Annotated in this window: 39 protein-coding genes and 1 pseudogene; 14 read left to right on the forward strand and 26 right to left on the reverse strand. The window is 67.8% G+C overall.

Features of this window, described 5'->3' with window-relative positions; genetic code table 11:
* Positions 1–319: hypothetical protein (locus LCI23_RS01815; RefSeq protein WP_374041133.1), on the forward strand; the 319-nt coding region annotated here is incomplete at its 5' end.
* A gap of 201 nt (positions 320–520) precedes the next feature.
* Here LCI23_RS01815 and bamC read toward each other — a convergent pair.
* The 8 genes from bamC to LCI23_RS01855 all read right to left on the reverse strand — a co-directional run bounded on the left by bamC (position 521) and on the right by LCI23_RS01855 (position 7,413).
* A complete protein-coding gene (gene bamC, locus LCI23_RS01820) occupies positions 521–1,669 on the reverse strand; it encodes an outer membrane protein assembly factor BamC (RefSeq protein WP_224943043.1) in 1,149 nt (382 codons plus the stop codon).
* Positions 1,670–1,709: 40 nt separating this feature from the next.
* Positions 1,710–2,591, reverse strand: coding sequence for a 4-hydroxy-tetrahydrodipicolinate synthase (gene dapA, locus LCI23_RS01825; RefSeq protein WP_224943045.1), 882 nt, complete (start codon positions 2,589–2,591; stop codon positions 1,710–1,712).
* 64 nt (positions 2,592–2,655) lie between these two features.
* A complete protein-coding gene (locus tag LCI23_RS01830) occupies positions 2,656–3,225 on the reverse strand; it encodes a bifunctional 2-polyprenyl-6-hydroxyphenol methylase/3-demethylubiquinol 3-O-methyltransferase UbiG (protein ID WP_224943047.1) in 570 nt (189 codons plus the stop codon).
* Between the two features lie 3 nt (positions 3,226–3,228).
* Entirely contained in the window at positions 3,229–3,885 is a 657-nt protein-coding gene (locus LCI23_RS01835; protein WP_224943049.1) for a site-2 protease family protein, read from the reverse strand.
* Positions 3,886–3,960: 75 nt separating this feature from the next.
* Complete coding sequence (locus LCI23_RS01840) at positions 3,961–4,584, reverse strand: L-threonylcarbamoyladenylate synthase (RefSeq protein ID WP_224943052.1); 624 nt, start codon at positions 4,582–4,584, stop codon at positions 3,961–3,963.
* Between the two features lie 40 nt (positions 4,585–4,624).
* Positions 4,625–5,500, reverse strand: a complete 876-nt coding sequence (gene htpX / locus LCI23_RS01845) for a protease HtpX (protein WP_224943055.1) — start codon at positions 5,498–5,500, stop codon at positions 4,625–4,627.
* An 84-nt stretch (positions 5,501–5,584) separates the two neighbouring features.
* Complete coding sequence (locus LCI23_RS01850) at positions 5,585–6,415, reverse strand: 3',5'-nucleoside bisphosphate phosphatase (RefSeq protein WP_224943057.1); 831 nt, start codon at positions 6,413–6,415, stop codon at positions 5,585–5,587.
* 104 nt (positions 6,416–6,519) lie between these two features.
* On the reverse strand, positions 6,520–7,413 hold the full coding sequence (locus tag LCI23_RS01855) for an alpha/beta fold hydrolase (RefSeq protein WP_224943059.1): 894 nt from the start codon (positions 7,411–7,413) through the stop codon (positions 6,520–6,522).
* Positions 7,414–7,576: 163 nt separating this feature from the next.
* Between LCI23_RS01855 and LCI23_RS01860 the strand changes: the two genes are divergently transcribed.
* Together LCI23_RS01860 and hslO are read left to right on the forward strand one after the other, a co-directional pair.
* Complete coding sequence (locus LCI23_RS01860) at positions 7,577–8,101, forward strand: gamma carbonic anhydrase family protein (protein WP_224943063.1); 525 nt, start codon at positions 7,577–7,579, stop codon at positions 8,099–8,101.
* Positions 8,102–8,104: 3 nt separating this feature from the next.
* The gene (hslO, locus tag LCI23_RS01865; protein WP_374041134.1) at positions 8,105–9,070 is read left to right on the forward strand and encodes an Hsp33 family molecular chaperone HslO; all 966 of its coding nucleotides are present in this window, start codon (positions 8,105–8,107) and stop codon (positions 9,068–9,070) included.
* Between the two features lie 112 nt (positions 9,071–9,182).
* On the opposite strand, the gene LCI23_RS01870 is transcribed toward hslO, so the two are convergent.
* Positions 9,183–9,914, reverse strand: coding sequence for a hypothetical protein (locus LCI23_RS01870; protein WP_224943081.1), 732 nt, complete (start codon positions 9,912–9,914; stop codon positions 9,183–9,185).
* Between the two features lie 194 nt (positions 9,915–10,108).
* Here LCI23_RS01870 and LCI23_RS01875 point away from each other — a divergent pair, with 194 nt between their 5' ends.
* Entirely contained in the window at positions 10,109–10,615 is a 507-nt protein-coding gene (locus LCI23_RS01875) for a Dps family protein (RefSeq protein ID WP_224943084.1), read from the forward strand.
* Positions 10,616–10,703: 88 nt separating this feature from the next.
* Here LCI23_RS01875 and LCI23_RS01880 read toward each other — a convergent pair whose 3' ends face one another.
* Complete coding sequence (locus tag LCI23_RS01880) at positions 10,704–10,967, reverse strand: hypothetical protein (protein ID WP_224943087.1); 264 nt, start codon at positions 10,965–10,967, stop codon at positions 10,704–10,706.
* Positions 10,968–11,190: 223 nt separating this feature from the next.
* Between LCI23_RS01880 and LCI23_RS01885 the strand changes: the two genes are divergently transcribed.
* Positions 11,191–11,613, forward strand: coding sequence for a PAAR domain-containing protein (locus LCI23_RS01885; RefSeq protein WP_224943090.1), 423 nt, complete (start codon positions 11,191–11,193; stop codon positions 11,611–11,613).
* Between the two features lie 77 nt (positions 11,614–11,690).
* Here LCI23_RS01885 and ftsB read toward each other — a convergent pair whose 3' ends face one another.
* The 4 genes from ftsB to LCI23_RS01905 all read right to left on the reverse strand — a co-directional run bounded on the left by ftsB (position 11,691) and on the right by LCI23_RS01905 (position 16,069).
* Positions 11,691–12,032, reverse strand: a complete 342-nt coding sequence (gene ftsB, locus LCI23_RS01890) for a cell division protein FtsB (RefSeq protein ID WP_224943093.1) — start codon at positions 12,030–12,032, stop codon at positions 11,691–11,693.
* Positions 12,033–12,095: 63 nt separating this feature from the next.
* A complete protein-coding gene (eno, locus tag LCI23_RS01895) occupies positions 12,096–13,382 on the reverse strand; it encodes a phosphopyruvate hydratase (protein ID WP_224943095.1) in 1,287 nt (428 codons plus the stop codon).
* Between the two features lie 150 nt (positions 13,383–13,532).
* A complete protein-coding gene (gene kdsA, locus LCI23_RS01900; protein WP_224943097.1) occupies positions 13,533–14,387 on the reverse strand; it encodes a 3-deoxy-8-phosphooctulonate synthase in 855 nt (284 codons plus the stop codon).
* Positions 14,384–16,069, reverse strand: a complete 1,686-nt coding sequence (locus tag LCI23_RS01905) for a CTP synthase (RefSeq protein WP_224943099.1) — start codon at positions 16,067–16,069, stop codon at positions 14,384–14,386. The genes kdsA and LCI23_RS01905 overlap by 4 nt, the downstream gene beginning before the upstream one ends.
* A gap of 186 nt (positions 16,070–16,255) precedes the next feature.
* Between LCI23_RS01905 and LCI23_RS01910 the strand changes: the two genes are divergently transcribed.
* The 3 genes from LCI23_RS01910 (at position 16,256) to LCI23_RS01920 (ending at position 21,095) form a co-directional block, all read left to right on the forward strand.
* Positions 16,256–17,416 (forward strand): YjgN family protein, encoded by a 1,161-nt coding sequence (locus LCI23_RS01910; RefSeq protein ID WP_224943101.1) that lies wholly within the window; start codon positions 16,256–16,258, stop codon positions 17,414–17,416.
* Between the two features lie 7 nt (positions 17,417–17,423).
* On the forward strand, positions 17,424–18,476 hold the full coding sequence (locus LCI23_RS01915) for a M48 family metallopeptidase (protein ID WP_224943103.1): 1,053 nt from the start codon (positions 17,424–17,426) through the stop codon (positions 18,474–18,476).
* A gap of 315 nt (positions 18,477–18,791) precedes the next feature.
* Positions 18,792–21,095: a penicillin-binding protein 1A gene (locus LCI23_RS01920; RefSeq protein WP_224943105.1), complete on the forward strand. Its 2,304-nt coding sequence runs from the start codon at positions 18,792–18,794 to the stop codon at positions 21,093–21,095.
* Between the two features lie 16 nt (positions 21,096–21,111).
* Here the strand turns inward: LCI23_RS01920 and LCI23_RS01925 are convergent, their stop codons facing one another.
* The 5 genes from LCI23_RS01925 to LCI23_RS01945 form a co-directional block, all read right to left on the reverse strand.
* On the reverse strand, positions 21,112–21,648 hold the full coding sequence (locus LCI23_RS01925) for a cytochrome C (RefSeq protein ID WP_224943107.1): 537 nt from the start codon (positions 21,646–21,648) through the stop codon (positions 21,112–21,114).
* 125 nt (positions 21,649–21,773) lie between these two features.
* Positions 21,774–23,378 (reverse strand): mucoidy inhibitor MuiA family protein, encoded by a 1,605-nt coding sequence (locus tag LCI23_RS01930; protein WP_224943109.1) that lies wholly within the window; start codon positions 23,376–23,378, stop codon positions 21,774–21,776.
* Positions 23,379–23,493: 115 nt separating this feature from the next.
* A complete protein-coding gene (locus LCI23_RS01935) occupies positions 23,494–24,006 on the reverse strand; it encodes a gluconokinase (protein WP_374041135.1) in 513 nt (170 codons plus the stop codon).
* 10 nt (positions 24,007–24,016) lie between these two features.
* Positions 24,017–24,847, reverse strand: coding sequence for a substrate-binding domain-containing protein (locus tag LCI23_RS01940; RefSeq protein ID WP_224943111.1), 831 nt, complete (start codon positions 24,845–24,847; stop codon positions 24,017–24,019).
* A gap of 108 nt (positions 24,848–24,955) precedes the next feature.
* Positions 24,956–28,159 (reverse strand): error-prone DNA polymerase, encoded by a 3,204-nt coding sequence (locus LCI23_RS01945; RefSeq protein ID WP_224943113.1) that lies wholly within the window; start codon positions 28,157–28,159, stop codon positions 24,956–24,958.
* 99 nt (positions 28,160–28,258) lie between these two features.
* On the opposite strand from LCI23_RS01945, the gene LCI23_RS01950 reads away from it, so the two are divergent.
* Both LCI23_RS01950 and LCI23_RS01955 read left to right on the forward strand, forming a co-directional pair.
* Positions 28,259–29,041 carry a PhzF family phenazine biosynthesis protein gene (locus tag LCI23_RS01950; RefSeq protein WP_224943115.1) on the forward strand — a complete coding sequence of 261 codons (783 nt, stop codon included), beginning with the start codon at positions 28,259–28,261 and terminating at the stop codon, positions 29,039–29,041.
* 114 nt (positions 29,042–29,155) lie between these two features.
* Entirely contained in the window at positions 29,156–31,393 is a 2,238-nt protein-coding gene (locus LCI23_RS01955) for a PDZ domain-containing protein (RefSeq protein WP_224943119.1), read from the forward strand.
* A gap of 98 nt (positions 31,394–31,491) precedes the next feature.
* Here LCI23_RS01955 and LCI23_RS01960 read toward each other — a convergent pair.
* Positions 31,492–31,833, reverse strand: a pseudogene (locus LCI23_RS01960) (IS1595 family transposase); the annotation flags it as partial.
* A 257-nt stretch (positions 31,834–32,090) separates the two neighbouring features.
* Between LCI23_RS01960 and LCI23_RS01965 the strand changes: the two are divergent.
* Genes LCI23_RS01965 through LCI23_RS01980 form a run of 3 tightly spaced genes read left to right on the forward strand, consistent with a single transcriptional unit; the run spans position 32,091 to position 35,648 of the window.
* The gene (locus LCI23_RS01965) at positions 32,091–33,584 is read left to right on the forward strand and encodes an ATPase domain-containing protein (RefSeq protein WP_224943122.1); all 1,494 of its coding nucleotides are present in this window, start codon (positions 32,091–32,093) and stop codon (positions 33,582–33,584) included.
* A complete protein-coding gene (locus tag LCI23_RS20555) occupies positions 33,571–35,292 on the forward strand; it encodes a response regulator (RefSeq protein WP_268824692.1) in 1,722 nt (573 codons plus the stop codon). Before LCI23_RS01965 ends, LCI23_RS20555 begins: the two co-directional genes overlap by 14 nt.
* Before the next feature lie 32 nt (positions 35,293–35,324).
* Positions 35,325–35,648 carry a hypothetical protein gene (locus LCI23_RS01980; protein WP_224943127.1) on the forward strand — a complete coding sequence of 108 codons (324 nt, stop codon included), beginning with the start codon at positions 35,325–35,327 and terminating at the stop codon, positions 35,646–35,648.
* A 103-nt stretch (positions 35,649–35,751) separates the two neighbouring features.
* On the opposite strand, the gene LCI23_RS01985 is transcribed toward LCI23_RS01980, so the two are convergent.
* Complete coding sequence (locus tag LCI23_RS01985; protein WP_224943130.1) at positions 35,752–36,003, reverse strand: antitoxin Xre/MbcA/ParS toxin-binding domain-containing protein; 252 nt, start codon at positions 36,001–36,003, stop codon at positions 35,752–35,754.
* 9 nt (positions 36,004–36,012) lie between these two features.
* Positions 36,013–37,140: a branched-chain amino acid ABC transporter substrate-binding protein gene (locus tag LCI23_RS01990; protein WP_224943133.1), complete on the reverse strand. Its 1,128-nt coding sequence runs from the start codon at positions 37,138–37,140 to the stop codon at positions 36,013–36,015.
* Positions 37,141–37,416: 276 nt separating this feature from the next.
* Here LCI23_RS01990 and LCI23_RS01995 point away from each other — a divergent pair, with 276 nt between their 5' ends.
* The gene (locus LCI23_RS01995) at positions 37,417–39,792 is read left to right on the forward strand and encodes a PAS domain-containing protein (RefSeq protein ID WP_224943136.1); all 2,376 of its coding nucleotides are present in this window, start codon (positions 37,417–37,419) and stop codon (positions 39,790–39,792) included.
* On the opposite strand, the gene LCI23_RS02000 is transcribed toward LCI23_RS01995, so the two are convergent.
* From LCI23_RS02000 to LCI23_RS02015, 4 genes are all read right to left on the reverse strand, one after another.
* Positions 39,781–41,157 (reverse strand): ATP-binding protein, encoded by a 1,377-nt coding sequence (locus tag LCI23_RS02000; protein WP_224943140.1) that lies wholly within the window; start codon positions 41,155–41,157, stop codon positions 39,781–39,783. The two genes, LCI23_RS01995 and LCI23_RS02000, sit on opposite strands and share 12 nt — an antisense overlap.
* Positions 41,154–41,816, reverse strand: a complete 663-nt coding sequence (locus tag LCI23_RS02005; RefSeq protein ID WP_224943143.1) for a response regulator transcription factor — start codon at positions 41,814–41,816, stop codon at positions 41,154–41,156. The genes LCI23_RS02000 and LCI23_RS02005 overlap by 4 nt, the downstream gene beginning before the upstream one ends.
* 47 nt (positions 41,817–41,863) lie before the next feature.
* The gene (locus LCI23_RS02010; RefSeq protein WP_224943146.1) at positions 41,864–43,384 is read right to left on the reverse strand and encodes a Do family serine endopeptidase; all 1,521 of its coding nucleotides are present in this window, start codon (positions 43,382–43,384) and stop codon (positions 41,864–41,866) included.
* Between the two features lie 211 nt (positions 43,385–43,595).
* Positions 43,596–44,078, reverse strand: a complete 483-nt coding sequence (locus tag LCI23_RS02015; RefSeq protein ID WP_224943150.1) for an Hsp20 family protein — start codon at positions 44,076–44,078, stop codon at positions 43,596–43,598.
* Between the last annotated feature and the right edge of the window lie 183 nt (positions 44,079–44,261).

Below are 44,261 nucleotides of genomic sequence, written 5' to 3' on the forward strand. Positions count from 1 at the left end.
ATTATTCAAACAAGCAGTACTTACTTTTGAAATATTAAGGAAAATCATGAAAAAATCCCTGCTGATCGTTTCCCTGATGGCTGTTGCTCTGGCTGCTTGCAGCAAGAAAGAAGAAGCTGCTACCACCGCTCCGGCCGCTGTCGAAGCACCGGCTGCTACCACCGACGCTGCTGCTACCCCGGTCGCTACCGACGCAACCGTCGCTGCTCCGGCTGACGCTGCTGCTGCCGCTTCGGCTGCCGCTTCGACCGCTGCTGACGCTGCTGCTGCCGCTTCGGACGCTGCTTCGCAAGCTGCTGACGCTGCTGCAACCAAGTAATCAGCACGGTCTGATGGAAGAACCGGCCTGCGGGCCGGTTTTTTTTCGTCCATTCTGGATGATGGCGCATGGACTGCGGGAGAGGAGTTGCCTGCAGCGGGGAAGTTGAAGGCGTGGGCGGGAGACCCGCCCACGCCACGAAAGACAAGCGTCAATAAAAAACCGGCCAACGGCCGGTTTTTTTTCGCAGGCAGCGCCGGATTACTTCAACTCGTCCGTCAGCAGCTTGAGGATCTTGGCGCCGGTCTCGCCGGTGTCGGTCTTGCCATCGTTGGTCTGCACGCTCACTTCGCTGGTCGATGCGCCCTGCTCGGCCTTGACGATCACGCGGTAGCGCTGCGCTTCCTTGGCCTTTTCCTCGGAACTGCCAAAGCTCAGCAGGCGCTTGAAGAAGCCATCCTTGTTGGCCGCATCCGGATCGACGTAGCGCACGAAGTACACGCCCTGCACGCGGTCGCGGTCCTCGACGGTGAAACCGACGCGGTCGAGCGCCAGGCCGACGCGGCGCCAGGCGCGGTCGTAGCCCTCTGCCAGCTGCACGGCATTGCCGACCAGCTTGGCCTGCGGCGCCGCCACCGGGGCTTGCGCGACCATGGTCTCGGCACCCTTGGGTTCCTTGGCGCCGGTCAGCTGCGCCACCAGGCGCGCGAGGAACTGCGATTCCAGGCCCGGGTCGTTCGGACGCACGGTCCAGACCGTGGTGTCCTTTTGCGCGCCCTGCAGCACTTCTTCGGCGCCGCGGTGGCTGATCCAGACTTCGGTCGAACCGTCCGGCAGGCGCTCCAGGCGGGTACGGAACTTGTCGCGCTCGCCGGTGGAGTAGGCGCTGTCGAACACCCGGCCGATCGAGCGGCGGATGAAGTCCTGCGGGATCTTCGAGCGGTTCTCGACCCAGTTGGTCTCCATGGTGCCGGTGGTGACCGATTCGGTCTCGATGGCGAAGCCCTGGTTCTCCCAGAACTGGCGCAGTTGCGGCCACAGCTGCTCGGGGGTCTGCTTGACCAGCAGCCAGCGCTGGTCGCCATTGCGCTGCACGCTCACCGCGTCGGTCGAGAGCGGGCCGATGGCCTGCATCGAGCCGGCCACCGGCGCCACGCCGGCCTGGCCGCCGAGCTGCTGCTGGAAACCGGAAGCGGTGGCCACGCCCTTGCCGTCCGGGATGGCGTAGCGGTTGTCGCGCTGCAGCGCGGTCAGGTCCGGCGGGACTTCCAGGTTGGCAGCCTTCTTGGCGCCGCGGTAGTCGACCTTGTCCGATTCGAAGATGGTGGTGCAGGCCGAGAGGCTCAGCGCGATCGCGCTCAGCGTCAGCACGCGCGCGGCGGCAGGGGTCTTGTTGGTGCGGTTAGTCATGGCTTTCGATATCAGGTACTGGGAACCGGAACCCGGAGGTTCAGGCAGAGAGAAGGCCCGCCTGGGCCAGTGCGCCACGTACGGTATCGTGGAACGAGGAAGACAGCGGCGCCAGCGGCAGGCGCAGGCCGGACGGGATCTTGCCCATCTCGGCCAGCGCCCACTTCACGGGCACCGGGTTCGGCTCGACGAACAGCCTGGCATGCAGGTCGAGCACGCGGTTGTTGATCTCGACCGCGCGCGCGATGTCGCCCGCCATGGCGGCGGCGCACAGTTCGTGCATCGCGCGCGGGGCCACGTTGGCGGTCACCGAGATGTTGCCGGCCGCGCCGCAGAACATCAGGGCCATCGCGGTCGGGTCGTCGCCGGAATACACGGCGAAGGACTTGTCCACCATGCGCAGCAGCTCGATGCCGCGGCCGACGTTGCCGGTGGCGTCCTTGATGCCGACGATGTTGTCGATCGGCGCCAGGCGCGCGACGGTCTCGTTGCTCATGTCGGCCACGGTGCGGCCCGGCACGTTGTACAGGATCACCGGCAGGTCGACCGCTTCCGCGATCGCCTTGAAGTGGCGGTACATGCCTTCCTGGGTCGGGCGGTTGTAGTACGGGACCACCTGCAGCGAGGCGTCGGCGCCGACTTCCTTCGCATGCCGGGTCAGCGCGATGGCTTCCACGGTGGAATTGCCGCCCGCGCCGGCGATGACCGGAATGCGGCCGGCGGTGTGTTCGACCGCGATCCGGATCAGTTCGGCGTGCTCGTCGGGCGAGACAGTGGCCGATTCGCCGGTGGTGCCGACGATCACGATGCCGTCGGTGCCTTCCGCGATGTGCCAGTCGATCAGCTTGCGCAGGGAGTCGCGGTCAAGACTGCCGTCCTCGAACATCGGGGTGACGATTGCTACGATGCTGCCCTTAATCATATGCGTTGACGGTGCCGGAAAGTAAATAAAAGTCTGATTGTAGCGGATCGCCCGCCGCAATGGTTCATTCTGCGCGAGATTCCTGGTCGAGCCTGGCTTCGGTTTTGGCGAAATCCGGCCCGGCTGCGCACAGGCGCTGCACCTGGGTCGGATGGGGCCGCTCGACGTGGCCGTCCTCGTAGGCCAGCACCTGGAGCCCGCCCGCAACCGCCAGCCCCAGCAGCTCGCCGGGCGCCAGCAGGAAATCCGGATTCGACGGCTTGCCGAAGGCCTCGTTCCCCTGCGCGAAGGTTTCATAGATGAGCAATCCGTCCGGACGCAGGCTGGCGGCGAGCTGCGCGAACAGCGGACGGTGCAGGTAATTGGTGACGACCACCAAGGCAAAGCGTCCCGGCGCGAAGGGCCAGCTGGCATCGGCGGCTTCGAGGTCGTGCTGCAGGGTCGTGACCTGGGGTCCGGCCAGCGGCGCCAGCAGCTCGGGATGGCGGTCCAGCGCCGTGACCTGCATCCCGCGCGCGGCCAGCAGGCGCGTGTGGCGCCCGCTGCCACAGGCCAGGTCGAGCGCCTCGCCGGGACGGGCCAGGGGCGCGAAGCGCGCAACCCAGGGCGACACAGGCGGCGTGCGCGTGTCCATGGCTCAGCCCAGCAAGAGGGTCAGCGGCGAGGCGATCAACTGCAGCAGCATGCGCCCCAGGCCCATCACCGGCATCACCCAGAACGCCAGCAGGTTGAAGAAGAGCAGCCCCAGCACGATGAAGAAGCCATAGGGCTCGATGCGCGCGAACTTGTAGGCCAGGGTGTTCGGCAGCAGGCTGGTGAGCACGCGGCCGCCGTCCAGCGGCGGGATCGGCAGCAGGTTGAAGGCGAACATCAAGAGGTTGGCGATCAGGCCGGCCTGGGCCACCTTGTGCGGGAAGGCTTCGTTGACGCCGAAGGCGACCAGCAGCACCGCCAGCACCAGCCACAGGAAGGCCATGATGAAATTGGCGGCCGGTCCGGCCAGGGCCACCCAGGCCATGTCGCGCTTCGGGTTGCGCAGGCGGGCGAAGTCGACCGGCACCGGCTTGGCGTAGCCGAACACGAAGCCGGTGGTGAGGTAGAGCGCGATCGGAATGACGATGGTGCCGAAGACGTCGATGTGCACCAGCGGGTTCAGGGTCATGCGCCCGGCGGCATAGGCCGTGTTGTCGCCGAAATAGCGGGCGACGTAGGCATGGGCGGCTTCGTGCAGGGTGATCGCAAAAAGAACGGGGAGCGCGTAGACGGCGATGTTGCGTATGAGTTCAGGATCCATTGCGCGATTCTATCAGGTCCGTCGCGCCCCGCAGTTAGGAAAGCCTGAAGACGCCGCCCCGTCCGCGCGTCCGCCCTAGAGGCCGAAGGCGGCCGGGTCGCCCCGGCCCTCGCGCACCAGTTCCGGCACCGGGCCGGTCAGGTCGATCACGGTGGTCGGCTCGAGCGTGCCGGCGCCGCCGTCGATCACCAGCTCGATCTGCTTGCCGAGGCGCTCGAGCACTTCGTCGGGATCGGACAGCATGTGCTCGTCGCCGGGCAACTGCAGCGTGGTGCCGATCAGGGGCTCGCCCAGCTCCTCGATCAGGGCCAGCATGATGCGGTTTTCCGGCACCCGCACCCCGATCGTCTTGCGCGAGGGATGCGACAGGCGGCGCGGCACTTCGCGCGTCGCCTCCAGGATCACCGTGTAAGGGCCCGGCATGGTGGCTTTCAGCAGCCGGTACTGGCTGTTGTCGACCCGGGCGAAGTGCCCGATCGCGGACAGGTCGCGCACCAGGAGGGTCAGGTGGTGCTTGTCGTCCACGCCGCGGATGCGGCGCAGCTTCTCGACCGCGGCCTTGTCGTCGAGCCGGCACACGAGCGCATACGCGGAGTCGGTGGGCGCGGCCACGATGCCGCCGGCGCTGATGATCTGGGCCGCCTGCTTCAGCAGCCGCGCTTGCGGATTGTCGGGATGGATCTGGAAGTGCTGGGCCATCGGTCGCCTTTCTGCCTGTCCTGGGCTTGATGCTGTGGGCTTAACGGAGCGCCTGCAGCGCCGCGATGCGCTGCGCCATCGGCGGGTGGGTCGAGAACAGCGCGCCCCAGCCGCCGCCGCTGCCGGAGATGCCGGAAGCGGCCATCGAGGACGGCAGCGCGCCCGGCGCCAGACCACCCAGGCGGGCCAGCGCATGCTGCATCGGCAGCGCGCTGCCCAGCAGCCGCGCGGAGCCGGCGTCGGCGCGGAATTCGCGCTGGCGCGAGAACCAGGCCACGATGATCGAAGCCAGGATGCCGAAGGCGATCTCGCACACGAAGACGGTGACCATGTAGCCGATGCCGGGGCCGCGATCGTCCCCGCGCAGCAGCACCTTATCGACGAAGAAGCCGACCACGCGCGCCAGGAACACGACAAAGGTGTTGACCACGCCCTGGATCAGGGTGAGGGTGACCATGTCGCCGTTGGCGATGTGGGCGACTTCGTGCCCGAGCACGGCCTCGACCTCGTCCTGGTCCATGCTGGCCAGCAGGCCGGTGGACACGGCCACCAGCGCGGAATTCTTGAAAGCGCCGGTGGCGAAGGCATTCGGTTCGCCCTCGTAGACCGCCACTTCGGGCATGCCAATGCCTGCGCGCTCGGCCAGCCTGCGCACGGTGTCGACCAGCCAGCGCTCGGCGCCGTTGGCCGGCTGTTCGATGACGCGCGCGCCGGTCGACCACTTGGCCATTGGCTTGCTGATCAGGAGGGAGATGATGGAACCGGTGAAACCCACCACCAGCGAAAACACCGCCAGCGAAGCGATGTCGATCCCCTGCCCCGATACCGCCCGTCCTACCCCGAGCAGGTTGAGCACGAGTGACACCACCAGCACGACGGCGAGGTTGGTGGCGAGGAACAGTACGACACGTTTCATGGATGGCGGCTCCTGGAGCTGGTTGATGTCAGGCTGCCAAGATTGGGCTGCAGGCGGGATTCTTCAAGATCTGGACAAGGACGGCTAGAACCAGTCGTGCCAGACCGGCGTGAGCCCGGCCGGCAGCGGCGGCAGCTCGGCGAACTCGATGCGCGATTCGCCTGGCGCATGGAAGTCGGTGCCGCGCGAAGCAAGAAAGCCGTAGCGCCGCGCCTGTTCGGCATAGACGCCGTACTGGTCCGGCGTATGGCTGCCGGTGACCACTTCGATGGCACTGCCGCCGAGCTGGCGGAAGGCGTCGAACAGCGCGCCTTCGGCCGTGTCGCTGAACGGATAGCGTCCGGGGTGCGCGACCACGGCGATGCCGCCGGCGCCGCGAATCCAGCCGACCGCCTGTTCCAGCGTGGCCCAGCGGTGCGGCACATAGCCCGGCTTGCCCTCGGTGAGGAACTTGCGGAACACCTCGGCCGTCGTGCCGCAGGCGCCGGTCTCGACCAGGTAGCGGGCGAAATGCGTGCGCGAGATCAGGTCGGGGTTGCCGACATAGCGCAGCGCGCCTTCGTAGGCGTCCGGGATGCCGGCCGCGGCCAGCTGGTCGGCGATCTCGCGTGCGCGCGCCTGGCGGCCGTTGCGGGTGGCGGCCAGGCCCTCGACCAGCGCGCGGTTGTCCTCGTCGATCTGCAGGCCGACGATGTGCACGGTCTCGTTGGCCCAGGTCACCGAGATCTCGACCCCGGCCACGAAGCGCATCCCGAGGCCGGTTGCGGCCTGGCGCGCGGCCTTGATGCCGCCGATTTCGTCATGGTCGGTCAGGGCCCAGACATCGACGCCGCTCCGATGGGCATAGGCGGCGACGGCGGCCGGCGCGAGCACGCCGTCGGAGACCTTGGAATGGCAGTGGAGATCGACTTTCATGGCACGGCAATGGGTAGCAGTGAGTAGCAATGATGGCAATGGTGCCGGACATTGTACGCGGCATTCACGCCACCGTGCTGACGCCATGCCTCCGTGCGTCTTTCCTAGCCGGGCACCTCGGCGCCGTCCAGGAAGGCTTCGATCATGCGCGCCAGCAGTTCCGGCTGGTCGTGGTGCAGCATGTGGCCCGCTCCCGGCATCATGCGCGCCGTGACCTCGGCCAGGTGGACGCGGCGGCGGTCGATTTCGGCGCGCGCCTCTTCCTTCGGTCCCATCCAGCGCCACATCTCGGTCTCTTCCGCCTCGACCCACAGCACAGGGGCCGTGATGCGGCGCCAGCAGGCCAGCACTTCGTCGGCATGGTACAGCAGCGGCCCGGTCATCTTGTGTGCCGGGTCGCCCAGGATGCGCCACTGGCCGTCCGCGTCCCGCGCCGACCAGTGGCCGGCCAGGAAGGCGGCGCGCGCAGCCGGCAGGCGCGGATTGGTCTTCTGCAGGCGCGCGGCCACCTCGTCCAGGCTGGCATAGCCGCGCATCTCCGGCCTGGTGCGCAGTTCGTCCAGCCATGTCGCGTAGCGGCCAGGGGCCTGCTCGGGACGGGTGGCGGGCAGGCCGAAGCCTTCCAGGTTGACCAGGCGCGCGATGCGCGCGGGCCGGATGCCGGCGTACAGGCTGACGATATTGCCGCCCATGCTGTGGCCGAGCAGGTTCACCGCTTCGCCGGGGGCGTAGTGGTCGAGCACCGCCTCGAGGTCGGCCAGGTAGTCCGGGAACCAGTAGGTGTCGGCCGGCGAGCGTTCGCTCAGGCCGAAGCCGCGCCAGTCGAAGGCGATCACGTGCCAGTCCTGGCGCAGGCAGTCGACCACGAACTGGAACGAGGCCGAGACGTCCATCCAGCCGTGCTGCATGAAGATTTTCGGGGCGCCCACGCGGCCCCAGTGGCGCACATGGGTGCGCAGGCCGCGGATGGGAAGGAATTCGGAACGGGACGGGATCATGGCTGCGAAATAAAAGTACGGCCGGATGCGGCCGAAATAGTACGGTCGTTCGCATTATAACGGGACGCTTGATATTGCGCAGGATGGCCCCATTTCCTGTCGACCGGACGATGGCGGGCTGGAGGTTTACAATAGCGGCATTTCAGCTTCCGCGAGCACATCCATGACGATTTACCAGCTGGGCGAGCATGCGCCCGAGATCGACGCTTCCAGTTTCGTGGCCGATACGGCAACCCTGATCGGCAAGGTCACGCTCGAGGCCAATGCTTCGGTGTGGTACGGCGCGACGCTGCGCGGCGACAACGAACGCATCACCATCGGCGAAAACAGCAATGTCCAGGAAGGCACGGTGATGCACACGGACATGGGCTACCCGCTGGTACTGGGCAAGAACGTGACCGTCGGCCACCAGGCCATGCTGCATGGCTGCACGGTGGGCGACGGCTCGCTGATCGGCATCCAGGCCGTGATCCTGAACGGCGCCCGGATCGGCAAGGGTTGCCTGGTGGGCGCCGGCGCCCTGGTCACCGAAGGCAAGGAATTCCCCGACGGATCGCTGATCCTCGGCTCTCCTGCCAAGGCGGTGCGCACCCTGACGGAAGAAGACCTGCTGCGCCTGCAGGCCAGCGCCGCGAGCTATGTGGCGCGCGGCCAGCTGTTCAAGGCGCAGCTCAAGAAGATCGGATAAAGAATGACGAATGAAGTGATGAGCACCTCGCGCGACACCCTGCAAAAATTTATTTTCGATAACGCTGCCGTACGCGGCGAGCTGATCGAGATTTCCGACACCTGGCGCGAGATCCAGGCCCGGCACGCCTATCCGAAGGCGGTGCGTTCCGCGCTCGGCGAGATGGTGGCGGCCAGCGCCCTGCTGTCGGCCAACCTGAAGTTCAACGGCGCCATCGTGATGCAGATCTTCGGTGACGGTCCGGTGCGCCTGCTGGTGGTCGAATGCGACGCCCAGCTGCGCATCCGCGCCACCGCGAAACTGGCGCCTGACGCCGAACTGCCGGATGACGCCAGCCTGACCCAGATGTTCAATGTCAACGGCAAGGGCCGCTTCGTGATCACGCTCGACCCGGCCGACAAGGTGCCGGGCCAGCAGCCCTACCAGGGCGTGGTGCCGCTGACCGGCGAGGACATGGCGACCGTCATCGAGAACTACATGCTGCGCTCCGAACAGATGGATACCCGCCTGTGGCTGGCGGCGGACGACAGCGTCTCGCGCGGCCTGCTGCTGCAAAAGCTGCCGCGCCACAGCGGCAAGGACGACCAGCAGAAGCAGGCTTCCGAAGCGGAGGACCTGGAAACCTGGAACCGCGCCGTGATGCTGGGCCAGACCCTGAAGCGCGAGGAACTGCTGAGCACGAACATCGAGATCCTGCTCAAGCGCCTGTTCTGGGAAGAGACGATTCGCGTGTTCGACCCGCAGCATCCGCAGTTCCACTGCAGCTGCACCCGCGAAAAGGTCGGCAACATGCTCAAGATGCTGGGCCAGGCGGAGGTCGACTCGGCGCTGGCCGACCTGGGCGAACTGGGCATCAACTGCGATTTCTGCGGCAAGCACTACGCTTTCGACAAAGTCGACTGCGCCCAGCTGTTCGCCAGCGATGCGCCGGTGGAGAGCATGATGCCGGCCAGCGGCTCGATCAACTGAGTCATCCCGATCGACCGGGCCTCCCCCGCGCAGGCGGGTTTCAACGCCCTGTGAATAATCGCCGCCTTTCTTCAGCCATGCAACACGTGGCGTGAAGAAAGGCGGCGCTGTTTCAGGGCTGATCCGACGCGAATTCGTAAACGATCAGCGTGTCATCGTCCCAGCTGCTGTCGCGCAGCGGCGCCACGATTTCCCTGCCGTTGCGATACAGCCGCAGCGCTTGCCTGCGTTCTCCCGATACCAGTGTGGCCGAGGCCACCGGCCGCGGCGTGCGGTACTGGTAGGCGACCTGCGGCAGCCGGCACAGGCCGCCCGCCGCGAGCGCGGCGGCGCGAAACAGCAGCGGAACCTCTTCCTTGCCGATCGCCATCGAGACCGCGCATTCCATCCGCAGGTCGCCCAGCCGCCGCACATTCCCGGGCAGCCCCGGCGTGCGCACGCGCGGCCGCCAGCGCAGCTGGTCCCTCTTGCGGTTGGAAATGAGGTCCGCGTCGTCCGCGTCGGCTTCCCGGCTGCGCGGCAGCGCGAAACTGCCATCGGCGTCGAGTGGCAGCGCAATGTCGACCCGCTCGCCCGCGATGCGTAGCTGCAGGCCCTCGACCGGGGCCGGGTGTCCGTCCGCGGTCCACAACTCGAAGCGCAGGCTGGCCTGCGGCGCCAGCGCCCGCTGCTTGTCCCAGGTATCGAGTCCGCGCTGCATGCGGCGATAGGGCTGGAGTGCGGGATCCTTGATGCTGCTGACCTGTACGGTTTCAGCAGCGACGGGGTCGGGTGCGGCTGTTTCCTGGGCAATGGAAGGGAGGGCCAGCGCCAGCAGCGCGGCGACCGTGGAAATTCGCTTCATGTGCATCCTGTGATGGCTGATCGGTGGGCGCATTGTACGAATGTCGCGGCGCCAGATACTTGCACATTCTCACGTCCCGCCTTTGAACCGTGACACTCAAAACACGCATTTATGCAGGTAGTGCTAAGCTGATGCATCTTTGACAGTGTTGTCATTTCCTTACAACACTATCGCCTTTACCAGGAGAAAACGCGATGCACATGGATACTGGAATCACGACCGAAGACCGCGCCAAGATCGTCGAATCGCTCTCGACCGTGCTGGCGGACGCCTACATGCTCTACCTGAAGACCCATAACTTCCACTGGAACGTGACCGGCCCGATGTTCTCGACCCTGCACGTGATGTTCGAGGAACAGTACACCGAGCAGTGGAACGCGCTGGACGACATCGCCGAGCGCATCCGCGCCCTCGGGCACTTCGCGCCGGCGACCTACAAGCGCTATGCCGAGCTGTCCAGCATTACCGAGGAGCCGAACGTGCTGTCGGCCAAGGAAATGATCCGCCAACTGGTCGATGGCAACGAAACCCTGGTGCGCACCCTGCGCGCGGGCGTGAAAGTGGCCGACGAGCTGGACGATTACCCGACCGCCGACATGCTGACCACCCGCATGGAAGTACACGAAAAAAATGCCTGGATGCTGCGCTCCTTCCTGGAACAGGGCGCCGGCGCGGCCCAGGGCGACGCGTCCTCGGACTGAACGCCGGACGAGAAACCAGCCGGGCGGCGCCGCTGCCGTCCCGGCGCGGCCCGCCGCGGCAAGCGGCCACCCGGCCGCCCCAATCGGATCAGCCGCGTCCGCCGGACTGGTGCAGGTCCACCACTTTCATGATCTCGAGCGTCAGGTCGAGGTTGAATTCCTCCGCCACCAGGGCCGCGCGCAGCGCGTCCTGCGGCATGCCGATGGCTGCGGCCAGCGCCCCGAGGCCGGGCGCCTGTGCCACGGCCTGCAGCGCCGCTGCAATCGCGGCGCCGTCGCCGTCGTCGAAGGCGGTCGCGAGGCAGTCGGCAATGCCGTCGAGGGAATCGAGTGCAGAAGTGTTCCGGGTCATGCTGGCTTTCAAAAAATAATCCTGGCGCTGGGTTCCAACCAGCAATCCTGGCAAGTTATATGTAGGCTTAATCCTACATACACTTTGGCTTGAGTAAAATCAAAAATCTCCAGAAAGCAGTGCCATTCAATAGGCATGGCTCTTATTACAGAGCAATAACCTGTCAGAAATTTCTTGCAAGGAAGCAAGGACTTTCTTTTCCTGTCACTTCCGAGGAGCGTCAATGAAGCCCATGTCCGCAGCCGAAATGTCGTCTACCGAACAGGTCCTGGCATCCCCTGTCCCGCAACGCAGGCGAGTGACAGGGCGCTATCCGATTGCGACAGTTGGATCGTACACCCTGCACGGCGGCAAGGTCGTGCTGGCCGGGAACGAGCCGCAACGGGACGGTTTCCGCATCGCCTGCGTCGGCGACCTGGTGCGTTATCCGGACGGCAGCGAGAGCATCATCGTATCGGGCGCCGGGAACGCGTCCACCTTCGGCAACCGCCCGGTCGCGCTGGTGGGGAGCCATGTGGGAAACGGCGACCGCATCGTCCTGAGCCGGCAAAGCATGGGCGAGATCGTCCTGTTCGAAGGCGACGCCCCGATCCCCGGCCTGCTGCAGCCGGGCTACCTGCCGCCGCACGGCCCCACCGAGGACTGAACCGGGACGGCGCCACGGGACCGGCGTGCCCGTGGCTACCTCAGCGGCTACTGAGGTGGCTACTGCGGTAGCCACTGTCAGCGGCCGCGTTTTTCCTTCGGTTCCGGCGGAGGCGGCGGCACCGTCATCGACACCGCCGGCTGCTCGTCCTTGCGCAGCACCTGCACGAAGATTTCATTCTGCTTGATCATGCCCAGCTCGTAGCGGGCACGTTCCTCGACCGCGCCCAGGCCCTCGCGCAGGTCGCGCACTTCCGATTCCAGCTTGGCGTTGCGCGCTTCCAGCAGTTCGGTTTGCTGGCGGGTCTGCGCGACCTGGCCGCGCATGTCGGCGACGGCCAGCCAGCCGCCCTTGCCCAGCCAAAGCGGGTACTGGATCAGGAGCAGCAGGATGGCGAGCGCGATGGTGATGAGTCGCATGGACGCAGGTCGCAGGTAGGGATGGCGGAGCCGGACGCCTCGCTAGCCGTCCGGCAGTCAAGCTTACTTCAGGTTGTAGAAGGCGTCGCGGCCCGGATAGCTGGCGACGTCGCCCAGGTCTTCCTCGATGCGCAGCAGCTGGTTGTACTTGGCCATGCGGTCCGAGCGCGACATCGAGCCGGTCTTGATCTGCAGGGCGTTCAGGCCCACTGCGATGTCGGCGATGGTCGAATCCTCGGTTTCGCCCGAACGGTGCGAGATCACGGCGGTGTAGCCGGCGCGCTTGGCCATCTCGATGGCGGCGAAGGTCTCGGTCAGGGTGCCGATCTGGTTGATCTTGATGAGGATCGAGTTGGCGATGCCCTTCTGGATGCCCTCTTTCAGGATCTTGGTGTTGGTGACGAACAAATCATCGCCCACCAGCTGCACCTTCTTGCCCAGCGCGGCGGTGAGCGTGGCCCAGCCTTCCCAGTCGCCTTCGGCCATCGCGTCCTCGATCGAGATGATCGGGTACTTGTCGCACCAGGTGGCGAGCATGTTGGTGAAGTCCTGTGCCGTCAGCGCCAGGCCGCCCTCGCCTTCGAGAACGTACTTGCCGTCCTTGTGGAACTCGCTGGCGGCGCAGTCCAGGCCGAGGGCGATGTCCTGGCCGGCCACGTAGCCGGCCTGCTCGATCGCCAGCATGATCAGCTTGATCGCTTCTTCATGGTTGGCCACCGACGGGGCGAAGCCGCCTTCGTCGCCGACGGCCGTGTTCAGGCCCTTGGCATGCAGGATCTTCTTGAGGGTGTGGAACACTTCGGCGCCCCAGCGGATCGCTTCCTTGAACGACGGTGCGCCGACCGGGATGATCATGAATTCCTGGATGTCCAGGTTGTTGTCGGCGTGGGCGCCGCCGTTGATGACGTTCATCATCGGCACCGGCAGCTGCATCGCGCCCGAACCGCCGAAGTAGCGGTACAGCGGCAGGCCGGCTTCCTCGGCGGCTGCCTTGGCCACGGCCATCGACACGGCCAGCATGGCGTTGGCGCCCAGGCGGCTCTTGTTCTCGGTGCCATCCAGGTCGATCAGGGTGCGGTCCAGGAAGGCCTGTTCATTGGCGTCCAGGCCCATGATCGCTTCGGAGATCTCGGTATTGATATTCTCGCAAGCCTGCAGCACGCCCTTGCCGAAGTAACGCTTCGGGTCGCCGTCGCGCAGTTCGATCGCTTCGCGCGAACCGGTCGAGGCACCGGACGGGACCGCGGCGCGGCCCATCACGCCCGACTCCAGCAGGACGTCGCATTCAACGGTCGGATTGCCGCGCGAATCAATGATTTCGCGGCCGATGATATCAACGATAGCACTCATGTTTTTCAGTCTCCGGAAGGTAAGAATCTGGTGCGGCTGCCGCCTTGTCGCCAAGGCGGGTAGCCCAAAACGCTTGGCATTGTAGCAAATACGCGCGTCGTATCCGCCCGGCCTGGGCCGCCGGGCGCATGCGCGCATCCGCCTGCTGTCTTATTTGAAGTCGGCTTCCAGAAAACCGGCCTTCTTGACCACGCGGTCGATCTCGACCAGGGTCGTGAGCAGTTCCTTCATGCGGCCCAGCGGCACCGCGTTGGGGCCGTCCGACATGGCCTTGGCCGGATCGGGATGGGTCTCCATGAACAGGCCGGCGATGCCTGCGGCCACGGCCGCGCGCGACAGCACCGGGATGTGCTCGCGCTGGCCGCCGGACGAGGTGCCCTGGCCGCCCGGCAGCTGCACCGAGTGGGTCGCGTCGAACACCACCGGGCAGTTCGACTCGCGCATGATGGCGAGCGAACGCATATCGGACACCAGGTTGTTGTAGCCGAACGAGGCGCCGCGCTCGCAGGCCATGAAGTTATCTTCCGGCAGGCCCGCCTCGCGTGCGGCGGCGCGCGCCTTGTCGATCACGTTCTTCATGTCGCCCGGCGCCAGGAACTGGCCCTTCTTGATGTTGACCGGCTTGCCCGAACGCGCGCAGGCGTTGATGAAGTCGGTCTGGCGGCACAGGAAGGCGGGCGTCTGCAGCACGTCGACCACGCTCGCCACCAGCGGGATTTCTTCCTCGGTGTGGACGTCGGTCAGGACCGGCACGCCGATTTCCCTGCGCACGTCGGCCAGGATTTCCAGGCCCTTTTCCATGCCCGGACCGCGGAACGATTTGCCCGACGAGCGGTTCGCCTTGTCGAACGAGGATTTGTAGATGAACGGGATGCCCAGGCTGGCCGTGATCTCCTTCAGGGTACCGGCGGTGTCGAGCGCCATCTGGCGCGATTCGATCACACAGGTACCGGCGATCAGGAAGATCGGCTGGTCGAGGCCGACGTCGAAACCGGCGAGTTTCATGCTGCGTCTCCTTGCAGTGCCGCCGTGGTGCTGGCGGCGGCGGTGTGGGCGGCCTGGTGCTTCAGGGCGGCCTGGATGAATGCGGTAAACAGCGGATGGCCGTGGCGCGGGGTCGACTTGAACTCGGGGTGGAACTGCACGCCGATGTAGAACGGATGGGCGTGCTCGCCGCTGCGCGGCAGTTCCATGATCTCCAGCAGGTCTTCGTTCGGGGTGCGCGCCGAGACCACCAGGCCGGCCGCTTCGATGCGCGGCAGGTAGTAGTTGTTGCCTTCGTAGCGGTGGCGGTGGCGCTCGGTGACCACGTTACCGTAGATGTCGGCGGCCAGCGTGCCCGGGTTCACCGCGCAGGTCTGGGCGCCCAGGCGCATGGTGCCGCCCAGGTCGGAGTTGACGTCGCGCCGCTCGACCTTGCCGTCGTGGTTCTGCCATTCGGTGATCAAGGCCACCACCGGCTGGTCGGTGTCCGGATCGAACTCGGTGGAATTCGCGTTCGGCAGGCCGGCCACGTGGCGCGCGTATTCGATCAGCGCCACCTGCATGCCCAGGCAGATGCCGAGGTAGGGGATCTTGTTTTCGCGGGCATAGCGGGCGGCCTGGATCTTGCCTTCCACTCCGCGCTTGCCGAAGCCGCCCGGCACCAGGATGGCGTCGTACTTGGCCAGATGCGCGCAGCCGTCCTTCTCGATCTCTTCCGAGTCCAGGTATTCGATGTTGACGCGGCTCTCGGTATGGATGCCGGCGTGGCGCAGGGCCTCGGTGAGCGACTTGTAGGATTCGATCAGGTCGACGTACTTGCCCACCATGCCGATGGTGATCTCGTGCTTCGGGTGTTCCAGGGCGTGGATCAGCCTGGTCCACATGGACAGGTCGGCTTTCGGCGCTTCCAGGCCGAGCGCTTCCAGGATGATGTCATCCAGGCCCTGGTCGCACAGGACCTGCGGGACCTTGTAGATGGTGTCCACGTCCCACACGGAGATCACGGCCTGCTCTTCGACGTTGGCGAACAGCGAGATCTTGGCGCGCTCGTCGTCCGGGATGCGGCGGTCGGCGCGGCACAGCAGCGCGTTCGGCGAGATGCCGATCTCGCGCAGCTTCTGCACCGAATGCTGGGTCGGCTTGGTTTTCAGTTCGCCGGCCGAGGCGATATACGGCACCAGGGTCAGGTGGACAAACGCCGCGCCCTTGCGGCCCGAGCGCAGCGACAGCTGGCGCGCCGCTTCCAGGAAAGGCAGCGACTCGATGTCGCCGACGGTGCCGCCGATCTCCACCAGCGCCACGTCCACGCCTTCGGCGCCGCGGCGGATGAAGTCCTGGATCTCGTTGGTGATGTGCGGGATCACCTGCACGGTCTTGCCCAGGTACTCGCCGCGGCGCTCCTTGCGGATCACGGATTCGTAGATCTGGCCGGTGGTGAAGTTGTTCACCTTCTTCATGCGGGTGCTGATGAAGCGCTCGTAGTGGCCCAGGTCGAGGTCGGTCTCGGCACCGTCGTCGGTGACGAAGACTTCGCCGTGCTGGGTTGGGCTCATGGTGCCCGGGTCCACGTTGATATAGGGGTCGAGCTTGAGCAGGGTGACTTTGAGACCGCGCGATTCAAGGATCGCGGCGAGGGAAGCGGCCGCGATCCCCTTGCCCAGGGAAGACACGACGCCGCCAGTGACGAATACGAATTTGGTCATTGTGCTGAAGGTGCCGAACGGCACGCGCGGGAAATTGAAATTATACCTTAAAGCGCGCGGAATCCTATCGGCGGCATGTCCGCCTCCACCAAATGGCAGCGGCTTATTGTTGCTCAAGAATATGCTCCAGCAATTGACCGGCCCTCCGGGTGCCCACCTATACTGGGCTTTTTCCCCGGGCCCGCCATGCATACCCTTTCCGATTCGCCCGCCGACGTTCCCGCAACCATGCCCGCGGCCACGCCGCGGGAGCCCGCCGCCCCTGGCGCGCCACGCATCCTGGTGCCGGGCTTCACCGGGGATGGCCGCGAGTACTTCCGCATCTGGGTCGTCAACCTGCTGCTGAGCCTGGCCACGCTGGGGATCTATTCGGCCTGGGCCAAGGTGCGCCGGCTCCAGTACTTCGACCGCAACACCCAGCTGGCGGGGGCCAGCTTCGACTTCCACGGCAACCCGCGCGCGGTGCTGGCGGGACGGGTGCTGTCGGTGATCCTGCTCGGGGCCTACCACTATGCTTTCGGTTTCTCGAGCACCTTCGGGATCGTGGTGGTCACCCTGCTGCTGCTGGCCTTTCCCTGGCTGATGCGCGGGGCCCTGCGCTTCCGCCTCGGGAACACCAGCTACCGCGGCCTGCGCCTGGGCTTCGACGGCTCGGTGGGCGAGGCCTACCTGGCCTGGCTGCCGGCCGCCTTCACCTTCCTGATGCCGGGTGTGCTGCTGGCCCTGTACCCGGGCAAGCCCTGGCTGGCGGCGCTGCCGCTGCCGCTCTACCTGCTGTGGCCGCTGATGCATGCCCGCATCCGGCGCTTCCAGCATGCCAACCTGCTGTTCGGCGACCAGCATTCGGCCTATACGGTCAAGGCGCGCCGCTTCTACCGCTTCTACCTGGTCTCGGGCAGCCTGCTGCTGGTCACCAGCCTGGTGGCCGGGATGGCGGCGGGCTTCGCCGGCGCCATGGCCGCAGGCGACCGCAACACGGCCATGTTCGCCGGCATGGCGGTCGGCATCGTCGCCCTCTACCTGATCTACCTGCTGGCCGGTCCTTACATGGTGGTGCGGGTGTCGAACCTGGCCTGGTCCAACACCAGCTTTCCCGGCCTGCGCTTGCGCTCCACCCTGCCGGCGCGCGGCTTCATGAAGCTGCAAACCAGGAATGCCCTCCTGACCCTGCTCACGCTCGGCCTGTACCGCCCGTTCGCCGTGGTCGCGGTCTACCGCTACCGGCTGGCGCACCTGCACATCGAGGTCGACGGCGACATCGAAGCCGCCTGCGCCCACGTGGCCACGCGCGGCGGCGCGGCCGGCGACAGCGTCGCCGACGGTTTCGGCATCGACCTTTCCTGGTAAGGACATCATGACTGCAGCTCACTATTTCGATGGCCGCAGCGCGCGCCAGCACCTGGTCGACCTGAGCGCCGCCGACGGCGCCATCCGCCTGCACGGCGCAGGCCTGGCGCGCAGCTATCCGCTGGCTGCCACCCGCCTGGCCGAACCCTTCGCGCACGCGCCCATGGTCCTGTACTTCGGCGACGGCAGCCACGCCGAAGTGCAGGATCCGGCCGTGCGCCCGGCCCTGGCCGCCGCCCTCGGCTACCGCAAGCCCTGGGTGGTGCGCTGGCAGGAGCATACCTTCGCTGCCGTAGTGGCGCTGGTCCTGCTGGTGCTGCTGATCGCTTCCGCCTGGCACTGGGGGATTCCGGCCGCCGCCGAGCGCCTGTCGGCCCGGGTACCGCCCTCGGCCGACCAGGCGCTCGGCCAGAACGCCCTGGCCCTGCTGCAGCGCCAGGGCATCCTGCAGCCCTCCGGCCTGGCGCCCGACCAGCAGGCGGCGCTGCAGGGCATCCTGCAGCGCATCGAACCGGCGGCGCCGCGCATCCCGCTGCGCCTCCTGAGCGCCGCCGCACCGCGCCTGGGCCCGAACGCGCTGGCTTTTCCAGACGGGACCATCGTCATCACCGACGAACTGGTACGCACCGTGCTGGGCAAGGATGGCCACGACATCGACGCCCACGCCGCTGCCGCCCTGGCCGGGGTGCTGGCGCACGAGGTCGGCCACGTCGAGCAGCGCCACAGCGTGCGCTCGATCACCCGCTCCTCGCTCACGGCGGCGCTGTCGGCCACCCTGTTCGGCGACTTCAGCGCGGTGGCCGCCGGCCTGCCCGCCCTGCTCGGCAACATGGAGTATTCGCGCGCCATGGAACTGGCGGCCGATGACTACGCGGCAAGTGTTCTGCACGCGCACGGCATCCCGACCGCGCCGCTGGCCGACCTGTTCGACCACCTCGACGAACAGCAACAGAAAATGCCGAAATTCCTGCGCCAGGCGATGTCGTACGCGTCGACCCATCCGGATGCGTATGCGCGCGGCCAGCGCCTGCGGGAAGGACAGGCTGGACAGGGGCGCTAGAACGGCACTACTTGCCAGACGATCAGCGCTGCAAAACGACGATCTGGGTGGCACCAGCGCAAGATAAGGGCTGCGCACTTACTGAGGGCTTGGCCAGGCGATCGGCCTGATGGACGCCACCACCGCCACAAGGCCGTGCTGGTGGCGCAGCCGGCGTCTGCCGCGGGCGCGCAGCACGCGGCGCGCCTACGCTGCCGGTAGCGCGAGCTGCGCCCGCGCACGCCATCCGGCGCCACCTTGGCGCCCGGCGCTGTGCGGCAGGCCGCCGGGCGGTAAGATGCTGCCCATCTTCACCGTCACTCCCACGCTACCGCCATGTTCCTGTCCTGCCCGACCACGTCCATCTTCCCGCAAGGCCTGCGCCGCCCGGCCGCCGCCCTGCTCTTCGTTTCCATCTTCGCCACCGCCCCTGCCTGCGCCGGCATCCTGGACGAGGTGCCGGACATCAGCGCCGTCACCGACTACCGTCCCAAGGTCCCGCTGCGCGTGTACAGCGCCGACCAGGTCCTGATCGGCGAATTCGGCGCCGAGCGGCGTGACTTCGTCCCGATCGGGAAGATCCCGGCCCTGATGAAGGCGGCCGTGCTGTCGATCGAGGACGCACGCTTCTACGAGCACGGCGGCATCGACTGGATCCGCGCGCTAGGCGCGGCCAAGGCCAACCTGGCGGCCCTGGGCGGCGGTTACCGCCAGGGCGGCTCGACCATCACCATGCAGGTGGCGCGCAACTTCTTCCTGTCGCGCGACAAGACCCTGCCGCGCAAGCTGACCGAAGTCGCGCTGGCCTACAAGATCGAACAGGCGCTGACCAAGGACCAGATCCTGGAGGTCTACATGAACCAGATCTACCTTGGCCAGCGCGCCTACGGCTTCGCCAGCGCGGCGCGCACCTATTTCGGCAAGCCGCTCGACAGGCTCAGCGTGGCGGAGATGGCGATGCTGGCAGGGCTGCCGCAGAATCCTTCGCGCCACAACCCGGTGGCCGACCCGGAGCGCGCGCGCCAGCGCCAACGCACCGTGCTCAAGCGCATGTTCGAGCTCGGCAAGATCGGCGAGGCGCAGTACCGCGCGGCGCTGGACGAGCCGCTGCGGGTGCGGCGCGAGGGCGCCGGCCCCGGCGCGGGCGCGGAATACGTGGCGGAACTGGCGCGCCAGGCGGTCCATGCGCGCTTCGGCCAGGCTGCCTACGAGCAGGGCTATACGGTCACCACGAGCATCATCGCCGCCGAGCAGGCCGCGGCCTACGAGGCGGTGCGCCGCAGCGCCATCGCCTACGACCGCCGGCACGGCTACCGCGGCCCCGAAGCGCGCATCGCGCTGCCCAAGGCGGGACCGGAGCGCGAGGAAGCCGTGGCCGAGGCCTTGCAGAAGCGCCCCGCGGTGGATGGCTTCACGGCGGCCGTCGTGCTGTCGGCCTCGCCCAAGCGGGTGACGGTGCTGACCCGCGACGGCGAGACGATCGCGCTTGCCGGCGCCGGCCTGGCATTCGCCGCGCCCGCCCTGTCGCCCGCCGCCAGAGCCGGCCTGAAGCTGGCGCCGGGCGCGGTGGTGCGCATCAGCCGCGCCGGCAAGGAGCAGTGGGCGATCGCCCAGCTGCCGCAGGTCGCGGCCGCCTTCGTCGCGCTCGACGCCCGCAGCGGCGCGGTGCGCGCCATGGTCGGCGGTTTCGACTACCAGCTGCAAAAATTGAACCACGTGACCCAGGCCTGGCGCCAGCCGGGTTCCAGCATCAAGCCTTTCGTGTATTCGGCGGCGCTGGAGCGCGGCTTCTTCCCCGGCACCACGATCCTCGACGCGCCCCTCGATTTCAGCGACGAGAAGGCCTATGCCAACTGGGCGCCGCGCAACGACGACGGCGTGTTCGAAGGACCGGTGACGATCCGCCATGCGCTGACCCATTCGCGCAACGTGCCCGCCGTGCGCATGCTGCGCGCGCTCGACGTCGAGGATGCGCGCGAACACCTGGCGCGCTTCGGCTTCGACCGGGCGCGTCAACCGGCCAACCTGACCCTGGTCCTGGGCACCGGCGCGGTGACGCCACTGCAGCTGGCCGGCGCCTATGCGGTGCTGGCCAACGGCGGCTACCGGGTCGAGCCGCAGCTGAGCCTGAGCGTGTACGACCGCGACGGCAAGCTGGTCTTCGAGAGCGGCAAGCCGCGCCCGCCGCAGGAAGGCGCGCGCGTGCTGGATGGGCGCAATGCCTTCATCGTCGATTCGATGCTGCGCGACGTGGCGCGCGTGGGTACCGGCGCGCAGTCTTCGCGCCTGCTGGGGCGAAGCGACCTGGCGGGCAAGACCGGCACCACCAGCAACGCCGTCGACGGCTGGTTCGCCGGGTATGGCGGCAACGTGGTGGCGGTCTCCTGGATGGGTTACGACGAGCCACGCTCGCTGGGCGGGCGCGAGTTCGGCGCCACGCTGGCGCTGCCGGCCTGGGTCGACTACATGCGGGTGGCGCTGGCCAGGGTGCCGCAGCGCGAGCGCACGCCCCCCGAAGGCGTGGTACGTGCGGGCGGGGACTGGGTCTATGCGGAATTCGCGGAGCCGGCGCCGGCGGCAGAGGCGCCGGCGCAAGGTGAATCGCAGAACGCGGCCGGCGCGGCGCAGGCCGTCGAGTGAGGCCTGGCGCGGGCGCTTACTGGGGCGGCGCCGGGAACAGGATCGCAGGGCCCTTCGGCGCGACGCCCGGCGCCAGCGCGGCGGGCGCCGGCCTGCCGGCCGGGCCGAGGTGGCGCACGAAGCGGTAGATCGCGCGCAGGTCCTCCTTGTCCATGGTGTTCAGCGTGAACCAGGGCATCGGCGGACGCGCCTTCATGGTCTGCGCCATCCTGATCCAGTCCTCTTCTCCCAGCGCGTTCATCGACAGGCGCAGGTTGGTCGGGTAGGTCGTGCCCCAGGGGCCGCGCCAGCCCAGCTGGTCGCCGGTGAGCCAGTCTTTCTCGGCCACCTTGCCGGCGCTCATGCCATAGCCGGCCGTGTGGCAATCGTTGCAGCCGCCGACCTTGACCAGGTAGCGGCCCCGTTCGATGTACTTGCCCTGGGCGCTCGCGTTCGCGGACGGGGCATGCGGGTTGTTCTGCGCGGCCTGCGCGGCGGCCTGCATGCCGGGTGCCAGCGCCAGTGCCAACGCGGCAGAGAGCGCGCGCACGGCGCCCTGGAGTGGAGTGGACATGTCTGTTTTCCCTTCTGGTGAGCTTTGTTCGGACCGCCGGCCGGCGCCTTGCACGCCGGCCGGCGTATTGATCCGTGCACGATAGCGCGCATCCGGCGCCGGTGTCAGCCCCACCTTTGGGGGGATCAGCGCAGTCCCTGCACCGTTCCTTCCTTCGGATAGTCGACCTGGTATTCGACATCGAAGCGCGCCGTTTCGTTCGGTTTCAGGGTGCGCTCCCAGCCCACCAGGCCGCGCCGCTGCTGCCAGTCCCTGAGCGTCGGCTCCGGGCTGAGCGACACTTTCACCTGGACTTGGTCCGACTGGCTGACCGGGGTCGGTTCCAGCACCAGGATCTCGATCGGCTGGCGGTGCCGGTTGCTCACCACGTAGCGGTCGGCGATGCGCTTCTGGTTGTCGCGCCGGAACAGGCCGGCCTGGCCGGCGCGTTCGTCGCGGTGCTCGATCGCCACCCGCACCAGCGGATCGCGGCCGAAGGACATGCTGAAGCGCTCGCTGTCCTGCGGGTCCCAGTACAGGGCGCCGACGTAGGAACCGTCGCGGCGCAGCTGCACCTGGCCCGGCAGCCACACGCCTTCCGGACGCGCCGCCTCGGCGGTCAGCACCGCCGTCTCGCCATGGGTGCGCGGCGCGATCCGCACGCGCTGCTCCACCGCCAGCTGCTGCGTTGCCAGGCCAACCGTGATCTCACGCCCGTCGGCGGCCAGGTCGACCCGCGCCGGCACCTCGAATTCGGTGGTGAAGCTGCCCTGGGTCTCGATGACGGGCGCCACGTAGTCATCGGCGGCCTGCGCCACGCGCGAACCCGAGACGCTGACCTGCGCCGGTGCGGGCGCGGACGGCGGGGCCGGCGGCGCATAGCGGTAGCGTAGCTCTTGCACCTTTTCCTGCGGCGGCCGGTAGCTGATCAGCCAGGGGCCCGGGTCGGGCGCCTGGGCCGACAGCTTCGGCTGGCCGGTCGACAGGCGCAGCTTCACCCGGCTCCAGTCCTCGCCCGTCTTTTGCGAGATCGACGCCATCCGTTCCAGTTCGACCGACGAGGCGTTCGAATCGAGCGAGGCGCGGTAGGTCGGTTTCCAGCCGGCGCGGTTCACCTGGTAGGACAGCAGCAGCCGGCCGGCCTGCTTCGCCGCGACCGCCACCGTCAGCGTGCGGCTCTCGCGCGTGCTGGCCTGCAGCTTGGCCAGGTCCTGGTTCAAGGCCTCCAGCTGGCGCACCTGCGCGCGCTTCCTGGTTTCGGCCTGGTGCATGCGCGCCAGGGCGTCGGCGCCGCCCCTGCGGATCGCGTCCAGTGTGCCGAGCAGGGTCTTGGCGTCGCCCGGCGCATTCCTGGCCTGGCCGTCGGCGCTGCCAAGCCGCTCGAGGTAGCCCTGCACCAGCTGGGCCGCCTTGAAGTCGGCGTCGATCAGCGCGATCTCGTCCTGCAGCGCCTGGATCTTCGCTTCCAGCTGCGCCACGCGCGGATTGGGGCTGTCGGCGCTGCCCTGGTCGCGCGTGAGGACCTGGCCGACCTGGATGCCGGCATCGGCCTGCAGGCGCAGGGTATCGGTGCTGAAGTTGGCCAGCAGGCCGGTGATCTCGACCTGGGTCATGCCCGGCGCGACCTGGACCACGCGCTCCACCGTGGCGCTGCCCGGATACAGGGTGACGCTCTGGATCGGCGCCTCGACGGCCTGCGCGCCCGGAACGGCGAGCGCCAGGACGATTGCCCATTGCTGCTTGGTTGCCATGGAATCCCTTTTTTGAACGAGTAATGGATGAGTGATTCCGGCAGCCTACCAGAGGACTGGCCTGCCAAAATCCACACAAAGCAACGCCGGGGCGGCGTTTATGTAACGAGACGTTTCAGCGCGGCCAGGCCGCGGCGGCCTGCTCGACCAGTTGCGGCAGGGGCTCACGCAGGTCGAGCGTGATGCCGCATTCGTCCGGGGCCAGGGGCTCGAGCTCGCGCAGCTGGCTGTCGAGCAGCGAGGATGGCATGAAGTGGCCCCTGCGCGCGGCCATGCGCTGGGCGATCAGCGCGCGCGGACCGTGCAGGTGGACGAAGCACACCGGATACGCTTCACCACCGCGCAACAGCGCGCGGTAGGCGCGCTTCAGGGCGGAGCAGGACAGCACCACGCACTCGCCCTCCGCCAGCGTGCGCATCAGTTCGGCGCGCAGCGCCAGCAGCCAAGCCTGGCGGTCGGCATCGCCGAGCGGCACGCCGGCCGCCATCTTCGCCAGGTTCCGCGGCGGATGGAAGGCGTCGCCTTCGATGAAGCGCGCACCCAGCAGCGCAGCCAGGCGCGCCCCGACGCTGCTCTTGCCACAGCCGCTCACGCCCATGACGACCCACGCGGCTGGGGTGCGCTTCACGCCGGCACGCTCAGCGCTGCGCCGAGGGGAAGAACAGCTGTTCGCCGGCCGGCCTGAAGGCCGCGATCTTCGCCTGCGCTTCCGGCGAGGTGATCCAGTCGATCAGCAGCTTCGCGCCGCGGTAGTTGACGCCCTTGTGCCTGTCCGGATTGACGGCGATGATCCCGTAGGGATTGAACATGCGCCTGTCTCCCTCGACCACGATCGCCAGCCCGGTCCTGGCCTTGTAGGCGCCGTAGGTCGCGCGGTCGGTCAGGGTATAGGCGTTCATCTCGGCCGCCATGTTCAGCACCTCGCCCATGCCCAGTCCGGCGGACACGTAGTTGCTGCCGGACGGTTTGGCGCCGGCCTGCTGCCAGTATCCCTTCTCCATCACGTCGGTGCCGGAATTGTCGCCGCGCGAGATGAACCTGACGTTGGCGCCGGCGATCTTCCGGAAGGCCGAGATCACGTTCCTGTCGCCCTTGACCCGGGCCGGATCGGCGCTCGGGCCGACCACGATGAAGTCGTTGTACATCACGTCGCGCCGGTCCACGCCCCAGCCATCGAGCACGAACTTGTCCTCGAGCTGGCGCGCATGCACCAGGGTGAGGTCGACGTCGCCGTTCCTGCCCAGCTCCAGCGCCTTGCCGGTGCCGACCGAGATCACGTTGACCTTGATGCCGTGCTTCGCCTCGAACGACGGCAGCAGGTAGGTCAGCAGGCCCGAGTTCTCGGTACTGGTGGTGGTGGACAGGCGCAGCGCCCGCTCGCCGGGTTGCTGGGCATGCGCAAAAGGCGTGGCGAAAGGCAGGGTCAAGGCGAGGCCGGCAACGGCGGCCAGGACGAAACGGCGTTGCATGCGCATTCTCCTAGGGAACGGGGAAACAGCCTTGCGCCCGACGATCCGGACCGGCGGCAAGGAATGTAGTAAATGATAACAGTATCCGGTGCGCGCGGCGGGCACCGCTCAGCAGAAATCGCGGCTCGGCGCGCGCAGCCATCCGAGCAGGTGCGACATGTCGACCAGCCGCTTGGCCACCAGGTGGCGCACTTCGCCCTGGCGCTGCCAGACGCCGTACACCCCGAGCAGGGGCGCGTGCAGCACTTCGCGCCGCTGCTGCTCCACCAGGGTCGGCCAGACGATCACGTTGACGTTCCCGGTCTCGTCTTCCAGCGTCATGAACAGCACGCCCTTGGCGGTGCCGGGACGCTGGCGCACCGTCACCAGGCCGCACGCGCGCGCCAGCTGGCCATCGGCGTAATCGGCCAGCGTGGAGGCCGGCATGAAGCGCCTGGCCAGCAGGCCTGCGCGCAGCAGGGCCAGCGGATGGCGGCCGAGGGTGAGGCCCTGGGCCCGGTAGTCGCCCACGATCTGCTCGGCCTCGGAGGGCGCGTCCAGCCGCGGCGCTTCTTCGCGCGGCGTGGTCGGGCGCAGCAGGTCGCGCTCGGGCACCGCCCCCACCGCCTGCCACAGCGCCTCGCGCCGGTGCCCGGCCAGCGAGCGCAGCGCGTCGGCGGCGGCCAGCACCTGCAGGTCGCTGCGGTCCAGGTCCGCGCGGCGCGCCAGGTCGGCCACGCTGTCGAAGGGCCGCGCCGCGCGCGCCATCTCGATGCGCAGGGCGGCCTCCTGCTTCATCCCGCGCAGCAGCGAGAAGCCCAGGCGCACCGCGGGCTGGCGCGTCCGGTCCACCGGATCGACTTCTTCCAGCGCCGCATCCCAGCCACTGATGGCGACGTCGCAAGCACGTACCTCGATGCCATGGCGGCGCGCATCCTGCACCAGTTGCGACGGGCTGTAGAAGCCCATCGGCTGGCTATTGAGCAGCGCGCACAGGAAAGCCGCCGGCTCGTGGCACTTGAGCCAGGAGCTGGCATAGGCCAGCAGCGCGAAGCTGGCCGCGTGCGACTCGGGAAAGCCGTATTCGCCGAAGCCCTGGATCTGGCTGAAGATCGCTTCCGCGAACGCCAGGGTGTAGCCGCGCGCCAGCATGCCCTGCACGATGCGGTCGTAGTACTGTTCCAGTCCGCCCTTGCGCTTCCAGGCCGCCATCGCGCGGCGCAGCTGGTCGGCTTCGCCCGGCGTGAAGCCGGCGCCCAGGATCGCCACCTGCATCACCTGCTCCTGGAAGATCGGCACGCCCAGCGTGCGCTCCAGGGCCACTTTCATTTCAGGGCTCGGATACTCCACCGGTTCCAGCTTCTGCCTGCGCCGCAGATAAGGATGCACCATGCCACCCTGGATCGGGCCGGGACGCACCACCGCCACCTCGATCACCAGGTCGTAGAAGCGGCGCGGGCGCATGCGCGGCAGCATGCTCATCTGCGCGCGCGACTCGATCTGGAACACCCCCACGGTATCGGCGGCGCAGATCATGTCGTAGGTGGCGGCATCGTCGGCCGGGATGTCCTGCATCTCGAACACCGTGTCGTGGCGCTGGCCCACCAGTTCCAGTCCGCGCCGCAGCATCGACAGCATGCCCAGCGCCAGCACGTCCACTTTCATGAGGCCGAGTTCTTCCAGGTCGTTCTTGTCCCACTGGATCACGCTGCGGTCTAGCATGCTGGCGTTCTCGATCGGCACCAGGCGCGACAGCTTGCCGCGCGCGATGACGAAGCCGCCCGGGTGTTGCGACAGGTGGCGCGGGAAGTTCAGCAGCTTGTCGGCAAGCGTGGCCCACTGCTGCGCCAGGCGCGATGCCGGGTCCAGGCCGGCCTCGGCCAGGCGCCCTAGCAGGTCGGCGCGGCTGTCGAACCAGTGGTGGGTGCGGGCCACCTTCTCGACGATGGCCAGGTCGATGCCGAGCGCGCGCCCGCTGTCGCGCAGCGCGCTCTTGGGGCGGTAGCTGATCACCACCGCCGCCAGCGCCGCCCGCTCGCGCCCGTATTTCGCATAGATGTACTGGATGACCTCCTCGCGGCGCTGGTGCTCGAAGTCGACGTCGATGTCGGGCGGCTCGTTGCGCTCCTTCGAGATGAAGCGCTCGAACAGCAGGCTGGCGCGGGCCGGATCGACCTCGGTGATGCCGAGGCAGTAGCAGACCGCCGAATTGGCGGCCGAGCCGCGTCCCTGGCACAGGATCTGCTGCGACCGGGCATGGCGCACGATGTCGTACACGGTGAGGAAGTAGTGCTCGTACTTCATCTCGGCGATCAGCCCCAGCTCGTGCTCGATCTGGGCCTGCACCTTGGCAGGAATGCCCTCGCGGAAGCGCCGGTGGGCGCCGATCCAGGTTTCCTGGCGCAGGTAGCTGCTGGCGTCGTGCCCGGGCGGCACCACTTCGTCCGGATACTCGTAGCGCAGTTCGTCCAGCGAGAAGCTGCACAGGCGCGCGATGCGCAGCGTCTCGGCCAGCGCCTCGCGGCCGTAGATGTTGGCCAGGCGCAGGCGCGAGCGCAGGTGCTGCTCGGCGTTCTGGGCCAGGCCGTAGCCGCAGTCGGCGACCGGCTTTTTCAGGCGGGTGGCGGTGAGCGTGTCCTGCAAGGGTTTACGCGAGCGCACGTGCATCACCACGTGGCCCAGGGCCGTGATCGGCAGGCCGTGCTGCCAGCCCACCTCCTCCACCGTCTCGCGGTGCGGCTCGTCGAAGGCGCGGTGCAGCAGGCACAGGCCGAGCCAGGCGCGGCCCGGGAAGGTGGTCGCCATCCAGGCGGCCTGCGCGTGCAAGCGGTCCACGTCCGCCGCCTCGTGGCCGGGATAGGACGGCAGCAGGATCGCCAGGCAGTCCGGCAGGTGGCGCAGGTGGGCGTGGCCTGGTGCGGGACGGGCCAGGTCGTCAGGGGTGAGGAAGTAGCTGCCCTTCTCGCTGCGGGTGCGGCCCAGGGTGATGAACTCCGCCAGGTTGCCGTAGCCGTTGCGGTTCTGGGCCAGCAGGACCAGCGACAGCGCCGGGCTGCCGTCCGCATGTTTCAGGTGAAAATGGGCGCCGATCACCAGCGGCAGGCCGGCCTTCTTCGCTTCCGCATGGGCGCGCACCACCCCGGCCAGCGAGCATTCGTCGGTGAGCGCCAGCGCAAAATAATCCAGCTGCACCGCGCGTGCCACCAGCTCCTCCGGATGCGAGGCTCCTTCCAGGAAGGAGAAGTTCGACAGGCAGAACAGCTCCGCATAGGGAGGCAGGGCCTGTGGCTGCGCTGGCTGCGGTGGCGGAACATGCGGGAGTGGCGCGGTCATCGGCAGACTGGGATCGGAAAGGCTACAATGCTGGGCAAACCAGCAATACTGTATAAAAACACAGTATATCCGAGACAGGCCCTTCGACAAGGAATTCGCATGCAGATCCATGCCCTGCACTGCTTCGGCGCCACGCCGGGCAGCGGCAACCCCGCCCTCGTGATCGAGGGTGGCGCGCCCGACGCCCCCGCGCGCGCCGCCTTCGCCAGGGCCCGCAACACCACCTGCGTCTTTCTCGATGCGGGGATCGTCGATTTCCACTACCCGCATGCGCGCAGCCCGCTCTGCCTGCACGCGACGCTGGCCGTGGCCCATGTGCTGTTCGCGCGCCAGCCGGAGGCGCCGGTGCTGGCGGTCAGCACCGCGCTGCGCGGCCAGCGCCTGGAACTGCTGCGCGACGGCGATGCGTGCTACGTGCGGCTGCAGGCGCAGGCCGCGGCCCAGCCGGCGCCGGTGCCCGGACTGCTGGCGGCAATGGGGATCGCGCCCGTATCGGCGCCCTGCGCCGCCTCGGTCGGTAGTCCGAAGCTGCTGGTGGAAGTGGCCGATGCGGCGGCCCTGCACGGCCTGGATCCGGACCACGTGGCGCTCGCCGCCCTCCATGCCTGGGGCGCGCAGGCCGGCATCAACGGCATCTACGCCTGGTGCCGGCGGCCCGACGGCCGCTTCGAAGGCCGCAATTTCAACCACCTCGACCCGGCGCTGGAAGACAGCGCCACCGGCGTGGCCGCGGGCGCCCTCACTGTCCTGCTCGGGCACGGCATCACGCTGCTGCAGGGACGCGCCAGCGGCCGCTCCTGCCTGATCTCCACGCGCGTGACGCCTGGCGCCGTCCTGGTCGGCGGGCGCGTCGAAGCCGATGCCGGCGCCCGGCAGTCCTGAACCGTTTGCCTGCAACGCTTGGCGCTGCGCTTCACCTGTCCGGCCAGGTTCGCGGTGTAATGAACCCATCGCGAAAGCACACCGCCTCACCAGGAGAACGACATCAAATCGGCCTTGTTTGCATCGGCACTGATTGCCGTGATCATGGCCACCAGCGGCAGCGCCTACGCCCGGCGCAGCGGCTTCGCCCATGGACAGGACCGGCGCCGCCATGACAACGCCAGTACCGCGACAGCCGCTACGTCGCCAGCGACTGGCGCGCATGCCACCTGGGCGCGCCCCTCGCGCGGGCACCACTGGGTCCGCGCCGGCAACGACGACGTGCTGGCCGCCATCGCCACCGGCCTGATCGCCCAGGTCCTGCTCGGCAACCGGACCGCGCCATGCCAGGCGCGGTTTTTTTTCGTGCATGGGCCACCCGTATTGACGCCATCGCGCACGCTGTCCGCCGCGCGCGAGCTGGTATACACTTCCGCGCACGCTCCACCGGAGCCCATCCATTTCGCGGACATGAAACCACAACTCTTCTCCTACGCCCTCCCCTCGCTTCTCTCCGTGCTGCTGCTCGGCGCCGCTTCTTGCGCGCGCGCCGACGTCGACTACCAGCTGAAGATCACGGACGCCGCCCAGCACCTGGCCGAGGTGCGCGCCACCTTCCCGGCCACGCAAGGCACGACGCTGGATGTGCAAATGCCGAACTGGCGCACCGGCCGCTACAACATGCTGAATCTCGCCAACGGCGTGCGCCTGTTCAAGGCCTTCGACGCCAAGGGCCAGGCGCTGCCGGTCGCCAAGAGCGACAAGGGCACCTGGCAGGTCAGGACCAAGCCGGGCGATGCGGTCACCGTGCAGTACGAGCTGTATGCCAATACCCTGGGCGAGCGCACCCGCCACATCGACGACACCCATGCCTACCTCGATGCCAGCGGCGTGTTCGTGTATGCCGCGCCGTTCCGCAAGGAGAAGGTGAATGTGAAGCTGGAGGTGCCGCAGGGCTGGAAGTCGCGCTCGGGCATGGATTCCGGCAACTGCGAGCACTGCTTCGTCGCGGCCGACTACGACGTGCTGATCGACGCGCCGATCGAGACCGGCCTGCATGAGTTCTACACCGACAAGGTCGATGGCCGCACCATCGAACTGGCGATCTGGGGACGCGGCAACCACAACGGCCAGCAGATGATGAGCGACCTGAAGAAGATCGTGGCCGAGACCGCGAAACTCTACAACGGCAAGTATCCGTTCCAGCGCTACCTGTTCATCGTCCACGCCACCGATGGCGCCGGCGGCGCCACCGAGCACGCGAATTCCACCGTGATCCAGAAGCCGCGCTGGACCTTCGCGCCGCGCAAGGCCTACCAGGGCTTCCTGCGCGTGGCCGCGCACGAGTTCTACCATACCTGGAACGTCAAGGCCTACCGTCCGAAGGAGATGGTGCCCTACGACTACCAGAACGAGAACTACAACCGCCTGCTGTGGATCGCCGAGGGCCACACCTCCTATTTCGAGGAACTGATCGTGCTGCGCGCCGGCCTGGTCAAGCGCGACGAGTTCTACGAGGAGTACGCCAAGCTGATCGACGACTACCAGCACCAGCCGGGCCGCTTCCAGCAAAGCGCGGCCGATGCCAGCTTCGACGAATGGATCGCGGTCGGCGGCGAGCGTGCCCGCAACGCCTCGGTGAATATCTATTCCAAGGGCCAGGTGCTGGCGCTGATGATGGACCTCGAGCTGCGCCGCCAGACCGGCGGCAAGCGCGGCCTGGAAGACATGCACCGCATCCTGTTCGAAAAGCACTCCACCGCCCGGGGCGGCTATGACGTGCCGGCCGTGCTGGCGGCGCTGCGCAGCGTGAGCGGCCAGGACTGGAGCGGCTGGTGGGCCCAGTACGTGGACGGCACCGCCGAGATCCCGTTCGACAGCCTGCTGGCCGGCGCCGGCCTGCAGAAGGTGATCGACGTGCCGAAGGACGCCGAGCAGAAGACCGAATGGTGGGCCGGCTGGACCCTGCGCGACGGCAGCGACCCGGCCGTGGTGACCGTCGTCGAGCGTGACAGCCCGGCCTGGAAGGCGGGCGTGGTGGCCGGCGATACGCTGCTGGCGGTAAACGGCCTGCGGGTGTCGGCCAAGGACATCGGCGACAGGATGTCGCTCTCGAAAACCGGCCCGTTCAAGCTGCACCTGTTCCGCCGCGACGAACTGGTGGAAATGCAGGTCGCGCCGCAGCAGCGCCCGAAGGGCAAGGCCAAGGTCAAGGCCCTGGACAAGACCAGCGCCGCGCAGCAGGCGATGAACGCCGCCTGGCTGGGCGTGGCCTGGCCCAAGGAAGATGCGGCGGCGGCCAGGAAGCCCTGAACACCTGATCCGCAGTCCGGCGGCGCGCCTGCGCCGCTAGCGACAAACGCGGCCCCGGCTCCTGCCGGCGCCGCGTTTTTTCATGGGCGCTGTCTCCGTTACCTGTTGATGGCTCCGATCGCGATACGCAGCCAGTGTTCGGCAGTCGTGATGCGTTCGCCATCGAGCGCCCAGCGCCAGTCCAGGTAGCTGGGCAGCTAGCGTGAGGCCACGCCGCGAAAGTGGCTGAGCCACTGCCGCAGGCGCGCGTGATAGGCGTTGACGTTCTGGACGTGGATGGCGCCGGCAGCCCGGGCGTTTAAGGATCCGCGGCCTACGACCGCATCGATTGCCTGTCCACTACGGTCGCGCGCCACCAGAATGCAGTCGAGCTCGCTTGAAATCCCGCGCTGGTGCGCCCGGCCACCGCGCTTGCGTGCCGGCCTGTCCAGCTTGCGCGCGCTCGCTACAGCATGGTGCTGGCACCGGACGGCGCGGCCTGGTTCGCGCGCCTGGCGCACCGGTTCTGATCCGCGCCGGCATCGCGGCACAGCATGCAGGGCCCCGCCAGGGGCCCTGTTCATGACACGGCCTGCGCGGTCATGTAACAGTGTGGAATTGGCGCATTTGCTTGTGTATATAATGCCCTGCACGTTCCTTGGCGGTACGCAGGGCCTTCATTCACATGCCGCGAGCGCGCGGCAAGCGCAGGTGCACGATGAACAGTGCCGTACAAGACCGTATTTCCACCGGCATCGCCGGCCTCGACGACATCCTGGGCGGTGGCCTGACGCCGCAGCGGATCTACCTGGTGGAGGGCTCGCCCGGTGCCGGCAAGACCACGCTCGGCCTGCAGTTCCTGCTCGACGGGGTGGCCAACCGGGAAAGCGGGCTGTACATCACGCTGTCCGAGACCGCCGACGAACTGGCGGCGGTGGCGGCCAGCCATGGCTGGGACATCGCCCCGCTCTCGGTCTATGAACTGGCAGGCGACGCCGACCTCGATCCCGATGCGCAGCAGTCGGTGTTCCACCCCTCCGAAGTGGAACTGGGCGAGACCACCCGCAACGTGATGGACCAGGTCGACGCCGTGCGTCCGGTGCGGGTGGTGTTCGACAGCCTGTCGGAGCTGCGCCTGCTGGCCCAGAACCCGCTGCGCTACCGGCGCCAGATCCTCGCCCTCAAGCAGTTCTTCGCCTCGCGTTCCTGCACCGTCCTGCTCCTCGACGACAAGACCAGCCAGTCCGACCAGCACCTGCACAGCATCGCGCACGGCGTGATCAGCCTGGAGCAGATCGCCAAGGAATTCGGCAAGGAGCGCCGGCGCGTGAACATCGTCAAGATGCGCGGCATCCGCTTTCGCGGCGGCTACCACGACTACACGCTCGACACCGGCGGCATCACCATGTATCCGCGCCTGGTGGCGGCCGAGCACCTGCGCACTTTCGTGCCCACGGTACGCTCGACCGGCTCCGCAGGCATCGACGCCCTGCTCGGCGGCGGCCTGGTGCAGGGCACCAATACCCTGATCGTCGGCCCATCCGGCATCGGCAAGACCACGCTCTCCACGCGCTGCCTGCTGAGCGCGCTGGAACGCGGCGAAGCCGCGTCCTTCTACCTGTTCGACGAGGGCCTGGGCACCTTCTTCGCGCGTAACGAGGCGATGGGCATGCAGCTGCAGCCCTTCCTCGACCAGGGCAAGCTGCGCATCCACCACATCGATCCGGCCGAGCTGTCGCCGGGCGAGTTCGCGCAGATGCTGCGCGACGCGGTCGAGCGCTCCGGCGTGAGCTTCATCGTGATCGACAGCCTGAATGCCTACCTGCAGGCGATGCCCGGCGAGCAGTACCTGATCCTGCAGATGCACGAGCTGCTGTCCTACCTGAACCAGCAGGGCGTCACCACGGTGCTGGTGCTGGGCCAGCACGGCATGGTCGGCGAGGTGAAGTCCGACGTCGACCTGAGCTACCTGAGCGACAGCACGGTCCTGATGCGTTTCTTCGAATCGAACGGCCGCCTGCGGCGCGCCGTCACCGTCATCAAGAGCCGCAGCGCCGAGCATGCGCTCACCATCCACGAATTGCAGCTGGGCGCCGAGGGCATCCGTGTCGGCGCGCCGCTGGAAGGCTTCGACGGCGTGCTTACCGGCCTGCCGAGCTACCGCGGCCTGACGCCGATGATGTCGGACCTGCCGGCCCATGGCGAGCGCTAGCCCGCACGACGAACGCATCGTGCTGCTCGCGCCGCGCGGGCGCGACGCCGAGGTCATGGGCGACATGCTGGTCCGGGACGGCGCGGCCTGCGCCACGGTCCCGGATTTTCCCGCCATGGCCACCGCCATCGCAAAAGGCGCCGGCATGGCCATCGTGGCCGAGGAGGCGCTGCACGGGGCCGACCTGGCGCCGCTGCTGGCCTGGCTGGCGGCGCAGGAGCCGTGGTCTGATTTCCCCTTCGTGATCCTGCTCGGCAAGGCCACCGGCCCGGCCGCGGCCGGCGCGCGCGCCCGGCTCGAAGAACTGGGCAACATCATCCTGCTCGAGCGTCCGCTGAACGTGCAGACCTTGCGCAGCGCGGCCAGTTCGGCCCTGCGCGCGCGGCGCCGCCAGTACCAGGCGCGCGACCTGCTGGCCGAGAGCGAGCGCACGGCGGCCCACCTGCAGCAGAGCCAGCAGGCCCTGCTCACGCTCAACGAGACCCTGGAATCGCGCATCGAGGAACGCACGCGGGCGCTGGCCGAGGCCAAGGACCGCCTGATGAACGAAATGATCGAGCGCGAGCGGGTGCAGCAGGCGATGGTCCAGTTCCAGAAGATGGAAGCGGTCGGACGCCTGACCGGCGGCATCGCGCACGACTTCAACAACCTGCTCAACGTGGTCCAGGGCAGCATGGACCTGATCCTGCTGCTGTCAAAAGACGAAACGGCGCGCGCGCGCGCCGAGATCGCACTGCGCGCCTGCCAGCGAGGCGGCAAGCTCACCAGCCAGCTGCTGGCCTTTGCACGCAAGCAGAACCTGGACCTGCATCCGGCCCCGGTGCAGGAACTGTTCGACGGCGTGCGCGAGCTGATCGCGGCCTCGCTCGGCTCGCGCATCGCCCTGCGCTTCGAGGTCGCGCCAGGCTGCGCGCAGGTGTTCGCGGACGCCAACCAGATGGAGATGGCGCTGCTGAACCTGGCCATCAATGCGCGCGACGCCATGGAGGACGGCGGCCGGCTGCTGTTCCAGGCCGCGAATGCCTGCCCGCCGGACGGCCTGCTGCCCGCGGCTGATTATGTGCGCATCGCGGTGTCCGACGACGGTCCGGGCATGCCACCCGAACTGGTGGCCAAGGTGTTCGAGCCCTTCTTTACCACCAAGGAAGTCGGCAAGGGTACCGGCCTGGGCCTGAGCCAGGTCTACGGCATGGCCCAGCAGTCGGGCGGCGCGGCGCGTATCCTGAGCCAGCCGGGGGACGGCACCACGGTCGAGATCTGGCTGCGCGCCTGGGACGGCGGCGAGGTCCTCGCGCCGCTTCCGGTGCCGGCCGCGGCCGCGGACACGCGGCCCGGCTCGCGCATCCTGGTGGTCGAAGACGACAACTTCGTGCGCGAGTCGATCGTGCTGTCGCTCGAAGCCTTCGGACACGCGGTGATCCAGGCCGCGGACGGCGAAGCCGCGCTGCGCGAACTGCGCCACGCGCGTCCGGACCTGATCATCACCGACTACCTGATGCCCGGCATCACTGGCGCCGAGCTGATGCAGCGCGCCCGTGCCGTCTTCCCCGGGATACCGATGATCATCGCCACCGGCTACGCCGACATGCAGGCGATCGACGCGGTGCTGGGCGAGGACATCCTGCTGCGCAAGCCCTTCCAGCTGGCCGAACTGGCGCGCAGCGTCGAGCGCGCGCTCGGGCGCGGCGGGCCGCGGGCGGCGCTGTAGCCTGCCGGGAAACCTGGCCATGTCGATCGCCCATGCGCATCGAGCTGGACGCCGCCGAAAACGACTCTATGCCACACTGGACGCATCGCCCCAAGGGCCATGCCATCCAGGAGCACATCATGCATACCGAGCCGACACCGCAACAGCAACAGCAACAGCAGCAGGAGCAGGAGCAGGAGCAGGAGCAGGAGCCGGGCCAGGAACAGGAAAGCCAGCAGCGCGACCAGGACAAGGCCGAGCGGGACAACATGACGCAGAACTTCGACGGCCTCGCGAACAAGAAGCCGGAAGAGCTCACGCCCGAAGAGCTGCGCCTGATGGCCGACACCATGCCGGGCGAAGGTCCGGGCGACTGAGATGTTCCTGTTCTTCTCGAACAAACTCGGCTGCCTTGGCTCGATCCTGGTGTCGGTGGTGCTGACCCTGCTCGTCCTGCTCCTGTTCGGCGTGCTGTAAGCCTTACTTCTTCAGCGCGCGCACGTAGGCCAGGACTTCTTCCTCGCGTCCCGCGCCCACCGCCTGGGCGGCGCTCATGCCGCCCAGCGCCGCGCGCGCCTCGTCCATCCAGGCGCTGGCCGCCTCGTCGCCACCCACGATGGCGCGCACCTCGTGCATCACCGTGTAGTAGGCCTGGACCTTGCGCGATTGCTGGCCGAAGCGCGCCTTGAGCGCCGCGAAGGCATCAAGGCTGAGTGGTTCGTCGTTCGCCATGGCCGCTTCCTATTTGGTGACGGCCAGCATCGCGCGCCTGCCGCCCTTGAAGGTGTACAGCGTGATGGTGCCGTCGCGGATGTCGCCGCGCGCATCGAAGGCGATCGGCCCGGTCACGCCCTTGTACTGGATCTTCGCCAGCACCGGCAGGTATTTCGCGGGCTGCGCCGACCCGGCCTTCACCATCGCCTCGGCCATGGTCATTACCGCGTCGTAGGCATAAGGCGCGTTGATCTGCACCTCGATCCCGAAGCGCTTCTTGTAGTCCGCACGGAAGCGCTCCATGCCGGCCCGGGCCTCGCCCTGCACCCCGCCCGCTTCGGCGCACACCACCTGGCCGTCCAGCATGGTGCCGCCAGAGAGCTTGTGGATCTCGTCCGAACAGATGCCATCGCCACCCATCATGCGCACGTTCATGCCGAGCTGCTTCATCTGGCGCAGCATCGGACCGGCGGTCGCGCTCATGCCGCCAAAGAACACCAGGTCCGGCTTGCTGGCGCGGATGCGCGTGATGATGGCGGAAAAATCGGTTGCCTTGTCGTTCGTGAATTCCCTGGCGACGACCGTGCCGCCCTGGCGCTGCAGGCTGCGCGCGAACTCCGTGACCAGGCCCTGGCCATAGGCGGTGCGGTCGTCCACCACGGCGACCCGCCTGGCCTTCATGTTTTTCGTCGCGTAGCTGCCCAGCGCCTGGCCCAGCTGCACGTCGTTGGCCACCACGCGGAAGGTGGTGTTGAAGCCCTGCCGCGTGTACATCGGCGAGGTGGACGAGGGCGAAATCTGCGGGATGCCGGCCGCGTGGTAGATCTTCGAGGCCGGGATCGTGGTGCCCGAGGTCTCGTGGCCGACCATGCCGTTGATCTTCGCATCCACCAGCTTCTGGGCCACGGCGGTGGCCTGTTTCGGCTCGCCCGCGTCGTCCTCGGCGACCAGCTCGAAACGGACCTTCCTGCCGCCGATGCTGGCGCCCTTCGCATTGAGCGCCTCGATGGCCATGCGCGCGCCGTTCTCGGTGTCCTTGCCGAAGTAGGCCACTGGCCCGGTCACGGCGGCCGCATGGCCGATCCGCACGACTTCCTGGGCCGGGGCCAGGCCGGCTGCCGCCAGGCCAGCCAGCAAGACTGCTTGCTTCTTCATCGATTCCTCTACAATCCGGTAAGGGCCTGTGGCCCTGGTAAGCAAATATGCCATTCTACCGCCTGCGGGAGCGATGCCGGGCGCCCAGCCGCCTCTCCCTCCGCAACTGACACTCATATCTGTCAAATATGCTATGGTTTGCGCTTGTCACCGAGCTAGCCCGGCTTTCCCGCTTCCCTTCGGTCCCCGATCCAGGCCGGTCGGCTCACACACGACAATCATGCCGGGCTTGCGGCAGCCCGCGACTGGCAATCCACGTCAATGAAAGAGGGAAGTATGCGTTCTGGACACGAGTCGTCCGCGTCGGAGGCGGCACTTGCCGCGAGCGAGCGCGAGCTGCGCTTCGCGATCAAGGCCGGGCGGCTCGGCACCTGGAGCCTGGATCTCGCGACGGGTGAGCTGCATACCTCGGCGACCTGCCGGCTCAACTTCGGCCGCGATCCGGGAGTCCCGTTCAGCTACCCCGAACTGCGCGCCGCCGTCCATCCGGACGACAGCACGCGCATGGCCGACGCCGTCGAGCACAGCATCAAGACCGGCGCCGATTACGACATCGAGTACCGGATCGTGACGCCGGCCGGCGCCATGCGCTGGATCGCGATTCGCGGACAAGCCGAATACGGCAGCGATGGCCGGCCGCTGCGCATGACCGGGGTGTCGATCGATGTCACCGAGCGGCGCCGGACCGAAGACAGACTGAGCGAAAGCGAGGCGCGCTACCGCACCCTGTTCGACTCGATCGACGAGGGGTTCTGCGTGGTCCAGTTCATCGACGGCCCACACGGCCCGCTGTCCGATTACCTGCACCTGGAAGCGAATCCGGCCTACCTGCGCCATGCCGGGATTCCCGACATCGTCGGCAAGACAGGCCGTGCGCTGCTGACGGAAAGCGAGGCGGACGCCTGGGTGGCGATCTTCCGCAGCGTGCTGGAAACGGGCCAGCCGCTGCGCTTCGAGCGCGCGCTCGAGGCAACCGACCGCTACCTCGAGGTGGCGTGCTCGCGCGTCGAGCCCGCCGCCCGGCGCCAGGTGGCGATCATTTTCCAGGACGTGAGCGCACGCAGGCTGGCGGAAAGCAGGCTGCGCGAACTGAACGAGACCCTGGAAAGCCAGGTGGCCGAGCGCACGGCCGAGCGCGACCAGCTCTGGAAGCTGTCCCAGGACATGCTGGCCCGCGCCAACTTCGAAGGTACCATGTCGGCCGTCAGCCCCGCATGGACCCAGGTCCTGGGCTGGAGCGAGGCCGAACTGCTGTCGCGCCCCTACGCCAGCTTCATGCATCCGGACGACATGCCGCCCACGCTGGAAGCGATCGGACGCATGGCCGAGACGCACCAGCCGACCCGCTTCGAGAACCGCATCGCCACCTGCGAGGGTGGCTGGAAGCACATCGAGTGGACCGTCACGCCCGAGCTCGACGGCGAGAACTTCGTCGCCATCGGGCGCGACCTCAGCCTGAACAAGGCGCGCGAGGCCGAGCTCGAACAGGCCCGGCAATCCCTGCGCCAGTCGCAGAAGATGGAAGCGGTCGGCCAGCTCACCGGCGGCCTGGCGCACGACTTCAACAACCTGCTTGCCTCGATCAGCGGCGGCCTGCAGGTGCTCAAGCTCAAGCTGCATCGCGGTCAGCTGGCCGGGCTGGAACGCTACATCGAGATCGGCGAATCCTCGGTCCGCCGCGCCGCTTCGCTCACGCAGCGGCTGCTGGCCTTCTCGCGCCGGCAGACGCTCGATCCCAAGCCGGTCGACGTCAACCGGCTGATCGCCGGGATGGAGGAACTGGTGCGCCACTCGATCGGCCCGATGATCGAGCTGGAGGTGCTCGGTGCGCGCGACCTGTGGCTGACCAGGGTCGATCCGCCCCAGCTCGAAAATGCGCTGCTGAACCTGTGCATCAACGCGCGCGACGCGATGATGCCGGGCGGCGGGAAGCTGACGCTGGCGACCGCCAACGAGTGGATCGACGAGCGCGATCCGCAAGGCGACATGCCGCCGGGCTGGTACATCTCCCTGTGCGTGTCCGACACCGGCACCGGCATGACTCCCGACATCGTTGCGCGCATCTTCGACCCCTTCTTCACCACCAAGCCCCTGGGCGAAGGCACCGGCCTGGGACTGTCGATGGTGTACGGTTTCGTGCGCCAGTCTGGGGGCCAGGTGCGGGTGCATTCGGAACCGGGGCGCGGGACGCGCATGTGCCTGTACATGCCGCGCCATGCCGGCCCCGCGCTGGCGGAACAGGCGCCCGCCGTGCTGCCGGTCAGCGCGGGCCAGGGCGAGACGATCGTGCTGATCGAGGACGAGCATGCGCTGCGCGAGATCGTCGAGGAAGTGCTGCGCGAAGCCGGTTATCGCGTGCTCACCGCGCAGGACGGCCCGACCGGCCTGCAGATACTGAACTCCGATACGCGGGTCGATCTGCTGGTGACGGATGTCGGCCTGCCCGGCGGCCTGAACGGCCGCCAGGTGGCCGATGCCGCGCGGCTGCAGCGCCCCGGTTTGAAGGTGCTGTTCGTGACCGGCTACGCCAACACGGCGGCGGTCGGGAATGGCCGCCTGGCGCCAGGCATGGAGGTGATCACGAAACCGTTCGAGATCACCGCCCTCACCTACAAGGTGCGGGCCCTGATCGACACCCGGCTAGCGCACTGACACTTCCGGGAAGCAGACGGTGGCCGACAGGCCGCCCAGGCGCTCCGAGCGGCCCAGCGCCAGGGTGGCGCCGTGGCGTTCGGCGATGGCCTTGATGATCGCCAGTCCCAGCCCGCTGCCGGCCGCTTCGCTGCCGGCCACGCGGTAGAAGCGGTCGAACACGCGCTCGCGTTCCTCGGGCGGAATGCCCGGGCCACTGTCCTCGACCGTCACGGTCACGCCGCAGCCCGCCCCGGCGCCGTCCTTGCCGGCCTGGCTGCGCACCGAGATGTCGGCGGTGCCGCCGGCCGGGGTGTACTTGATCGCGTTGTCGACCAGGTTGCGCAGCAGGATGTGCAGCGCGTCCGGCTGCCCCTCGACGGTGGCGGCATCGGCCTGGTGGATGCCGACGTCCACGCCTTTCGCAGCCGCCACGCCGGCCAGTTCGGCCACGGTGCGGCGCGCCAGCTCGGCCAGGTCGACCGGACGGGCGCTGGCCCCGGTGGCGGCGGCTTCCTGGCGCGCCAGCACCAGCAACTGCTCGACCAGGCGGGTGGCGCGGTCGATGCCGGCGGTCAGGCGCGACACGGCCAGCTTGCGCGCCTCGAGCGATTCGGCGCGCTCCAGGCTCTGGGCCTGCAGGCGCAGGGCCGCCAGCGGCGTGCGCAGTTCGTGGGCGGCGTCGGCCACGAAGGTCTGCTGGGCGTCGAAGGCGGTCTTCACACGCCCGAACAGCAGGTTCAGTTCCTGTACCAGCGGCCGCACCTCGTCGGGCAGGCCGGCTTCCGACACCGGCGACAAGTCGTCGGCCTGGCGCGAGGCCACCTGCGAGCGCACCCGCGCCACCGGTTCCAGCGAGCCGCTCACGATCCACCACACCACCAGCATCAGGATCGGCATCATCACCGCGATCGGTCCCAGGGTACGCAGGGCCAGGTTGCCGGCCATGTTGCGGCGCACGGCCAGGTCCTGGGCTACCTGCACGGTCTGGTTTTCGGCCTGGATCGAGAACACCCGGTACACGGTGTTGTTGGCCTTGACGTTGGAGAAGCCCAGCACCGCGCGCTGCGGCAGCTTGGCGCGCGAGACGCTGTGGAATACCTGCACCCCGTCGGGAGACCACATCTGCACCACCATGTCGTCGTTGCCGCCGGTCTCGCTCTTGGCCTCCAGCCGCTGCTGCGCCTCGGTGTTCGACAGCGGAGTGCTCGAGCGCAGCGACAGCGCCATCTGCTGCATGTGGTAGTCGAAGATCTGGTCGGCGTCCTCGCGCGCGGTGCGGTAGGCGATCGCGCCCTGCGCCAGCGCGGCCATGGTGATCGCCGCCAGCAGGAACCACAACAGACGCCCGCGCAGCGAATGGGTCATCCGGGGCCGCAGTTTCATGCCTTGGGCACCATGTAGCCGACGCCGCGCACGTTCTGGATCAAGTCGCTGCCGAGCTTCTTGCGCAGGCCGTGGATGTAGACCTCGACCGCGTTGCTGGACACTTCATCGCGCCAGCTGTACAGCTTTTCTTCGAGCTGGGCGCGCGACAGCACGGCCCCGGGCCGCGCCACCAGGGCTTCCAGCACCGCCCACTCGCGCGCCGAGAGCGCCACGTTGGCGCCGTCCACCATCACTTCGCGGGTGACCGGGTTGACCGAGATGTTCTTGTACTCGAACACCGGTTCGGCGCGCCCGGCGGCGCGGCGCAGCAGCGCGCGGATGCGCGCCAGCAGTTCATCGAGATCGTAGGGCTTGAGGACGTAGTCGTCGGCGCCGGCATCCAGGCCGGCGATGCGCTGGGCCACCGAGTCGCGCGCGGTGGCGACCAGCACCGGGGTGCGGTCCTTGCGCGCGCGCATCGAGCGCAGCACTTCCAGGCCATCCTTGCGCGGCAGGCCCAGGTCGAGCAGGACCAGGTCGTAGTTCTGGTTCTGCAGCAGGGCCGTGTCGGCCATCTCGCCGTCCTTGACCCAGTCGACGGCATAGTGCTCGGCCCTGAGCAGGTCGAGCACCACTTCGCCGATCATCGTATCGTCTTCCACCAGCAATAGGCGCATACATTCCTCGTTGTTGACACCGTGCCGGTGGCGGACGCTTTGCCTCCTCAGCCGATCCGCACCGGAATGAAGATTTTGGCATCCCCGCGCTGGATCAGCAAGGCCACTGATTTGGAGGCCTTGCCCATCACGTCGCGCACCTGCTCGACCGAGTTGACCGGGCGGCCGTTGATCGAGATGAGCACGTCGCCCGGCTCGACGCCGGCCATCGCTGCCGCGCCGGCCGCATCCTCGATCAACAGGCCGGTGGCGATGCCGCTCTGGCGGCGCTCGATCGGCTCGAGCGGACGCAGGGCCAGTCCGAGCTTGGCGCCGCCGTCGGACGACTGGGCCAGCTCTTCCTGTGGCGCGCGCCTGGCTTTCTCGTTGGCGTCGCCCAGGGTCGCGTCGATGCGCACCAGCTTGCCGTCGCGCCAGACGTCGAGGCTGGCACGCTCGCCCGGCCGCGACAGCGCGATGATGCTCGACAGATCGCCGTAGGACACGATCGCCTTGCCGTTCACGCGGCGGATGACGTCGCCGGATTTCAGGCCGGCGCGCTCGGCCGGGCTGCCCCGTTCGACGCTCGAGACCAGCGCGCCTTCGGGCGAATCGAGGCGGAAGGAATCGGCGAAGGCCTGGCCGACTTCCTGCACGTTCACGCCCAGCTTGGCGTGCTGCGCCTTGCCGGTGGCGATGATCTGGTCCTTGATCTTGACCGCGACGTCGATCGGGATCGCGAACGACAGGCCCTGGTAGCCGCCGGTCTGGCTGTAGATCTGCGAGTTGATGCCGACCACTTCACCGCGCGTGTTGAACAGCGGACCGCCCGAGTTGCCCGGGTTGACCGCGACGTCGGTCTGGATGAAGGGCACCACGCCGTCCTGCAGCGAGCGGCCGGTGGCGCTCACCACGCCGGCGGTGACGGTGCTTTCCAGGCCATAGGGCGAACCAATGGCCAGCACCCACTCGCCCACCAGCAGGGAACGCGACTGGCCGAGCGGCACGGTCGGCAGGTTTTTCGCGTCGATCTTCAGCACGGCCACGTCGGTGCGCGGGTCGGCACCCAGCACCTTGGCGCGGAATTCGCGGCGGTCCTGCAGCTTGACGGTGACTTCATCGGCGCCCTGCACCACGTGGGCATTGGTCAGGATGACGCCGTCCGGGCTTACAATAAAGCCCGATCCGGCGCCGGAAACGGGAGCCGGCGCGTCCCGGCCGCCGAAGCGCGGGTCCTGGAACTGCCGGAAGAATTCATACAGGGGATGGCCTGGCGGGATCTGCGGCATGTTGCCGCGGTTCGCGGTCTTCATGCCGCCGACCACGCGGATGTTCACCACCGCCTTGCCGTTCTGCGAGGCGATGCGGGTGAAGTCGGGCAGGGTCACGGTGGCGGCCGGGGTGGCCGCTGCGACAGCGGGTGCCGGCGCCGCGGCCGGCGCCGGTGCAGCGGCTGCCGCCGTTTCGGCTGCGACGTTGTTGTGGTTGACGGCAAGCGCACCGACCGCTCCGCCGATGACGCCCGCGGCACACAGGGCCAGCGTGAGGCGTTTGGCAGTGATGGCAGTGACGGCACCTTCGTTACGCATTATGTGCTCCTGATGGAAAATGGTTGACCGATGTTGGTATCTATCGATGAGCATAGTGTCCCAAAGCTGGCTTAGAACATGCTTAAGCTGGCAATGCGCTGGCAATGCGCCGGCCAGGTCCGGCCCTGGGTGAAGCCCCATCATCAAAAAGGGCGCCCCGCGGGACGCCCTTCTTTCACACTACTTCCTGCTACCTCGGGCGTTCAGTGCCTCAGGCGGCTTCGCGCTGTTCCAGCGCCTGGACGGTGCCGGTGCTGGCGATGCTGTCCTTGGCGTCGCCAACGTGCGCGTCTGCGATGGCGATCTTGCGCGGCTTGAAGGCTTCCGGCACTTCACGCACCAGTTCGATGGTGAGCATGCCGTTGTCGAACGAGGCACCGGTGACCTTCACGTGGTTCGCCAGCTGGAAGCGCTGTTCGAAGTCGCGGGCGGCGATGCCGCGGTGCAGGTAGGTGCGCTGGGCGTCGTCCTTCTGCTTGCGGCCGGTGACGTGCAGGGTGTCGCGCTCGGTCACGATTTCCACTTCATCGCGGGTGAAGCCGGCCAGGGCCATCACGATGCGGTAGTGATCCTCGCTCACCAGTTCGATGTTGTACGGCGGGTAGCTCGGCTCGCCGCGCTGCTCGAGCAGGCTGGCCAGGCGATCGAAACCGATGGCGGAACGGTACAGGGGAGTCAGGTCGAAAGTACGCATGATGGATATCCTTGTCAAGTTAAGCGATATTGTTGCCGGACCTCATCGTGAGCATCCGGTGACTCCAATCTAGTGCCATGCTGTTTGACTTTCAAGGCATACGAAATATGGATTTTTAAGCCATATTTCAAATTTTATTTGCAATATGAGGCTTCATGGCCATTCCAGCTCAGGGCGGTCCGC

The organism is Massilia sp. MS-15 (genome assembly GCF_020176695.1).
Taxonomy (GTDB): domain Bacteria; phylum Pseudomonadota; class Gammaproteobacteria; order Burkholderiales; family Burkholderiaceae_D; genus Telluria; species Telluria hydrophila.

What these genes read in the sequence shown, in the direction of transcription:
- LCI23_RS01905 (WP_224943099.1), bottom strand. Translation starts at nt 16,069, where the DNA reads ATGACCAAATTCGTATTCGTCACTGGCGGCGTCGTGTCTTCCCTGGGC.
- LCI23_RS01840 (WP_224943052.1), bottom strand. Translation starts at nt 4,584, where the DNA reads ATGGCCCAGCACTTCCAGATCCATCCCGACAATCCGCAAGCGCGGCTG.
- eno (WP_224943095.1), bottom strand. Translation starts at nt 13,382, where the DNA reads ATGAGTGCTATCGTTGATATCATCGGCCGCGAAATCATTGATTCGCGC.
- LCI23_RS01910 (WP_224943101.1), top strand. Translation starts at nt 16,256, where the DNA reads ATGCATACCCTTTCCGATTCGCCCGCCGACGTTCCCGCAACCATGCCC.
- dapA (WP_224943045.1), bottom strand. Translation starts at nt 2,591, where the DNA reads ATGATTAAGGGCAGCATCGTAGCAATCGTCACCCCGATGTTCGAGGAC.
- LCI23_RS01920 (WP_224943105.1), top strand. Translation starts at nt 18,792, where the DNA reads ATGTTCCTGTCCTGCCCGACCACGTCCATCTTCCCGCAAGGCCTGCGC.
- bamC (WP_224943043.1), bottom strand. Translation starts at nt 1,669, where the DNA reads ATGACTAACCGCACCAACAAGACCCCTGCCGCCGCGCGCGTGCTGACG.
- LCI23_RS01835 (WP_224943049.1), bottom strand. Translation starts at nt 3,885, where the DNA reads ATGGATCCTGAACTCATACGCAACATCGCCGTCTACGCGCTCCCCGTT.
- LCI23_RS01880 (WP_224943087.1), bottom strand. Translation starts at nt 10,967, where the DNA reads ATGACCCGGAACACTTCTGCACTCGATTCCCTCGACGGCATTGCCGAC.
- LCI23_RS01985 (WP_224943130.1), bottom strand. Translation starts at nt 36,003, where the DNA reads ATGGCGAACGACGAACCACTCAGCCTTGATGCCTTCGCGGCGCTCAAG.
- LCI23_RS01855 (WP_224943059.1), bottom strand. Translation starts at nt 7,413, where the DNA reads ATGATCCCGTCCCGTTCCGAATTCCTTCCCATCCGCGGCCTGCGCACC.
- LCI23_RS02000 (WP_224943140.1), bottom strand. Translation starts at nt 41,157, where the DNA reads ATGAAACTGCGGCCCCGGATGACCCATTCGCTGCGCGGGCGTCTGTTG.
- LCI23_RS01930 (WP_224943109.1), bottom strand. Translation starts at nt 23,378, where the DNA reads ATGGCAACCAAGCAGCAATGGGCAATCGTCCTGGCGCTCGCCGTTCCG.
- kdsA (WP_224943097.1), bottom strand. Translation starts at nt 14,387, where the DNA reads ATGAAACTCGCCGGTTTCGACGTCGGCCTCGACCAGCCGATCTTCCTG.
- LCI23_RS01885 (WP_224943090.1), top strand. Translation starts at nt 11,191, where the DNA reads ATGAAGCCCATGTCCGCAGCCGAAATGTCGTCTACCGAACAGGTCCTG.
- LCI23_RS01925 (WP_224943107.1), bottom strand. Translation starts at nt 21,648, where the DNA reads ATGTCCACTCCACTCCAGGGCGCCGTGCGCGCGCTCTCTGCCGCGTTG.
- hslO (WP_374041134.1), top strand. Translation starts at nt 8,105, where the DNA reads ATGACGAATGAAGTGATGAGCACCTCGCGCGACACCCTGCAAAAATTT.
- LCI23_RS01870 (WP_224943081.1), bottom strand. Translation starts at nt 9,914, where the DNA reads ATGAAGCGAATTTCCACGGTCGCCGCGCTGCTGGCGCTGGCCCTCCCT.
- LCI23_RS01980 (WP_224943127.1), top strand. Translation starts at nt 35,325, where the DNA reads ATGCGCATCGAGCTGGACGCCGCCGAAAACGACTCTATGCCACACTGG.
- htpX (WP_224943055.1), bottom strand. Translation starts at nt 5,500, where the DNA reads ATGAAACGTGTCGTACTGTTCCTCGCCACCAACCTCGCCGTCGTGCTG.
- LCI23_RS01940 (WP_224943111.1), bottom strand. Translation starts at nt 24,847, where the DNA reads ATGCAACGCCGTTTCGTCCTGGCCGCCGTTGCCGGCCTCGCCTTGACC.
- LCI23_RS01945 (WP_224943113.1), bottom strand. Translation starts at nt 28,159, where the DNA reads ATGACCGCGCCACTCCCGCATGTTCCGCCACCGCAGCCAGCGCAGCCA.
- LCI23_RS01995 (WP_224943136.1), top strand. Translation starts at nt 37,417, where the DNA reads ATGCGTTCTGGACACGAGTCGTCCGCGTCGGAGGCGGCACTTGCCGCG.
- LCI23_RS01950 (WP_224943115.1), top strand. Translation starts at nt 28,259, where the DNA reads ATGCAGATCCATGCCCTGCACTGCTTCGGCGCCACGCCGGGCAGCGGC.
- LCI23_RS02005 (WP_224943143.1), bottom strand. Translation starts at nt 41,816, where the DNA reads ATGCGCCTATTGCTGGTGGAAGACGATACGATGATCGGCGAAGTGGTG.
- ftsB (WP_224943093.1), bottom strand. Translation starts at nt 12,032, where the DNA reads ATGCGACTCATCACCATCGCGCTCGCCATCCTGCTGCTCCTGATCCAG.
- LCI23_RS20555 (WP_268824692.1), top strand. Translation starts at nt 33,571, where the DNA reads ATGGCGAGCGCTAGCCCGCACGACGAACGCATCGTGCTGCTCGCGCCG.
- LCI23_RS01860 (WP_224943063.1), top strand. Translation starts at nt 7,577, where the DNA reads ATGACGATTTACCAGCTGGGCGAGCATGCGCCCGAGATCGACGCTTCC.
- LCI23_RS01830 (WP_224943047.1), bottom strand. Translation starts at nt 3,225, where the DNA reads ATGGACACGCGCACGCCGCCTGTGTCGCCCTGGGTTGCGCGCTTCGCG.
- LCI23_RS01990 (WP_224943133.1), bottom strand. Translation starts at nt 37,140, where the DNA reads ATGAAGAAGCAAGCAGTCTTGCTGGCTGGCCTGGCGGCAGCCGGCCTG.
- LCI23_RS01965 (WP_224943122.1), top strand. Translation starts at nt 32,091, where the DNA reads ATGAACAGTGCCGTACAAGACCGTATTTCCACCGGCATCGCCGGCCTC.
- LCI23_RS01875 (WP_224943084.1), top strand. Translation starts at nt 10,109, where the DNA reads ATGCACATGGATACTGGAATCACGACCGAAGACCGCGCCAAGATCGTC.
- LCI23_RS02015 (WP_224943150.1), bottom strand. Translation starts at nt 44,078, where the DNA reads ATGCGTACTTTCGACCTGACTCCCCTGTACCGTTCCGCCATCGGTTTC.
- LCI23_RS02010 (WP_224943146.1), bottom strand. Translation starts at nt 43,384, where the DNA reads ATGCGTAACGAAGGTGCCGTCACTGCCATCACTGCCAAACGCCTCACG.
- LCI23_RS01850 (WP_224943057.1), bottom strand. Translation starts at nt 6,415, where the DNA reads ATGAAAGTCGATCTCCACTGCCATTCCAAGGTCTCCGACGGCGTGCTC.
- LCI23_RS01915 (WP_224943103.1), top strand. Translation starts at nt 17,424, where the DNA reads ATGACTGCAGCTCACTATTTCGATGGCCGCAGCGCGCGCCAGCACCTG.